The 56,273-nt window shown below is 64.6% G+C and carries 56 protein-coding genes, 1 other RNA gene and 1 riboswitch (2 of these 58 only partly in view); of the genes, 28 read left to right on the top strand and 29 right to left on the bottom strand.

Features of this window, described 5'->3' with window-relative positions:
- The 3 genes from BMY90_RS01750 to ykgO form a co-directional block, all read left to right on the top strand.
- A protein-coding gene (locus BMY90_RS01750) for an NADPH-dependent 2,4-dienoyl-CoA reductase (protein WP_092700767.1) crosses the window boundary here: on the top strand, nt 1-893 show its 3' portion. 1,126 nt of this gene lie to the left of the window's left edge; the window shows 893 of its 2,019 coding nt (coding positions 1,127-2,019); its start codon lies off the left edge, out of view; its stop codon occupies nt 891-893.
- A gap of 288 nt (nt 894-1,181) precedes the next feature.
- Nucleotides 1,182-2,111: a LysR substrate-binding domain-containing protein gene (locus tag BMY90_RS01745; protein ID WP_092700764.1), complete on the top strand. Its 930-nt coding sequence runs from the start codon at nt 1,182-1,184 to the stop codon at nt 2,109-2,111.
- Between the two features lie 129 nt (nt 2,112-2,240).
- Nucleotides 2,241-2,366 (top strand): type B 50S ribosomal protein L36, encoded by a 126-nt coding sequence (gene ykgO / locus BMY90_RS01740; protein WP_008215056.1) that lies wholly within the window; start codon nt 2,241-2,243, stop codon nt 2,364-2,366.
- 147 nt (nt 2,367-2,513) lie between these two features.
- Here ykgO and greA read toward each other — a convergent pair whose 3' ends face one another.
- Genes greA through carA form a run of 3 tightly spaced genes read right to left on the bottom strand, consistent with a single transcriptional unit; the run spans nt 2,514 to nt 7,343 of the window.
- Nucleotides 2,514-2,990: a transcription elongation factor GreA gene (gene greA / locus BMY90_RS01735; RefSeq protein WP_008215047.1), complete on the bottom strand. Its 477-nt coding sequence runs from the start codon at nt 2,988-2,990 to the stop codon at nt 2,514-2,516.
- Nucleotides 2,987-6,214 (bottom strand): carbamoyl-phosphate synthase large subunit, encoded by a 3,228-nt coding sequence (gene carB, locus BMY90_RS01730; RefSeq protein ID WP_092700761.1) that lies wholly within the window; start codon nt 6,212-6,214, stop codon nt 2,987-2,989. The genes greA and carB overlap by 4 nt, the downstream gene beginning before the upstream one ends.
- Nucleotide 6,215: 1 nt before the next feature.
- Nucleotides 6,216-7,343: a glutamine-hydrolyzing carbamoyl-phosphate synthase small subunit gene (carA, locus tag BMY90_RS01725; protein ID WP_092700758.1), complete on the bottom strand. Its 1,128-nt coding sequence runs from the start codon at nt 7,341-7,343 to the stop codon at nt 6,216-6,218.
- 237 nt (nt 7,344-7,580) lie between these two features.
- On the opposite strand from carA, the gene BMY90_RS01720 reads away from it, so the two are divergent.
- On the top strand, nt 7,581-8,276 hold the full coding sequence (locus tag BMY90_RS01720; RefSeq protein ID WP_092700756.1) for a 2OG-Fe(II) oxygenase: 696 nt from the start codon (nt 7,581-7,583) through the stop codon (nt 8,274-8,276).
- A 12-nt stretch (nt 8,277-8,288) separates the two neighbouring features.
- Here BMY90_RS01720 and BMY90_RS01715 read toward each other — a convergent pair whose 3' ends face one another.
- The 8 genes from BMY90_RS01715 to hrcA form a co-directional block, all read right to left on the bottom strand.
- Nucleotides 8,289-9,290, bottom strand: a complete 1,002-nt coding sequence (locus BMY90_RS01715) for a sodium:calcium antiporter (RefSeq protein WP_092700753.1) — start codon at nt 9,288-9,290, stop codon at nt 8,289-8,291.
- Nucleotides 9,291-9,357: 67 nt separating this feature from the next.
- Nucleotides 9,358-9,527, bottom strand: a riboswitch (yybP-ykoY riboswitch).
- A gap of 44 nt (nt 9,528-9,571) precedes the next feature.
- Entirely contained in the window at nt 9,572-10,483 is a 912-nt protein-coding gene (gene pdxY, locus BMY90_RS01710; protein ID WP_092700750.1) for a pyridoxal kinase, read from the bottom strand.
- 34 nt (nt 10,484-10,517) lie between these two features.
- Nucleotides 10,518-11,315 carry a 4-hydroxy-tetrahydrodipicolinate reductase gene (gene dapB, locus BMY90_RS01705; RefSeq protein WP_092700747.1) on the bottom strand — a complete coding sequence of 266 codons (798 nt, stop codon included), beginning with the start codon at nt 11,313-11,315 and terminating at the stop codon, nt 10,518-10,520.
- Nucleotides 11,316-11,400: 85 nt separating this feature from the next.
- Complete coding sequence (gene dnaJ / locus BMY90_RS01700; protein ID WP_008216700.1) at nt 11,401-12,528, bottom strand: molecular chaperone DnaJ; 1,128 nt, start codon at nt 12,526-12,528, stop codon at nt 11,401-11,403.
- Nucleotides 12,528-13,103: a TMEM175 family protein gene (locus tag BMY90_RS01695; RefSeq protein ID WP_008216698.1), complete on the bottom strand. Its 576-nt coding sequence runs from the start codon at nt 13,101-13,103 to the stop codon at nt 12,528-12,530. Before BMY90_RS01695 ends, dnaJ begins: the two co-directional genes overlap by 1 nt.
- Before the next feature lie 69 nt (nt 13,104-13,172).
- On the bottom strand, nt 13,173-15,095 hold the full coding sequence (dnaK, locus tag BMY90_RS01690) for a molecular chaperone DnaK (protein ID WP_092700744.1): 1,923 nt from the start codon (nt 15,093-15,095) through the stop codon (nt 13,173-13,175).
- A gap of 125 nt (nt 15,096-15,220) precedes the next feature.
- A complete protein-coding gene (gene grpE / locus BMY90_RS01685; protein ID WP_008216695.1) occupies nt 15,221-15,754 on the bottom strand; it encodes a nucleotide exchange factor GrpE in 534 nt (177 codons plus the stop codon).
- 83 nt (nt 15,755-15,837) lie between these two features.
- Nucleotides 15,838-16,902, bottom strand: a complete 1,065-nt coding sequence (hrcA, locus tag BMY90_RS01680) for a heat-inducible transcriptional repressor HrcA (protein WP_008216693.1) — start codon at nt 16,900-16,902, stop codon at nt 15,838-15,840.
- 157 nt (nt 16,903-17,059) lie between these two features.
- Between hrcA and recN the strand changes: the two genes are divergently transcribed.
- Nucleotides 17,060-18,733, top strand: coding sequence for a DNA repair protein RecN (recN, locus tag BMY90_RS01675; protein ID WP_092700742.1), 1,674 nt, complete (start codon nt 17,060-17,062; stop codon nt 18,731-18,733).
- 20 nt (nt 18,734-18,753) lie between these two features.
- Here the strand turns inward: recN and BMY90_RS01670 are convergent, their stop codons facing one another.
- Nucleotides 18,754-19,392 carry a response regulator transcription factor gene (locus BMY90_RS01670; protein WP_008216690.1) on the bottom strand — a complete coding sequence of 213 codons (639 nt, stop codon included), beginning with the start codon at nt 19,390-19,392 and terminating at the stop codon, nt 18,754-18,756.
- Between the two features lie 43 nt (nt 19,393-19,435).
- On the opposite strand from BMY90_RS01670, the gene BMY90_RS01665 reads away from it, so the two are divergent.
- Nucleotides 19,436-21,058 carry an MASE1 domain-containing sensor histidine kinase gene (locus BMY90_RS01665; protein ID WP_092700739.1) on the top strand — a complete coding sequence of 541 codons (1,623 nt, stop codon included), beginning with the start codon at nt 19,436-19,438 and terminating at the stop codon, nt 21,056-21,058.
- 327 nt (nt 21,059-21,385) lie between these two features.
- Here the strand turns inward: BMY90_RS01665 and fur are convergent, their stop codons facing one another.
- A complete protein-coding gene (gene fur / locus BMY90_RS01660) occupies nt 21,386-21,802 on the bottom strand; it encodes a ferric iron uptake transcriptional regulator (protein WP_008216685.1) in 417 nt (138 codons plus the stop codon).
- Between the two features lie 77 nt (nt 21,803-21,879).
- Between fur and BMY90_RS01655 the strand changes: the two genes are divergently transcribed.
- Nucleotides 21,880-22,359, top strand: coding sequence for an outer membrane protein assembly factor BamE (locus tag BMY90_RS01655; protein WP_008216682.1), 480 nt, complete (start codon nt 21,880-21,882; stop codon nt 22,357-22,359).
- Between the two features lie 24 nt (nt 22,360-22,383).
- Here BMY90_RS01655 and BMY90_RS01650 read toward each other — a convergent pair whose 3' ends face one another.
- Together BMY90_RS01650 and BMY90_RS01645 are read right to left on the bottom strand one after the other, a co-directional pair.
- Nucleotides 22,384-22,650, bottom strand: coding sequence for an RnfH family protein (locus BMY90_RS01650; RefSeq protein ID WP_092700736.1), 267 nt, complete (start codon nt 22,648-22,650; stop codon nt 22,384-22,386).
- Between the two features lie 4 nt (nt 22,651-22,654).
- Nucleotides 22,655-23,086, bottom strand: coding sequence for a type II toxin-antitoxin system RatA family toxin (locus tag BMY90_RS01645; RefSeq protein ID WP_037102528.1), 432 nt, complete (start codon nt 23,084-23,086; stop codon nt 22,655-22,657).
- 175 nt (nt 23,087-23,261) lie between these two features.
- On the opposite strand from BMY90_RS01645, the gene smpB reads away from it, so the two are divergent.
- The 9 genes from smpB (at nt 23,262) to BMY90_RS01600 (ending at nt 28,847) form a co-directional block, all read left to right on the top strand.
- The gene (smpB, locus tag BMY90_RS01640) at nt 23,262-23,753 is read left to right on the top strand and encodes an SsrA-binding protein SmpB (RefSeq protein WP_092700733.1); all 492 of its coding nucleotides are present in this window, start codon (nt 23,262-23,264) and stop codon (nt 23,751-23,753) included.
- Nucleotides 23,754-23,859: 106 nt separating this feature from the next.
- Nucleotides 23,860-24,214: a transfer-messenger RNA gene (gene ssrA, locus BMY90_RS01635) on the top strand.
- Nucleotides 24,215-24,398: 184 nt separating this feature from the next.
- Nucleotides 24,399-24,791, top strand: a complete 393-nt coding sequence (locus BMY90_RS01630; protein ID WP_008210201.1) for a hypothetical protein — start codon at nt 24,399-24,401, stop codon at nt 24,789-24,791.
- A 3-nt stretch (nt 24,792-24,794) separates the two neighbouring features.
- The gene (locus tag BMY90_RS01625; RefSeq protein ID WP_008210203.1) at nt 24,795-25,169 is read left to right on the top strand and encodes a GntR family transcriptional regulator; all 375 of its coding nucleotides are present in this window, start codon (nt 24,795-24,797) and stop codon (nt 25,167-25,169) included.
- A complete protein-coding gene (locus BMY90_RS01620) occupies nt 25,166-26,023 on the top strand; it encodes an ABC transporter ATP-binding protein (RefSeq protein WP_008210205.1) in 858 nt (285 codons plus the stop codon). The genes BMY90_RS01625 and BMY90_RS01620 overlap by 4 nt, the downstream gene beginning before the upstream one ends.
- The gene (locus tag BMY90_RS01615; RefSeq protein ID WP_092700731.1) at nt 26,020-26,979 is read left to right on the top strand and encodes an ABC-2 transporter permease; all 960 of its coding nucleotides are present in this window, start codon (nt 26,020-26,022) and stop codon (nt 26,977-26,979) included. The genes BMY90_RS01620 and BMY90_RS01615 overlap by 4 nt, the downstream gene beginning before the upstream one ends.
- Before the next feature lie 39 nt (nt 26,980-27,018).
- A complete protein-coding gene (locus tag BMY90_RS01610; RefSeq protein ID WP_092700728.1) occupies nt 27,019-27,588 on the top strand; it encodes a YggN family protein in 570 nt (189 codons plus the stop codon).
- A gap of 61 nt (nt 27,589-27,649) precedes the next feature.
- A complete protein-coding gene (locus BMY90_RS01605) occupies nt 27,650-28,366 on the top strand; it encodes a DUF4386 domain-containing protein (protein ID WP_092700725.1) in 717 nt (238 codons plus the stop codon).
- Between the two features lie 55 nt (nt 28,367-28,421).
- The gene (locus tag BMY90_RS01600) at nt 28,422-28,847 is read left to right on the top strand and encodes a DUF6326 family protein (RefSeq protein WP_092700722.1); all 426 of its coding nucleotides are present in this window, start codon (nt 28,422-28,424) and stop codon (nt 28,845-28,847) included.
- A gap of 84 nt (nt 28,848-28,931) precedes the next feature.
- Here the strand turns inward: BMY90_RS01600 and BMY90_RS01595 are convergent, their stop codons facing one another.
- Nucleotides 28,932-30,314 (bottom strand): class II fumarate hydratase, encoded by a 1,383-nt coding sequence (locus tag BMY90_RS01595; RefSeq protein WP_092700719.1) that lies wholly within the window; start codon nt 30,312-30,314, stop codon nt 28,932-28,934.
- A 190-nt stretch (nt 30,315-30,504) separates the two neighbouring features.
- Between BMY90_RS01595 and purB the strand changes: the two genes are divergently transcribed.
- From purB to pilH, 10 genes are all read left to right on the top strand, one after another.
- The gene (purB, locus tag BMY90_RS01590; protein WP_092700716.1) at nt 30,505-31,872 is read left to right on the top strand and encodes an adenylosuccinate lyase; all 1,368 of its coding nucleotides are present in this window, start codon (nt 30,505-30,507) and stop codon (nt 31,870-31,872) included.
- Between the two features lie 58 nt (nt 31,873-31,930).
- Complete coding sequence (locus BMY90_RS01585) at nt 31,931-32,683, top strand: sulfite exporter TauE/SafE family protein (protein WP_092700714.1); 753 nt, start codon at nt 31,931-31,933, stop codon at nt 32,681-32,683.
- 40 nt (nt 32,684-32,723) lie between these two features.
- Nucleotides 32,724-33,938, top strand: a complete 1,215-nt coding sequence (locus BMY90_RS01580; RefSeq protein ID WP_092700711.1) for a cupin domain-containing protein — start codon at nt 32,724-32,726, stop codon at nt 33,936-33,938.
- Nucleotides 33,935-34,438 carry a DUF7931 domain-containing protein gene (locus BMY90_RS01575; RefSeq protein WP_092700708.1) on the top strand — a complete coding sequence of 168 codons (504 nt, stop codon included), beginning with the start codon at nt 33,935-33,937 and terminating at the stop codon, nt 34,436-34,438. The genes BMY90_RS01580 and BMY90_RS01575 overlap by 4 nt, the downstream gene beginning before the upstream one ends.
- A gap of 207 nt (nt 34,439-34,645) precedes the next feature.
- Nucleotides 34,646-37,480, top strand: a complete 2,835-nt coding sequence (locus BMY90_RS01570) for a 2-oxoglutarate dehydrogenase E1 component (protein ID WP_092700705.1) — start codon at nt 34,646-34,648, stop codon at nt 37,478-37,480.
- Nucleotides 37,481-37,561: 81 nt separating this feature from the next.
- Nucleotides 37,562-38,776, top strand: coding sequence for a 2-oxoglutarate dehydrogenase complex dihydrolipoyllysine-residue succinyltransferase (gene odhB, locus BMY90_RS01565; RefSeq protein WP_092700702.1), 1,215 nt, complete (start codon nt 37,562-37,564; stop codon nt 38,774-38,776).
- A 142-nt stretch (nt 38,777-38,918) separates the two neighbouring features.
- Nucleotides 38,919-40,343 (top strand): dihydrolipoyl dehydrogenase, encoded by a 1,425-nt coding sequence (lpdA, locus tag BMY90_RS01560; RefSeq protein WP_092700699.1) that lies wholly within the window; start codon nt 38,919-38,921, stop codon nt 40,341-40,343.
- 221 nt (nt 40,344-40,564) lie between these two features.
- The gene (locus tag BMY90_RS01555; protein WP_092700696.1) at nt 40,565-41,161 is read left to right on the top strand and encodes an LOG family protein; all 597 of its coding nucleotides are present in this window, start codon (nt 40,565-40,567) and stop codon (nt 41,159-41,161) included.
- Nucleotides 41,162-41,187: 26 nt separating this feature from the next.
- Nucleotides 41,188-42,183: a YhdH/YhfP family quinone oxidoreductase gene (locus BMY90_RS01550; RefSeq protein WP_092700693.1), complete on the top strand. Its 996-nt coding sequence runs from the start codon at nt 41,188-41,190 to the stop codon at nt 42,181-42,183.
- 71 nt (nt 42,184-42,254) lie between these two features.
- Nucleotides 42,255-42,620: a twitching motility response regulator PilH gene (pilH, locus tag BMY90_RS01545; RefSeq protein ID WP_008211771.1), complete on the top strand. Its 366-nt coding sequence runs from the start codon at nt 42,255-42,257 to the stop codon at nt 42,618-42,620.
- A 67-nt stretch (nt 42,621-42,687) separates the two neighbouring features.
- Here pilH and BMY90_RS01540 read toward each other — a convergent pair whose 3' ends face one another.
- Together BMY90_RS01540 and BMY90_RS01535 are read right to left on the bottom strand one after the other, a co-directional pair.
- Nucleotides 42,688-43,599 carry a J domain-containing protein gene (locus BMY90_RS01540; RefSeq protein ID WP_008211772.1) on the bottom strand — a complete coding sequence of 304 codons (912 nt, stop codon included), beginning with the start codon at nt 43,597-43,599 and terminating at the stop codon, nt 42,688-42,690.
- 100 nt (nt 43,600-43,699) lie between these two features.
- On the bottom strand, nt 43,700-44,149 hold the full coding sequence (locus tag BMY90_RS01535) for an Hsp20/alpha crystallin family protein (protein WP_092700690.1): 450 nt from the start codon (nt 44,147-44,149) through the stop codon (nt 43,700-43,702).
- Between the two features lie 224 nt (nt 44,150-44,373).
- Here BMY90_RS01535 and BMY90_RS01530 point away from each other — a divergent pair, with 224 nt between their 5' ends.
- On the top strand, nt 44,374-44,784 hold the full coding sequence (locus tag BMY90_RS01530) for a hypothetical protein (protein ID WP_050984321.1): 411 nt from the start codon (nt 44,374-44,376) through the stop codon (nt 44,782-44,784).
- 136 nt (nt 44,785-44,920) lie between these two features.
- A complete protein-coding gene (locus BMY90_RS01525; RefSeq protein ID WP_008211776.1) occupies nt 44,921-45,409 on the top strand; it encodes a peroxiredoxin in 489 nt (162 codons plus the stop codon).
- Between the two features lie 151 nt (nt 45,410-45,560).
- Here the strand turns inward: BMY90_RS01525 and gyrA are convergent, their stop codons facing one another.
- The 11 genes from gyrA to infB form a co-directional block, all read right to left on the bottom strand.
- Nucleotides 45,561-48,203 (bottom strand): DNA gyrase subunit A, encoded by a 2,643-nt coding sequence (gyrA, locus tag BMY90_RS01520; RefSeq protein ID WP_008211777.1) that lies wholly within the window; start codon nt 48,201-48,203, stop codon nt 45,561-45,563.
- Between the two features lie 137 nt (nt 48,204-48,340).
- A complete protein-coding gene (locus BMY90_RS01515) occupies nt 48,341-48,751 on the bottom strand; it encodes a GtrA family protein (RefSeq protein WP_092700687.1) in 411 nt (136 codons plus the stop codon).
- Complete coding sequence (gene mtnA / locus BMY90_RS01510) at nt 48,748-49,761, bottom strand: S-methyl-5-thioribose-1-phosphate isomerase (RefSeq protein WP_092700684.1); 1,014 nt, start codon at nt 49,759-49,761, stop codon at nt 48,748-48,750. The genes BMY90_RS01515 and mtnA overlap by 4 nt, the downstream gene beginning before the upstream one ends.
- A gap of 53 nt (nt 49,762-49,814) precedes the next feature.
- A complete protein-coding gene (locus BMY90_RS01505) occupies nt 49,815-49,997 on the bottom strand; it encodes a PspC domain-containing protein (protein ID WP_008211780.1) in 183 nt (60 codons plus the stop codon).
- A 22-nt stretch (nt 49,998-50,019) separates the two neighbouring features.
- Nucleotides 50,020-51,087, bottom strand: a complete 1,068-nt coding sequence (locus tag BMY90_RS01500) for a class III poly(R)-hydroxyalkanoic acid synthase subunit PhaC (RefSeq protein ID WP_008211781.1) — start codon at nt 51,085-51,087, stop codon at nt 50,020-50,022.
- 8 nt (nt 51,088-51,095) lie between these two features.
- Nucleotides 51,096-52,130, bottom strand: coding sequence for a poly(R)-hydroxyalkanoic acid synthase subunit PhaE (locus BMY90_RS01495; protein WP_092700681.1), 1,035 nt, complete (start codon nt 52,128-52,130; stop codon nt 51,096-51,098).
- Between the two features lie 120 nt (nt 52,131-52,250).
- Nucleotides 52,251-54,356: a polyribonucleotide nucleotidyltransferase gene (pnp, locus tag BMY90_RS01490; protein WP_008211786.1), complete on the bottom strand. Its 2,106-nt coding sequence runs from the start codon at nt 54,354-54,356 to the stop codon at nt 52,251-52,253.
- 19 nt (nt 54,357-54,375) lie between these two features.
- The gene (gene rpsO, locus BMY90_RS01485; protein ID WP_008211788.1) at nt 54,376-54,645 is read right to left on the bottom strand and encodes a 30S ribosomal protein S15; all 270 of its coding nucleotides are present in this window, start codon (nt 54,643-54,645) and stop codon (nt 54,376-54,378) included.
- A gap of 165 nt (nt 54,646-54,810) precedes the next feature.
- Nucleotides 54,811-55,692 carry a tRNA pseudouridine(55) synthase TruB gene (gene truB / locus BMY90_RS01480; protein WP_092701069.1) on the bottom strand — a complete coding sequence of 294 codons (882 nt, stop codon included), beginning with the start codon at nt 55,690-55,692 and terminating at the stop codon, nt 54,811-54,813.
- A 72-nt stretch (nt 55,693-55,764) separates the two neighbouring features.
- The gene (gene rbfA, locus BMY90_RS01475; RefSeq protein ID WP_008211791.1) at nt 55,765-56,139 is read right to left on the bottom strand and encodes a 30S ribosome-binding factor RbfA; all 375 of its coding nucleotides are present in this window, start codon (nt 56,137-56,139) and stop codon (nt 55,765-55,767) included.
- A gap of 96 nt (nt 56,140-56,235) precedes the next feature.
- A protein-coding gene (infB, locus tag BMY90_RS01470) for a translation initiation factor IF-2 (RefSeq protein ID WP_092700678.1) crosses the window boundary here: on the bottom strand, nt 56,236-56,273 show its final stretch. It continues 2,764 nt past the right edge of the window; the window shows 38 of its 2,802 coding nt (coding positions 2,765-2,802); its start codon lies off the right edge, out of view; its stop codon occupies nt 56,236-56,238.

Below are 56,273 nucleotides of genomic sequence, written 5' to 3'. Positions count from 1 at the left end.
GCATCGCCGTGGTCGGCGCCGGCCCGGCCGGCATGGCTTGCGCGGCCACACTGGCCGAACGCGGACACACGGTCAGCCTGATCGATCGCGCCAACGACATCGGCGGCCAGTTCAACTACGCCAAGCGGATTCCGGGCAAGGAAGAATTCCACGAGACCTTGCGCTACTTCCGCCATCAACTGGCCGATACCGGGGTGGAACTGCGCCTCGGCCAGACGGCCACGATGGAGTCCCTGCGCGAAGGCGGCTACGACGAGGTGGTGATCGCCACCGGCATCACCCCGCGGGTGGTGCAATTCCCGGGCAGCGATGATCCGCGCGTGCTGAGTTATCTCGACGTGCTGGCGCATGACCGTCCCGTGGGCGCCCGCGTGGCGATCATCGGGGCCGGCGGCATCGGCTTCGACGTGGCCGAGTTCCTGGTCGAACGCGCGCCTTCACCCACCACCGACATCCCGCGCTGGGCCCGCGAATGGGGTGTGGACATGCAACTGACCCACCGCGCCGGCCTGCAACCGGCCGCGCCGGAATCGCCAGCGCGCGAGATCTGGCTGCTGCAGCGCAGTGAAGGCCGCCCCGGCGCCCGGCTCAACAAGACCACTGGCTGGGTCCACCGCGCCACGCTCAAGCACAAGGGCGTCACCATGCTCGGTGGCATCGGCTACCAGCGTTTCGACGACGAAGGGCTGCACATCACAGTCGACGGCAAGCCGCAGGTGCTGCCGGTCGACAATCTGGTGATCTGTGCCGGACAGGAACCGAATCGCGCGCTGGCCGACGCACTCGCGGCGGCAGGCATCCCCGCGCATGTCATCGGCGGAGCCGACGTGGCGGCCGAGTTGGACGCCAAACGCGCCATTGCGCAAGGCACGCGGCTGGCCAGCCAGCTCTGACTTTGCCCTGCCCATGACGAGAAGTGCGGCCATGGATGGTCGCCCGTCTGGCTTTCACCATTCACGGACGAAGGCACGAATACAGCCAAAATAAGGCGCCCCGCGAGCGACGCGTCAGTATCGGCTCATGGGGAGAGAAACCGATACCGCATGAGTAGCGTCGCTGCGGGGCGAGGGTCAGCGCCACCCGGGGGGAGGGGGGTAGGTGGCGCGACAGGGCCTACTTTATGATCGACGCAATACAGAATCAAATATATATTTAGATCGATACTTATACGATATCCATATATGTTTGATTTCCGCCAACTGCGCTATTTCATCGCCGTCGCCGAGGAGCTGAGCTTCACCCGGGCCGCGCAACGCCTGCACATCTCGCAGCCACCATTATCGCAGCAGATCCAGTCGCTCGAACAGGACCTGGGCGTGCGCCTGCTGGAGCGCAACAAACGCAACGTCGCCCTGACCGAGCCCGGCCAGTTGTTCCTGGAGCAGGCCCGGCAAATCCTGCTGCAGGCAGACGAGGCCCGCCACCTGGTAAGCGAGGCTGCCGCCGGCTTCAGCGGCCAGCTGCGGCTGGCCTATACCGTATCGGTGTCGTTCCACCCCGCCCTGCCACAGGCGCTGCTGCGCTTCGGCCGCAATGCGCCGAACGTGCGCATGCAGCTCAGCGAGATGTATACCGAGCCACAATTTTCCGCCCTGCGTGCCGGGCAGATCGACGTCGGCTTCGTGCGCAACGAGCCGGCCCACGAAGCCGACGCCCGGGCCTTGCGGCTGGAGGTGATCGATCGCGAGCCGCTGCTGCTGGCGCTGCCATCCGGGCATCCACTGGCCACCCGTCGGCGTCTGCGCATGAGCGACGTGGCTGGGCAACCCTTCGTGGCCCAGCCTCGCGAGCTGGCGGCCACGCTGTACGACCGGCTGGTGCAACTGGCCGCCAAGTCCGACTTCCACCCGCAGATCCGTCAGCATGCCCAGCAATTGACCGGCTTGCTCGCCCTGGTTTCGGCCGGCATCGGACTGGCCCTGGTCCCGACCACGATGCGCGCGGTACGGCTGGCCGGGGTCAGCTATGTGCCGCTGCAGGAACCCGATGCCCATTTGCTGCTGGCCGTAGCCAGTCGCATCGACGATCCGTCGCCGGTACTGGCGCAATTCCTGTCGACTGTGGCCGACCTGAAAGCCGCACGCGGCGTGCCGATAATCGTGCCCGACTGAGGCCGGCGAAGTGCTTCGGCCGGCTCCTGCCGTGGTCGAAATCGCGTGCTACACACGGACTTGTGGCAAGCCCTTGGAATAGCTATAATTCCGTGCTTGATTTTTCCCTATTGGTATCAGGAGCTGGCCGTGAAGGTGCTTTCCTCTTTGAAGTCCGCCAAACAGCGGCATCGCGACTGCAAGGTTGTGCGCCGTCGTGGCAAGGTGTTCGTGATCTGCAAGAGCAACCCGCGCTTCAAGGCGCGCCAGCGCTAAGCGCCGGCTGCCGACCTGTCGCGAAAAAAAGGGCCGCATCGCGGCCCTTTTTTTATGGTTGCCGATTTTTATGGTTGCCGATTTGCGTCCGTTGCCTCTACACGGACGCACCGGCTGGAAAGGTTTCCCCTTCCAGCCGGTCGTGCTTCACTCGTAACGCACGCCGGTGATCTCGTAGTGCTTCACCCCGTTGGGCGCGGTGAATTCGAAGCTGTCGCCCTCGCTCTTGCCGATCAGCGCACGGGCGATCGGCGACGACACCGCGATGAGGCGCTGCTTGATGTCGGCCTCCAGGTCACCCACGATCTGATAGGTCACCGCAGCGCCCGTGTCCTCGTCCTCAAGGTCAACGGTGGCACCAAATACCACCTTGGTGCCGGCATTGAGGCGGGTCACGTCGATCACTTCGGCAGTGGACAAACCCGCCTCCAGCTCCGCGATGCGACCTTCGTTGAACCCGTGCTGCTCGCGCGCGGCGTGGTACTCGGCGTTTTCCTTCAGATCGCCGTGTGCCCGCGCCTCGGCCACCGCGGCGATGATGCGCGGCCGCTCGACCGACTTCAGACGCTCCAGTTCGATGCGCAAACGCTCCGAACCAGCCTTGGTGATGGGGGCTCGGCTCATGGGCTCAGCTCCTTGTGCAGTTCCTGCAGGCTGTGCACGTCCTCGCTGCCATGGAAATCCAGCGAATGGACCAGCGCACGTGCGCCCGCGACGGTGGTGGAATAGGTAACGCGACGCTGCAGCGCCTCGCGACGGATCGAGAACGAATCGGCAATCGCCTGCTTGCCCTCGGTGGTGTTGACGATATAGACGATATCGCCATTCTTGATCATGTCGACAATGTGCGGACGCCCTTCCAGCACCTTGTTGACGCGCTCGCAGGTCACGCCATGGCTGGTCAGATAGGCCGCGGTGCCCGCGGTCGCCACCAGGCTGAAGCCGCGCGAGACCACGTCCTTCGCTACCGGCAACAGGTGGTCCTTGTCGGCATCGCGCACCGACACGAACACCTTGCCCTGCTGCGGCGTCACGATGCCGGCGGCATCGTGACCACGCGCAAATGCGGCACCGAAACTGCGGCCCACGCCCATCACCTCGCCAGTCGAACGCATTTCGGGCCCGAGGATCGGGTCGACGTTCTGGAACTTCAGGAACGGGAAGATGGCTTCCTTGACCGAGTAGTACGAGGGAATCACTTCCCGCGTGGTGCCCTGCTCCGCCAGGGTCATGCCGGCCATGGCGCGGGCGGCGATCTTGGCCAGCGGCATGCCGGTGGCCTTGGACACGAACGGCACCGTGCGCGAAGCACGCGGGTTCACCTCGAGGATGTACACCGTGTCGCCCTGGATGGCGAACTGGGTGTTCATCAGGCCGATGACCTTCAGTTCCCGCGCCATCACGGTGACCTGGCGACGCATTTCGTCCTGCACCTCGGCGGACAGCGAATACGGCGGCAGCGAGCAGGACGAATCACCGGAGTGCACGCCGGCCTCCTCGATGTGCTCCATGATGCCGCCGATCAGCACCTTGCCGTCGGTGTCGGCGATGATGTCCACGTCCACCTCGACCGCGTGGTCGAGGAAACGGTCGAGCAGCACTGGGGAATCGTTCGACACCTGCACGGCTTCACGGATGTAGCGCGAAAGATCGGCGTCGTCATAGACCACTTCCATCGCGCGACCGCCCAGCACGTAGCTGGGGCGCACCACCAGCGGATAGCCGATCTCGCGAGCCAGCGCCAGCGCCTCGTCGGCGTTGCGCGCGGTACGGTTCGGCGGTTGGCGCAGGCCCAGCTTCTCGATCATTTGCTGGAAGCGTTCGCGATCCTCGGCCAGGTCGATCGAGTCGGGCGAAGTGCCGATGATCGGGACCCCGGCCGCTTCCAGCGCGCGCGCCAGTTTCAGCGGGGTCTGGCCGCCGTACTGCACGATCACGCCCTTCGGCTTCTCCAGCGCGACGATCTCCAGCACGTCTTCCAGCGTCAGCGGCTCGAAGTACAGGCGGTCGGAGGTGTCGTAGTCGGTGGACACGGTTTCCGGGTTGCAGTTGACCATGATGGTCTCGAACCCGTCCTCGCGCAGCGCCAGCGCGGCATGCACGCAGCAATAGTCGAACTCGATGCCCTGGCCGATACGATTCGGGCCACCACCCAGCACGATGATCTTTTCGCGATCGCTGGGGTCGGCCTCGCACTCTTCCTCGTAGGTCGAGTACATGTAGGCCGTGGTGGTGGCGAACTCGGCCGCGCAGGAATCCACGCGCTTGTACACCGGACGCACGCCCAGCGTATGGCGCACGTGACGCAGCGCGGCCTCGTCGGTGCCGACCAGCTCGGCCAGGCGCGCATCGGCGAAGCCCATGCGCTTGAGCTCGCGCATGCGCGGCTCATCGAGTGCGGTGAGACCCTGTTCGCTCACCTCGTTCTCGGTGAGCACGATGTCCTCGAATGCCGCGAGGAACCATGGATCCACACGGCTGAGTTCATGCACGTCTTCCAGCGAAAGCCCTGCGCGGAACGCATCGGCCAGGTGGAACACGCGATCGGGGCGCGGCTCGCGCAGCTCACGCTTGAGCGTGGCAAGGCCTTCGGTCGTGGTCAGGTCCAGGCCGGTCGGATTGAGTCCGGTCTTGCCGATCTCCAGCCCGCGCAGCGCCTTCTGCAGCGACTCGGTGAAGCTGCGGCCGATCGCCATCACTTCGCCCACCGATTTCATCTGGGTGGTGAGGCGAGCGTCGGCGCGCGGGAATTTCTCGAACGCAAAGCGCGGAATCTTGGTGACCACGTAATCGATGGTCGGCTCGAACGAGGCCGGAGTCAGGCCGCCGGTAATGTCGTTCTTCAATTCATCCAGGGTGTAACCCACGGCCAGCTTGGCCGCGATCTTGGCGATCGGGAAGCCGGTGGCCTTGGAGGCCAGGGCCGAGGAACGCGACACGCGCGGGTTCATCTCGATCACCACCACGCGACCGTCCGCGGGGTTGATGCCGAACTGCACGTTGGAGCCGCCGGTGTCCACGCCGATCTTGCGCAGCACCGCGATGGAGGCATCGCGCAGGCGCTGGTATTCCTTGTCGGTCAGGGTCTGCGCCGGTGCCACGGTGATCGAGTCGCCGGTGTGCACGCCCATCGGGTCGAGGTTCTCGATGGCGCAGATGATGATGCAGTTGTCCGCCGTGTCGCGGACCACTTCCATCTCGAACTCCTTCCAGCCCAGCACCGATTCATCGATCAGCACTTCGTGCGTCGGCGAGAGCTCGAGACCGCGCTTGACGATGGCCTCGAACTCTTCGACGTTGTAGGCGATGCCACCACCCGAACCACCCAACGTGAAGCTGGGTCGCACGATGGCCGGAAAACCGAGTTCCGCCTGGATTTCCACCGCATGCTCATAGCTCTTGGCAACGCCGGACCGCGGGCTTTCCAGGCCGATCTCGCTCATCGCCTGCTTGAACAGTTCGCGGTCCTCGGCCATGCGGATGGCGTCGCGCTTGGCGCCGATCAGCTCGACGTTGTACTTGTCCAGCACGCCGTGGTCAGCCAGGTCGAGAGCGCAATTCAGCGCCGTCTGGCCGCCCATCGTGGGCAGCACCGCATCGGGCTTTTCCTTGGCGATGATGCGCTCCACCGTCTGCCAGTTGATCGGCTCGATGTAGACCGCATCGGCGGTATTCGGATCGGTCATGATCGTGGCGGGGTTGGAGTTCACCAGGATCACCCGGTACCCCTCTTCCTTCAGCGCCTTGCATGCCTGTGCGCCGGAGTAATCGAACTCGCAGGCCTGGCCGATCACGATCGGGCCGGCACCAATGATGAGGACACTCTTGATATCGGTACGCTTGGCCATCTCAGCGGGCCTCCTGCATCAGTTGGGCAAACCGGTCAAACAGGTAACCGATGTCGTGGGGGCCGGGCGAAGCCTCCGGGTGACCCTGGAAGCAGAACGCCGGACGGTCGGTCAGGGCAAACCCTTGCAGCGAGCCGTCGAACAGCGAGTTGTGAGTCACCCGCACGTTGGCCGGCAGCGTCGCCGGGTCCACCGCAAAGCCGTGGTTCTGGCTGGTGATCAGCACACGGCCGTCGTCCAGATCCTTCACCGGATGGTTGGCACCGTGGTGACCGAACTTCATCTTCAGCGTCTTCGCGCCCAGCGCGAGGCCCATGATCTGGTGGCCCAGACAGATGCCGAACAACGGAATCTTCGCCTCCAGGAACGTCTTGGTGGCGGCGATGGCGTAATCGCAGGCCGCCGGATCACCGGGACCGTTGGAGAGGAACACGCCGTCGGGCTTCATCGCCAGCACCTCGGTGGCCGGCGTCTGCGCCGGTACCACGGTGATGTCGCAGCCCTGCTCGGCCAACAGGCGCAGGATGTTCCGCTTCACGCCGAAGTCGTAGGCCACGACCTTGAATCGCCGCGCCGGCTGGCTGAATGTCGTCTTGTCGAGGTTATACACGCCTTCGTTCCACGCATAGGTCCGGGCGGTGGTGACGACCTTGGCCAGATCCATGCCGTTGAGCCCGGGGAAGGCGCGCGCCTTGGCCAGTGCCGCCTCGGCATCCACCTGCTCGCCCGCCAGGATGCAGCCGGCCAACGCGCCCTTGTCGCGCAGGATGCGGGTCAACCGACGGGTGTCGATGCCGGCGATAGCCACGATGCCGTGGCGCTTCAGGTAATCGGGCAGGCTTTCGGAGCTGCGCCAGTTGCTGGCTCGACGCGGCACGTCGCGCACGATCAGGCCGGCGGCCTGAACCGTTTCGGACTCGACATCCTCGGCGTTGCAGCCAGTGTTGCCGATATGGGGATAGGTCAGGGTGACAAGCTGTCGGGAGTACGAGGGATCGGTAAGGATCTCCTGATAGCCCGTCATCGCTGTGTTGAACACCACCTCACCGGTGGTTTCGCCAGTCGCGCCCACGGCGTGACCGTGGAACACGCTGCCGTCTTCTAGAGCAAGCAGAGCGGGAATGGGCATGGGATGGGCCGCCTTTTTTCGGATACAGCAAGATCCGCAAGCCGCAGGAAGCAGGCTTGAGGATCTCGGTTATGAGAGTTCTCGGGCGGGTCGAAATGATAGGCCCGGACGGCCATTCTGTCCACCGTGACGAACACTCTGCTGCAATGAACGGCGGTTCACGCGAAATATCCCGCCGTCATCCACTCTGCACGTCGCACACGTTAAACTGGAGCATCATTGCCCCGCACGATATCCATGAACGCCACTGCCCTGCTTGACCCTGCCCGTCTCGATCGTTCGGATACGCATGTCGCAGAGCAACCCTTCCCGTTCATGATTGCCCACGGGCAGCTTCCCGACGAGGCGCGCAGCGACCTGGATCGCGATTTTCCCCGCTACACCAGCGCCGGTTTCTTCCCCTACGACCCGGCCGATTGCGGCGCCACGATCAACACCCTGGTCGATCGATTGACCTCGCCGGAGTTCGCCAGCGCGGTGGGGCGTCGCCTGGGTATCGCCGACCTTGGGCAATACCCCACCCTGGTCACTTTGTGCCGGCTGCTCAACCGCCGCCACGGCACCATCCACACCGACAGCAAGTCCAAGGTGGCCACCGCCCTGCTCTACCTGAATGCACAATGGCCGGACACCAGCGAAGGCTGCCTGCGCTTCCTCAACCGCATCGACGATATCGACGACATCGTCGCACCCGAGCTGACGCCCTTGTACGGCGAGTTCGCCATCTTCAAGCGCTGCGACAACTCGTTCCACGGCCACCTGCCCTATGAAGGCGAGCGCCGCGTGATCCAGGTGGCATGGCTGACCAGCGAGGAAGAAAAACTGCGCAAGACCAAGCGCGGCAATTTCTCGCGTTCCTTCAAGAAGCTCTTCGGCAAGCTGGACGCCCGTCTCGGCGCCGGCCGCGACCGCAACGCGTCGCACCGCGACTGACCGGACGGCCGTCTACCCGACGGCATGCCAGCACACGAACGCCGCAAACACCCCGTACAACAGCCCCACCGGCATGATTCGGCGCGCATCGACACAGCCGCGCCGGAACAGCCACCACAGGTAGATGATGGCCATGATGGTGATGGCTCCGGCCACGATCAGCGGCGCATCGAACAACCATGGCGTGGCGAAGATCGCCAGTGCGCTGGGGACGGTGGCCTGGATCATCATCGCGCCGGAAATGTTGGCCAGCGCCAGCCGCTCCTTGCCCTGGCGCACCCAGATCAGCGCATTCACCGTTTCCGGCAGCTCGGTGGCCACCGGGCTGAGCAGCAATGCGACCAGGTGCGCCGGCAAGTGCAGGGCCAGCCCGATGACGTCGAGCTGCGCCACGAAGACACGCGAGGCCACCGCAATCACCAGCAACGCCAGCGTGGCCTGCAGCAATACGCGCGCCATGGAAGGGTCGACGGCACGCGGCTGGAATTTCAGCGGCTCCAGCGCCTCTTCCTCCGGCGCGGTATCGCCATGCCGGATCTCGCGCCATACGTACGCCGCATAGGCGGCAAGAAACAGCACGCCCAGCCACGGCTTCAACGCGAACGCGAACAGACCCAACGCGCATTTCGCCACGAAGATGACAAGAAACCATGACTGGTCGCGCGCCAGCCGGCGGTGGTCCACGCGAACCTGTGCGTCCGGGCGCCCCAATCGGCGGCGATTCATCCACAAGGCCACGCCGACCACGGCATAGGCGATCGTGGCCAGTACCAGCGGCCCGCCCAGTGCGGCACCCACGCCAATGTCGCGTGCCTGCGGCGTGCGACCAAAGATCACCGCGACAAAAGTCACCGCGCTCTCCGGCAGTGCCGTGCCGAAGGCAGCCAATACCGTGCCAGTGGCGGTCGCTCCCAGGGCGAGCTTGCGTCCCAGCCATTCGACGCTGTTGACGAAATACTCGCAGGCGGCATAGATCGCGCCGGCTGACAGCAGGAACAGCAAGATGGTGAGCATGCACAGAATCCGGGCCGGGCGAGCGGAATACCGATGGCGCAGCGACGCCGCTCGCCCGGCCAGGGGTGAGCACGTCGCGGCCAAAGGTCTCGCCGGGCACGTTCGTCGGAGATTCCGACGACGGCCATCCGCACCATGGGGCATCACCCCAAGTCTGTTGACGCGGATTCCTCTGGATTGACGAGCCATCAGGCCCGTCGGGAGCGAGGATGGCTACTCCCCAATGACAAACGCTGGCATGGTAGCCGGACGTACACGCCACCGGCAAGCCGCCGTGGACGTCAGTCGACGCAGATGGCGGGGAAACGCGGGGCGAGCGGTGTCGAATCCGGCGTCGCAGCCAGCACGTCCAGTTCTTCGCACTGTGCGGCCAGCGTGGCTTCCAGTGCCGCGTGCACACCGGCAACCGCATGCTCCAGTGCTTGCGGCATGGCCAGTCCCCGCAACAGGCCCGCCACCAGCAAGGCCGTGAGCACGTCGCCGGTACCGGCCACGTCGATCGGCAGTTCCGGCGAGGCGATGCACCAGGCTTCGTCGCGGCCCACGGCAAGCGTCAGCAATTCACCCGGTGCACCGCGAAGACTGTGGGTGACGACCCAGGCCGGGCCGCGCGCGAGCAGCTCGCGTGCCGCGGCCAAGCCATCGATAGCCGTCGTAGCCGGCAAGCCGCTGAGCCGTCCCAACTCGAATGCGTTCGGCGTAAGCAGCCACGCCTTCGGCAACAGCCTCTCGCAGAATACGGCTTCCAGCTCCGGTTCCACGTAGGCACCGGTATGCGTGTCGCCAATCACCGGATCGAGGCAGAACCTGAGCTGTGGGGTCTCGGGGCGTATCGCGTCGAGCCAGTCGGCCAGCACGTGGCCGTTGCCCGCGCTGCCGAGATAGCCGGAAACCAGCATCCGTGCACGCGTGTGCAGGCCACGCTCGCGCACACCGAGCAGCAGATCGGCCAGCCAATCAGCCGGAAGCACGCGCCCGCGCGTCGTGGCATAGAACGGCGCATTGCTGAGCACGGTGGTCGGCACCTCGGCCACGCGCAGACCGAGTCGCAACAGTGGCGGAACGGCCGCGCTGTTGCCGGCGTGGCCGTACACCAGCTGCGACTGCACCGAGATGATGTCCACCGGCATCGGGCCGTCGGGGCGCTGACGACGGCCGTGGAGGAGATGCGGGTCGAGTGAAGTCGAATTCATGGCTGGCGAAAGCCGCTGGGTCGATGCGACGGAATCAACGTGCGCTGCGCTCGGCCAGCATCATGTCGAGATCGTAGGCACCCGGCGATTTGCCGGCGAGCCAGTGCGCCGCTTCCAGTGCCCCGCGCGCGAAGATGGAACGATCGGTGGCGCGGTGTCCCAGCTCCACCCGCTCGCCCTGCCCGATCAGCAGCGCCTGGTGTTCTCCCACGATGTCACCCCCGCGGACCACGGCAAAACCGATTTCGCCGTGTCGGCGTGCACCCGTGCGGCCCTCGCGGGCATACACCGCATCACGTTCAAGCGTGGTCCCGCGCGCGGCGGCAGCCACTTCACCCAGCGCCAGCGCCGTGCCCGATGGGGCGTCTTCCTTGCGACCGTGATGGGCTTCGACAATCTCCAGGTCCCAGTCACGCAGCGCAGCGGATGCTTCGCGCAACAGCCGGCTGAGTACCGCCACGCCCAGGCTGAAATTGGCTGCACGCAGCAACGGAATGCGCGTGGCAGCCATAGCCAGGCGCTGGGTAAGCGCCGCATCCAGGCCGGTCGTGCCGGTCACCAGGGCCACACCACGCTCAAAGCAGTAATCGAGTGCGGCCGCGAGGCCGTCCGGGCCACTGAAGTCGACCACCACATCCAGCACCGGCGCCTCGCGCCAGTCATGCGCGTAATGCAGCGACGTACCCGGCAGCGAGGCACCGTCGTGTTCCGAGCCGGGGGCGACCACGACACGCGCCAACTCGAAGCGATGATCCACCCGCACCCGCTGCAGCAACTCGTGCCCCATGCGGCCGGAGGCACCATTGATGGCAAGGCGAAGGCTGGAGGTCATGGCCGGTTTCCCGTGAAAACAGCAGCGTAACGCGTCGCCGGACAAGACGCACGAGCAGCGACAAAAAGAAGGCTAAACGGCCGGATCAGGAAACCTGCGAGGTCACCCGCGACCAGAACTGCTTGACGCCATCGACCCAGGTCTTGGCGCGCGGCATGTGCTTCTCCGCCGCCCCACCGGCAAAGGTGGTCTCCAGTTGCTCGAACAGTTCGCGCTGTTGCTTGGTCAGGCGCACCGGCGTTTCCACCACCACGCGACAGATCAGATCACCGGTGCGCCCGTTGCGTACCGATTTGACGCCACGACCGCGCAAACGGAACTGCTGGCCAGTCTGCGTCTCGGGCGGAATCGTGATGGGCACTTCGCCGTCCAGCGTCGGCACCGGCAATTCGGCGCCCAGCGCAGCCTGCGAGAAGCGGATCGGCAACTCGCAGTGCAGATCATTGCCCTCACGCTGGAAGATCTTGTGCTCGCGCACGTGTACTTCCACATAGAGGTCACCCGCCGGTGCGCCAGCGGGACCGGCTTCGCCCTGGCCGGTGAGACGAATGCGGTCGCCGTTGTCCACACCCTCGGGGATGCGCACCGACAATGTGCGCCGCTCTTCCAGCCGGCCTTCACCATGGCAGGGCTTGCACGGTTTCTCGATGACCTTGCCGGCGCCGCCGCACTGCGGACACGCCTGCTGGATCGAAAAAATGCCGTTCTGCATGCGCACGCGACCGTGGCCGTTGCACGTCTTGCAGGTGACGGTCTTGCCGTCCGCCGACCCGGTGCCGTTGCAGTGGTGGCAGTTCACCTGGGTGGGAATCTCGATCTTCTGCTCGGTGCCGAACACGGCTTCCTCGAGATCCAGCTCCATGATGTAGCGCAGGTCGGAACCACGCCGCTGGCGCCCCCGGCCACCACCGAAAATATCGCCGAAAATATCGCCGAAAATGTCACCCACGTCGCCGAAGCCACCGGCACGACCACCGCCCATGCCGCCTTCGAAAGCGTCATGGCCGTACTGGTCGTACATCGAGCGCTTCTGCGCATCGGACAACACTTCGTAGGCTTCCTTGGCCTCCTTGAACTTGTCCTGCGCCGCCGGATCGTCGGGGCAACGGTCCGGGTGGTACTTCATCGCCAGCCGGCGAAAGGACTTCTTCAGCTCAACCTCGGTGACCGTGCGCTCGACACCCAGGACTTCGTAGTAATCACGCTTGCTCATCATTTGATCCGCGACTCGATGCGTTGATCGGGGATGAACCAGATCGCTGCCACCGAGGCATAAAGGAAACACGATATCCACGGCGCCACAAACGCCAGCAGGATACCCAACAGATACATGGCGGCGGCGAGCCAGCCTTTCCAGTCCGCACCCACCGCCTGCGCCAGCAACGAATCACAGCCACCATTGGCCGTGATCAGGCTGCGCTGCAGTGGCTGCCAGGCCAATGCGCACATCAGCAGCACGCCACCGTACACCGCCACCGGCAACCCAGCGAAATGGTTTTCGCCCATCCAGCCGGTGGCCACCGGCATCAGCGACAACCAGAACAGCAAGTGCAGGTTGGCCCACAACACCTTGCCATTGATCCGCTCGGCAACATGCAGAAAGTGGTGATGGTTGTTCCAGTAGATGCCGACGTACACGAAACTGAGCACGTAGCTGAGGAATACCGGCCATTGTGCGGCCAGCACTTCCCAACTGCTGCCATGAGGCACCTTCAGCTCCAGCACCATGATGGTGATGATGATGGCGAGCACGCCATCGCTGAAGGCTTCGAGCCTGCCTTTCCCCATGCCGTCTCCCCTACATCCTGCATGACAACGGCCCGCGTGCCTTGGCGAGGCACGCGGGCCGTGACGTCATTACTTCTTCTCGTCGTCCTTGACTTCGGTGAATTCGGCGTCCACCACGTCGTCAGGCTGCGCCGAACCGCCGCCCGGAGCCGCCTGCGGGCCGGCATCGGCACCGCCAGCCTGGGCCGCGGCATACAGCGCCTGCGCCACCTGCTCCAGCTTCTCGACCTTCGACTCGATCGCGGCCTTGTCCTCGCCGTCCTTCACCTTCTCCAGGTCGGACAGCGCACCCTCGATCGTGCTGAGTTGATCGGACGGCACCTTGCCGCCGTGTTCCTTCAGCGCGCTGCGGGTGGCGTGCACCAGCTGATCGGCCTTGTTGCGGGTGGCCACCAGCTCCTGGAACTTCTTGTCCTCTTCCTTGTTCGCTTCGGCGTCGGCAACCATCCGCTGGATCTCGTCGTCGGACAGACCCGAGCCGGCCTTGATCTCGATCTTCTGCTCCTTGCCGGTCTTCTTGTCCTTGGCCGACACGTGCAGGATGCCGTTGGCGTCGATATCGAAGGTGACCTCGATCTGCGGCATGCCGCGCGGCGCCGGATCGATGCCCTGCAGGTCGAACTTGCCCAGCGACTTGTTCGCGCTGGCACGATCGCGCTCGCCCTGCAGCACGTGCACGGTCACCGCGGTCTGGTTGTCGTCGGCGGTCGAGAACGTCTGCGAGGCCTTGGTCGGCACCGTGGTGTTCTTCTCGATCAGCTTGGTCATCACGCCGCCCATGGTCTCGATGCCCAGCGACAGCGGGGTCACGTCGAGCAGCAGCACGTCCTTGACCGAACCACCCAGCACGCCACCCTGAATCGCGGCACCCACGGCCACGGCTTCATCCGGGTTGACGTCCTTGCGCGGTTCCTTGCCGAAGAAGTCCTTCACCGCTTCCTGCACCTTGGGCATGCGGGTCTGGCCACCGACGAGGATCACCTCGTTGATGTCGGACACACGCAGGCCGGCGTCGTTCAGCGCGGTGCGGCACGGATCGATGGTGCGCTTGACCAGCTCTTCCACCAGCGCTTCCAGCTTGGCACGGGTGAGCTTGATGTTCAGATGCTTCGGACCGGAAGCGTCGGCCGTCACGTACGGCAGGTTCACTTCGGTCTGGTGGCTGGAGGACAGTTCGATCTTGGCGCGCTCGGCAGCGTCCTTCAGGCGCTGCAGCGCGAGCGGATCCTTGCGCAGGTCGATGCCCTGGTCCTTGTTGAACTCGTCGACCAGGTAGTCGATGACGCGCATGTCGAAATCTTCGCCGCCGAGGAAGGTGTCGCCATTGGTGGCCAGCACCTCGAACTGCTTCTCACCGTCAACTTCGGCGATCTCGATGATCGACACGTCGAAGGTACCGCCGCCCAGGTCGTACACGGCGATCTTGCGGTCACCGCCGTTCTTGTCCAGACCATAGGCCAGCGCGGCCGCGGTCGGCTCGTTGATGATGCGCTTCACTTCCAGCCCGGCGATCTTGCCGGCGTCCTTGGTCGCCTGGCGCTGGCTGTCGTTGAAGTACGCGGGCACCGTGATCACGGCCTCGGTGATCGTCTCGCCCAGGTAATCCTCGGCGGTCTTCTTCATCTTCATCAGCACCTTGGCGGCGATTTCCTGCGGCGCCATCTTCTTGCCGTCGGAGGTCTGCACCCACGCATCGCCGTTCTCATGCGCGACGATGCCGTAGGGCACGATGTGCAGGTCTTTCTGCACCTCGGCATCGGTGAACTTGCGGCCGATCAGGCGCTTCACCGCGTAGAAGGTGTTCTTGGGATTGGTCACGCTCTGGCGCTTGGCCGGCGCGCCGACCAGCACTTCGCCGTCCTTGCTGAACGCCACGATCGACGGCGTGGTGCGATCGCCTTCCGAATTCTCGATGACCTTGGTGGTGCTGCCGTCCATCACGGATACGCAGGAGTTGGTCGTACCCAGATCGATACCGATGATCTTGCCCATAGTTTTCATGCTCCAGATGCTTGGTGCGGCCCCCGCGGCCGCGATGATTTCCAGATGGGGGTCATGCCCCGCGATTCAATGCTGGCGCGGCTTCGGATGCCGCGCGTTCAGCTGTGTGCGATCGATCAATCCCTGGCCACGGCGACCAGCGCCGGGCGCAACAGGCGCTCGTTCAGCACATATCCCTTCTGCAACACGCTGACCACGGTGCCCGGCGTCGCGCCAGGCGCATCGACCATGCTCACCGCATGATGGCGCTCCGGATCAAGCGGCTCGCCGAGCGGATCGACCTGCGCCAGACCGTGGTTCTCGCCCACCTTGAGCAGCGACTTCAGGGTCAGGCTGAGGCCTTCGCGCATGGAGGTGACATCGCCGCCCTCCACCGCCAACCCGCTTTCCAGTCCGTCGTAAACCGGCAGCAGCTCGTTCAACAACTTCTCGTTGGCGAAACGACGCGCCTGTTCCAGGTCGCGATGCAGGCGGCGGCGCTGGTTTTCCAGCTCGGCCTTTTCGCGCAGCACGGTATCGCGCAGCTCGGTATTGCCGGCTTCCAGCTCGGCCACGCGGGCTTTCAACGCCTCCAGATCGGCGATCAGCGCCTCGTCCGCCGCATTGCCTTCGGGCGCACCGTTCGGCGCCTGCGGATCAGTGTTCTGCATGGTGTGACTCCAAACCTCGTCCGTGGCCGGCACACGTTGCCGACCGTCCAAAAATCTGCGGGCAACCCCGCCCCCGGGGCCTCTTATGAGGCCGTCGCGGCGCGATTCAAGGCATCGCTGAGCAATCCGGCGGTGGCCTGCACCACCGGAATCACTCGCTCGTAGGCCATGCGCGTGGGACCAATCACGCCCACCGCGCCCAGCACCCGCCCTTGCGTGCCATAACTGGCGGTGACCACGCTGCAGCCATCCAGCGCCGTAAAGCCCGATTCCTCGCCGATGAACAGGCGCACGCCCGGCGCGCGGGCGCAAACTTCCATCAGCTGCAACAACTCGTTTTTCTTCTGGAACGCCTCGAACAGGTCGCGCAGGCGATCCAGGTCGGCCAGTTCCGCATAGCCCATCAGGTTGGTCTGGCCACTGACCAACACGTCGTCGCCGCCAACCTGGGGCGCGAACGAAGCCGTGGTCAGCTCCATCGCGCTGGCCAGCAGGCGGTTCAGCTCGCTGCCGGTCTCGCGCAACTCGCCCAGCAGATGGGCCCGAATGTCGTCCACGCGCAGGCCGACAAAATGCGCGTTGATGTAGTTCGCCGCCTGTTCCAGCTCGCTGCCATCCAGCGGCTTGGCCAGTTGCACGATGCGGTTCTGCACCTGGTTGTCGGAAAACACCAGGATCACCAGCACGCGGGCATCCGGCAGCGGCACGAAATCGATGTGGCGCAGCGGGAAATCGGCCTGGCGCGGCACCGTCACCACGCCGGCGAAGTGGGTCATCGCCGACAACAGGGTCGAGACATTGCCGAGCAGGTCGCGCGTGGTGGTGGGCTGCGGCGGCAACTCGCGGCGCAACCGGGCCATGTCTTCGTGCGGCAACGGCTGCAGCTCGATCAGGCTGTCCACGAACAACCGCAGGCCACGCGGCGTGGGCACGCGCCCGGCCGAGGTATGCGGCGAGGCCACCAGGCCGGCGTCTTCCAGGTCGGACATGATGTTGCGGATAGTCGCCGGGCTGACTGCCAGCCCCGACGAGCGCGACAGCGTGCGCGATCCCACCGGCTCGCCATCCAGCAGGTATTGCGCAATCAGCGTGCGCAACAACCGCCGGGCGCGGGCATCGAGATCAAGATGGCTGTTCAAGAAAGACATGCGCTGTGGCAATCCGTGAGACGCACAAGAAATAAGGTCTGCGCCGCCCACATGCAAGCGCAGGCAGCGGCAACCACCCCGGCTGTCCGGCGATTGTAGCGGGTCGCCAGCCGTTACAATCCTGCACACAACCACCCGGACTGTACCCAGCCCACTCATGCTCACTTCGCTCTACGTTCGCCACTTTGCTGTCGTCGAAGCCGCCGAGATCAGCTTCGGACCGGGCCTCACCGTCGTCAGCGGGGAAACCGGCGCCGGTAAATCCCTGCTGGTCGACGCCCTGCTGCTGCTTGCCGGCGCCCGCGCCGACAGCGGCGTGGTTCGCGCCGGCAGCGACCGGGCCGAACTGGCCGCCGAATTCGACCTGTCCGACCTGCCGGAAGCCCGCGCCTGGCTCAAGCACGAGGAACTGGACGAGGACGAGGCCTGCCAGCTGCGCCGGGTCATCCGCGCCGAAGGCAGTTCCCGTGCCTGGGTCAACGGCCGTCCGGTCAATGCCGGCCAGCTCGGCGAACTGGCCAGCCTGCTGGTGGAAATCCATGGCCAGCACGAGCACCAGGCGTTGCTGTCGCGGGCGCACCAACTTGCCCTGCTCGATGCCTATGCCGGCAACGACAGCGTGGCCGGGCAAGTACGCGAACTGGCCGGCCAATGGCGCGAGCTGGGATCGCGCATCCGCCGGCTCAGCGGCGGCGAGGATCGCGAGCAACGGCTGGAGCTGCTGCGCCACGAATGCGACGAGCTCGAGAAGTGGGCGCTGCCCGCCGACGAGCTGGCTGAGCTGGAAACCAGCCACCGCCGTCTCGCCAATGCCGGCAAGCTTGCCGAAGGCGCCGCCGGCATCGTCGAACTGCTCGACGGTGACAGCGAATTCGCCCTGCGGCGCGCACTGGGTCGTACCCACGCCGAGCTGGGCAAGCTGGCCGAACTGGATGACCGCCTCGCGCCGCTGCTTGAGCTGCTGGACAACGCCACGATCCAGCTCGGCGAAGCGGCCGACGGACTGGGCCGTTACGGCCAGGATGTCGATCTCGACCCGGAGCGGTTCACCGAAATCGACGAACACCTGGCCCGACTGCACGAGCTTGGTCGTCGCCATCGCCTGCCCATGGCAGAGCTGCATGACAAGCTGGGCGAGCTGCGCAGCGAACTGGACGAACTGGAGGGGGCCGGCGACGCGCTGGAACAACTGGCCGCCCAACGCGAGCGCACGCAGGCGCAATACGTCACCGCAGCCACCGCACTAAGCAAGGCCCGAAATATCGCAGCGACACGCCTCGGTACCGATGTGAGCACGCTGATGGGCGAGCTGGGCATGGCCGGCGGCGTGCTGCAGGTTGCGCTGGAAGCGGCGGAGGGCGACGAGCCGGATGCCCAGGGCCGCGAACGCTGCGAACTGCTGGTCAGCGCCAATCCCGGCCAGCCGCCGCGCCCGCTGCGCAAGGTGGCTTCCGGTGGCGAACTGGCCCGCATCAGCCTGGCCATCGAAGTGGCCACGCTGGGCAAGGACAGCGTGGGCAGCATGATCTTCGACGAAGTCGACAGCGGCATCGGCGGCGCCGTGGCCGAAGTGGTCGGACAGAAACTGCGCTCACTGGGCGCACAGCGGCAGGTCCTCTGCGTCACCCACCTGCCCCAGGTCGCCGCCCAGGGCCATGCCCACCTGCGCGTCAGCAAGCACAGCGGGGACGACTCCACCCACACGCGCATCGAAACGCTGGACGCGGCCGGCCGGCGCGACGAGCTGGCACGCATGCTCGGCGGCGTGGAAATCACCCGCGAAACGCGCGCCCATGCGAAGAAGATGCTGGAGCAGGCCCAGGTCGACTGATCCCGGCGTCTGGGCGGATCTCAGTTGCGCGCGGTATCCAGCAGCCCGCGCTCGCTCGCCATCCGGTACAGATCCAGTTCCGACCCCGCGCCCAGCTTGCCCATCAGGCTGGCGCGGTGGATATAGACCGTTTTCTGGCCGATACCCAGTTCGGCCGCCACCTGCTTGGGTGCACGACCGGCCGCCAGCAGCAGGAACACCTCGCGCTCGCGCGCCGTCAGGCGTTCGAACGGATCAAGTGCCTCGCCCGGCCGTTCGGCGCGACGCTGGCGCAGGTCCGAGCTGAGGAATTGTTCGCCCTGCATCACCGCACGCAGCCCGGCCACCAGTTCTTCCGGCGCCACGCCCTTGGTGACATAGCCACTGGCACCGCGACGCAAGGCCTCGGACACGTAGGGTTCGCCATCGTGCATGCTCAGCACCACGATGCGGGTATCCGCCGCCACGCTGAGCAGATGCTCGATCAGCGGCAAGCCACTGCCGTCCGGCAGCGACAGGTCGAGCGCCACCAGGTCGGGCTGATGCTGGGCGATGGCCTCGACCGCGTCATCGGCGTTGCGACATTCCGCGATCACTTCCAAGTCCGGCTCCATGCCAATGAGCCGCTTGAAGCCTTCCCGCACGATGGCATGGTCGTCGACCAGAACAATGCTGTACATGGCCTCACTGTATCAGTGTTGCCGCCTGTCTGGCGCGACGGCCATGTACCATCCGCGCATGCGCCAGATGACCTTGCCCTCGTTCGTTCGCGGCCCGCTGGCCGGACTTGGCTATGCCCTGCTCTGGCTGCTGCTGTGGCCCACCGCCGAGCCCTACTGGATGTTGCCGTTCGGCCTGCGCTTCGGCGTGCTGCTGCTGGCGCCGCTGCGCTACTGGCCATGGCTGCTGGGCGGCGAGTTGATCGCCACCGGCCTGATCGACGTCCATTTGCACATCCCGCTGGGCTGGATCGGCTTTGCCGCGGGTGACCTGCCACAGCCACTGGTGGTGGCGATTTGCCTGTGGCTGCTGCGCCGGACCAACCTGAAAGCCAGCCTGCGCGATCCCGAAGACGTATCGCGATTGCTGTTGTCGGTGGCCTTCACCGTACTGGCCGCCACCGCCGCCGATGCCGTGCTGCTGGCGCTGCTGCATTCCTCGCCCTCGTCGAACATGCTGCTGGACATGCTCGGCCAGGACCTGCTGGGCAACTACGTCGGCGTGCTGCTGATGACCCCGCCGCTGATCCTGCTGTTTCGCGCTCGCCCCACGCGGCAGGCACTGCGCGCGCTGTCGATGGACGGGCTGCTGGTCATGCTGCCCTCGCTGGTGATCCTGCTGGCCCTGGCCGAGCAGGCCGGGCCGCAACGGGAGTTCGCCCGCGTGCTGTCGCTGGCACCTGTACTGTTTTTCGCCTTCCGGCATGGCTGGCGCGGTGCCAGCCTGTCGATGCTGGTCTCCAGCCTCGGCATGGCCATGGTCGACCGGCTGATGATCCATGCCGATCCTACGGCTTCGGCCCATCTGTTTCTTGCCGTTGCCGGCACCGGCGCACTGATGCTGGGCTCGGCCACGGATGCCCTGCGCCGCAGCAGCGCGCGGGTGGCCGAGCAGAACGTGCATCTGGGCGCCGTCAACCGGCGCCTCGATCACCTCGCGCGCCAGCTGCGCGATGCCGCGCGTGGCAACCTCCAGGCCGAGGAAGACCTGCGTCGGCACATGGCCGCCGAGTTGCATGACGAGCTGGGCCAGAACCTCACCGCCATCCAGACCCATGTGAAGCTGGCCCAGTCGCGCCTGCAGCAGGCCGGCCTGGAAGACACCGGTGCGGCGATCAACGGCATCCTGGGGCATATGCGCCGCGCCCTGCATCAGCTGCTGGACGACCTGCGCCCCGCCGTCCTGGACGAATTCGGCCTGATGCGCGCCCTCGACGAAGGCCCCATCCGCGACCTGCTGGCCACTGCCCGCATGGCCTACCACACCGATTTGCGTGGCGAACCCCGCCTGCTGGAAGAAGACATCCGCACCGCGATCTATCGACTGGCCCAGGAAAGCGCCACCAATGCGGTCAAGCACGCCCAGGCCAGTGAATTCCGCCTGCGCCTGCGCATTGGCGAGCGCCAGGGCGTCGCGCTGGCACTGCTGGATATCCGTGACGACGGCATCGGCCTGCCCGAGCGGGTATCCGGCGAAGGCCGCGGCCTGCAAGGCATGCGCGACCGGGTCACCTCGCTCGGCGGCCTGTTTCGACTGCGCGCCGGGCATGGTGGAGTCCACCTGCGGGTTTTGCTGCGAAGCAACACGCCAAACCGTGAGCCTGGTCGCTCGAAACAGGCCAACTAGGAAATTTTCCAATATCGCTCGCGTGAAGTCTTCGTTAGGATCATTCCATCGATGTGGGGGAGCCGCCATCGCAAGATGGTGTGCCGGGTCAACCGTGGGGACGGTCGGCCCGAAGGACGGCAGGATGCTGTTCCGCCGATGTCAGAGGCGATATGTGCGTATCTCGAGCAATTCGAATACATCACACCGCCGAACGGCAACGGATAAACCGCTGGGTGGACAGGAGTCCTCCCGCGGTTTTTTTTATGGGCGTCATTCAGCCGACCCGGATATCTCGCCCGTTTCCCTGCCCGGCGCGGTGGCCGCGCCGGGCCAAGCCATTTCCGCCTACTTCGAGCGCGACTTGGGGCGTACGTAAAGCACCAGGCTATGGTCTTCGATCACATAGCCGTGGCTGGCGGCGATCTGGTGCTGCAGCTTTTCGATTTCCTCGCTGACGAACTCGATCACCTTTCCGCTGTCCACATCAATCATGTGGTCGTGGTGCTGGCCACGATCCAGCTCGTAGACGGCCTGCCCACCCTCGAAATTGTGCTTGACGAGGATGCCGGCCGCTTCGAACTGGGTCAGCACCCGGTACACCGTGGCCAGGCCGATGTCTTCCTGGTAGGCGAGCAGCTTCTTGTACACATCCTCGGCGGTGAGATGGTGAATGCCATCTTCCTCGAAGATCTGCAGGATACGCATGCGCGGGTGCGTGACCTTCAGGCCGACACGGCGCAGCTCCTGGGTTTCCTGTTCCATCGCAAGCTCCCCGATACACGGTGCGGTCAAGCCGTTAGTGTATCATCCGACACCTTCACGATCCGGACGCAACACGCATGCAAAAACTGATTCGCACGCTGGGTTTCGCCATGCTGGCCCTGCCGCTGGCAGGCTGCCATCTCGTGTACACCCCCGACGTGCAGCAGGGCAACCTGTTCAGCAAGACCGTCGACCAGAAGGCCGTCGATCAACTCAAGCCCGGACTGACCAAGGAACAGGTGCTGACGCTGCTGGGCACGCCGTCGGTGGCGTCGCCGTTCGATCACAGCCGTTGGGACTACGTGTCGACCTACTCGCATCGTGGCGAGAAGAGGATCACGCACACCATGAGCCTGTATTTCGACAACGACTCGCTGGCGCGCATCGAGGGCACCCCGTTTGCCCAGGACACCAAGCAGATCATCAAGCAGAACCAGAAGTACCACGTGAACTACCCGGTCAACGAGACCGAGGGCGACAAGAGCGAGACCAAGAAGGACAAGCCGGTCATCGGCGTGGGCGCCACTACCGGCAAGCCGGACAACGGCACCCCCTGATCCTCGCGCGCAGGTCGTCCGTGGTCAACCGCCGGCCCGGCGCCGGCGCGCGTCCTTCGGATCCAGCAACAGCGGCCGGTAGATCTCCACCCGGTCGCCATCGTGAAGCGTGTCATCCGGACGCACGCGCCTGGCGAAAATGCCCAGGCGGTCCGGATCAATCACGAGGCCGGGCGCATCAAGCAAAACGCCTGACGCTTCGATCGCCTGCATCACGCTGGCCCCCTGCCCCAGTTCCACCCGGTACACCTGCTGGCGATCAGGCAAGGCAAGAACCACTTCCACCGCCATGCGATCAACCATGGATGCGCTCGGCTTCATGGCAGAAGTCGTCCACCATGCGACTGGCCAGGCCCTGGAAGCCCAACTTTATCGCCGCCCCACCGAAACGCCCGGCATAGTCGAAGTCCAGTGCGAAGAGGATCTTGCAGCCTTCCTCGCCCAGCGCAATGAAGTCCCACACGCCTTCCAGCCGGCGAAACGGACCATCGACCAGGCTGACCTGCAACCGCCTGGGACGCTCGACGGTGTTGCGCGTGGTAAAGCTGTGATGGAACCCGGCGAACTTGAGATCCAGCCGCGCCACCAGCATGTTCTCGCCTCGCTCCAGCACTTCGGCACCGGAACACCAATGGAAGCGCTTTGGGTATGCTTCGACCTCATTGACCAGGTCGAACATCTGCTCTGGCGAATATTTCACCAGCGCGGTACGGCGGATTTCGGTCACGGCAGCCTCGTCGATTTCAGCATCCGCTCGATGGATGCGCATTTCAGGATTTCGCGTTCATCCATGAACGTGGAGATCAAACAGCATCCATCCAAGGATGCCTCTTTCAACAGGCATGGCCCGGACAGGGTCAGGCCGGCAACGCGGCCACCCGATGGCCCGAAGTTTAGCGGACATGGCCAAGAGCAAGGACAAAGACAACAAGGGTGGCGGCACCATCGCACTCAACAAGCGCGCACGCCACGAATACCACATCGACCAGCGCTACGAGGCCGGCATCGCCCTGCAGGGCTGGGAGCTGAAATCGCTGCGCGCCGGCCGGATCAACTTCGGTGACGGCTACGCCGTCGTGCTCAAGGGCGAGATCTTCCTGGTCGGCACCTCGATCCCGCCGTTGATCAGCGCCTCCACCCACGTCATAGCCGACGACCGGCGCACCCGCAAGCTGCTGCTGCACAAGCAGGAGATCGACCAGCTGATCGGCGCGGTCGAGCGCAAGGGCTACACCCTGGTGCCCGTCGCCATGTACTGGAAAGGCAACCGGGTGAAGGTGGAAATCGGCCTGGCGCGCGGCAAGCAGGAGCACGACAAGCGCGACACCGAGAAAGAACGCGACTGGCAACGCGAGAAGCAGCGCACCATGCGCTCGCACAACCGCACGGTCTGATGCAGTTGGCCCGCCACACCGGATCTGAACCGACAGTCACGATTTCGATTGATGTGTCGCGAACCCACCCCATATACTCCATCGACTGACCAGCTTTGTTTTCCCCGGGGGTGTTCTGGCTTCGACGGGGGTAGTGAGATGGCTTGGTGCATGCCGAGGGGGCAGCTTTCCTCGTTAATCCAGCAGCAAAACTCATAATTGCCAACGATAGCAATTACGCTCTCGCCGCTTAAGGCGTAGCCCCGAACCCACTTGTGCTCGTGCTTGTCGGTGTAGGGTCATTATCACGGGATCGTCCGAACGCCGCCGCCTGTCGGTGCAGGACTAAATCAAGCAGGCTGGTCCTTCGGCGCGCTTCGCACACCGTGCTGCCGCGGGACGAGATCCAACGGTGAGCTAAGCATGTAGTACCGGGCGTCAAGCGCCTTCGGACGCGGGTTCGACTCCCGCCACCTCCACCAACCCGATCCCCAGTTGATTGAATCAACTGGGGATTTTTTATGCCTGCTCTTCAGGCGAGCTCCCCTGGCAGATACCCCCTGCCATCAGTCATGCCAGAAAACGCGTTTCTCCGATTGACGTCGTAAATCCTAGTGTTATAGTTAACTACAACACCGGTAGACGAGATCACCAAGGAGAATCGTCATGAACAGCCAGTTGACCCACAGCAACAATCCGTCCATCCCGCTGGACGACGCGTTTGTATCCGCCCCGATCAATGCCACGCCACTGGTCTCCCTGATCGCGGCCGTGCTCATCACCGGCTTCGGCCTGTTCGCGCTGAGCCACGGCGCCAGCAACATGGCCCCCAGCCAGATCGATGGCATCAAGGTGACCAACCTGGCCCCGGTCGAAGTGCGCCCCAGCGCCGACGAAATGCGCGCAGCCCTGTTGTCCGTGGATGCCAGGACTGGCGCCGCGATCATGGCCCTGCCGCACACGGTCGAGGCTGGCGCCGGCATGCTCGGAGCGCAGTTGGCGATGCCCTACTATTCCTTTGGCAACACGAACAACAGCACCGCCAGCATCAAGGAATAACCCATGACCATCACCTGGAACGACAGCGTCCCGATCTATCGCCAACTACGCGAACGCGTGGTGGCGATGATCCTGGACGGCGCCTTGAACGAGGGCGACCCGCTGCCGTCGGTACGCCAGGTGGCCGCGGATTTCCAGATCAATCCGCTCACCGTATCGAAGGCATACCAGGAACTGGTCGACGACCAATTGGTGGAAAAACGGAGGGGATTGGGCATGTTTGTCATCGATGGCGCCCGCGAGGCGCTGCTGAAATCCGAGCGGGAGCGGTTCCTGCGCGAGGAGTGGCCAGTGTTGTACGCCCGGCTGCAACGACTGGGACTGGACCTGAAAACGCTGATGCGCGAAGCCGACAAGGCGGCAGAGGACAAGTCATGAGCACCGTGATTACCGCCAATGGATTGAGCAAGCGCTACAAGGCCTCGCTGGCGCTGGACAATGCCAGCTTCCGCATCGAGTCCGGCCGCATCGTGGGCTTGATCGGTCCCAACGGCGCCGGCAAGACCACCGCGCTGAAGGCCATTCTCGGCCTGACCGATTTCCAGGGCGAACTGGACGTACTCGGCCTCGATCCGCGCAAACAACGCGGCCGGCTGATGGAGCAGGTCTGCTTCATTGCCGACGTCGCCGTGCTGCCGCGCTGGATCCGCGTGCGCGAAGCCGTGGATTTCGTCGCCAACATCCATCCGCGCTTCAATCGCGCCAAGTGCGAGGCCTTCCTGGCACGCACCAAGCTGCAACCGAATCAGCGCGTGCGGCAAATGTCCAAGGGCATGATCGTGCAGCTGCATCTGGCATTGGTGATGGCCATCGACGCCCGTCTGCTGGTGCTGGACGAGCCCACGCTGGGCCTCGACATCCTCTACCGCAAGCAGTTCTACCAGAGCTTGCTGGAAGACTACTTCGACGAAGACAAGACCATCATCGTCACCACCCACCAGGTGGAAGAGGTGGAGCACATCCTCACCGACCTGATGTTCATCCGCGACGGCAAGATCGTGCTGGACGCGGACATGGAAGCGATCGGCGAGCGCTTTATCGAAGTGATGGTCGGCGCCGATCACGCGGCCGCAGCACGCGCCTTGAAGCCGCTGGACGAGCGCCAGGTGTTCGGCAAGAGCATTTTTCTGTTCGACGGCGCGGATCGCGCCATGCTGGAGGCGCTGGGCGAAATTCGCCGGCCTTCCGTCAGCGATCTGTTCGTCGCCACCATGAAGGGAACCTACGCATGAAAACCTTCTATTGGCTCGTGAAGCGGGAGTTCTGGGAACACCGCGGCGGCTTTCTGTGGACCCCGGTCATCGTTGGCGGCATCTTCCTGTTGCTGAACCTGATGGGGATCGCTGTCGGCGAAGCATTCGGTGCCCATCACGGCATGACCATGTCCGGCAACAACATGCATTTGTTCAACCAGGCCATGACCGATGGCGACACGGACAAGATCGGTTTCGGGCTGGACATGATGATGTTCTCGACCAGCATCATCATCAGCATCGTGCTCGGCTTCGTGCTGTTCTTCTACTGCCTGGGCGCGCTGTATGACGACCGCAAGGACCGCAGCCTGCTGTTCTGGAAGTCACTGCCGATCTCGGATACGGCCACGGTCCTGTCCAAGGTGTTTTCGGCGGCCGTGCTGGCTCCGGTGATTGCCGTGATCTGCGGCGTGCTGACCGGTCTGCTGATGCTGCTGATGTACGTGATCACGCTGTCGTTCCATGGCGTGAGTGCCTGGCGCCTGCTGACGCTGGCGCATCCGTTCCAGGTCATCGCCGATCTGGTCGGCTCGATCCCGCTATACGTCCTGTGGGCGCTTCCCACGCTGGGCTGGCTGCTGTTGTGTTCGGCCTGGGCGCGCAGCAAGCCGTTCCTGTGGGCTGTTGCACTTCCCGTGGGTGTGGGTGTCGTGATCGGTTGGTTCAATCTGCTCGGCTCGATCAGCGTGAACAATCTCTGGTACTGGAAAAACGTCTGCGGTCGCGTGCTGCTGAGCATTTTCCCCGGGGGCTGGCTGGGGCAGAACCACATGATGCAACTGAGCGACGGCGGCGTGGCGCATGCTCTGGATTTCCTCCATGTCGCTCATGCCTACCAAGTGCTGGGTACCCCCTCCATCTGGATCGAGGCCGCCGTTGGCGCAGCGATGATCGCCGGTGCCATCTGGCTGCGCCGTTGGCGCGACGACAACTGAATCATCGCCCTGCTCCGACCCGCTTACAGGAGTTACACCATGAAACTGCATCACCTTGCCGGCGTGCTGCTTCTACCCGCTCTGCTGGCGGGCTGCGGCTCCAGCAACCATGACTTCACCACCGTGCGACAGGGTGCGGTCAGCATCAACTTCGAGGATGGCGCGGTCCTGCTGCATGCGAACGATCAGCCCAAGGCCCAGATTGCCGCCAACGGCGATTTCAGCATCGCCGGCAAACCCGTCACGCTGACCGAGCCCCAGCGTGAGCTGTTCAAGCAGTACTACGGCGACGCTGTCAGTATCCGCGACGAAGGTATCGCCACCGGCAAGGCTGGCGCGGCCATGGCCGGTCACGCCATCGGCGACGTGGTGTCCGGGCTGATACATGGCAATCCGGACCAAATTGGCCCCACCATCAAGGCCCGGGCCGGCAAGGTCACCGCACAGGCAACGCAGATATGCCACGCGTTTGGTGACCTGCGCACTGCCCAGGATGCCATCAGCAGTCAGGTCGAGGCATTCCGTCCCTACGCCACGATTACGGCCGACGATGTCCAGGACTGCCTGAAGGAAACCAGCAAGGCGACCGACTCGATCACCGCACATTGAGACCGACCTGCGGGCGCCTGACAAATGGGCGCCCGCAGTCCAATCCACTCAGGGACGACGCATGACCTCGATCAACAGAAAGGCGCGAATCGCTGGCTTTATCTACCTGCTATGCGTGCTCATTGCGCCCTATCGGCTTGTCTATATACCAAACGCGCTATTCGTCACCGGCAACGCGAGCGCAACGGCCGCCAACATCGCCGCGCACGAGACGATTTTCCGGCTCGGCATCTTCAGCGACCTGCTTACCGGTGTCATCCAGATCTTCCTCGGTCTGGCGTTCTACCGGTTGTTCAAGGAAGTGAACCGCAAGCAGGCCATGCTGCTGGTGATCGTGAGCGGGATCCTGATCCCGGCAATCTACTTCTTCAACGTGCTCAATGACGCGGCCGCACTACTGCTGGTGCACGGCGCGGATTTTCTGTCGGTATTCAGCCAAGGCCAGCGCGAGGCACTGGCGATGCTGTTCCTCAAGCTGCACGGCCAGGAAGTCAGCGCCGCTGAAATCCTGTGGGGGTTGTGGCTGTTCCCGCTGGCCGCACTGGTGCTGCGTTCCGGTTTCCTGCCGCGAGTACTCGGCTACTGGCTGATCCTCAACGGCGTGGCGTACGTGATGCAAAGCTTTGCATGGGCAGTATCTCCACAGATTCAGGACACCCTCTCAAGCATCGCCTGGCCGATCCAGTTCGGTGAGGTCGTGTTCATGCTGTGGCTGTTGATCATGGGCGCACGCAGTGGTTTCCGGCGCAGCCATGTGCCCGCGCAATCCAGCACGTAGCATGCGCTGAACGCCCATCGGATTACTTGATCTTTCTCACCACAGGGATGATGCGATGAACGCGACGACCAGAACGGCACTGCAAGATGTCAAGGTACACGTCAGATTCAAACTGGCGGCGCTGTGGGCATCCGTCATGTCCTGCTACATCTATGGGGACTTCCTTGGGCTTTACCGACCCGGTGACGTCAAAGGCATCCTGAACGGGCAAGGCTTGCTTGGACCCACCAGTCAAGCGTCGCTGCTTGTCGTCGCCATCCTCGTCGCGGTGCCGGCCGCGATGATTTTCCTGTCGCTGGTGTTGCCGCCCGCACTGAGCCGCTGGCTGAATATCCTCGTCGGCGCGATTCTGACCGCCATCGTGCTGGTGACCATTCCTGGCTCATGGGCCTTTTACATTTTTCTCAGCGCCATCGAAGTCGTACTGCAATCGCTTGCTGTCTGGTACGCATGGCGTTGGCCCCGACAGGCCATCGCATAATGTAGGAGCCCACCTTGTGGGCGATGTTCTCGTTCGGCATACGAAAAGCATCGCCCACAAGGTGGGCTCCTACAGTCGCGGCTGTTACCTTTCGTGGATACCGCCTTTGGTCAGCGCCATCGGATCAAGCAGCTTCTTCAGCTCGGCTTTCGACAAACCGGTGGTTTCCAGTGCCACGTCCATGATCGGTCGCTTTTCCTTGTAGGCCTGCTTGGCAGTGGCCGCGCCCTTCTCGTAGCCGATTACCGGATTCAACGCGGTGACCAGGATCGGGTTCATCGCCAGCACCTGGTCGACGCGCGCCTTGTTGACCTTGAAGCCGGCGATGGCCTTGTCGGCGAGCAGGCGCGAGACGTTGGCGAGGATGCCGATGGATTGCAGCAGGTTGTGCGCGATCAGCGGCAGCATCACGTTGAGCTGGAAGTTGCCGGACTGGCCGGCGATGGTGATCGCGGCGTCGTTGCCGATCACCTGCGCGGCGACCATTGCGGCGGCTTCGGGAATCACCGGATTCACCTTGCCCGGCATGATCGACGACCCCGGCTGCAACGCCGGCAGCTCGATCTCGCCGAGGCCTGCCAGCGGCCCGGAATTCATCCAGCGCAGGTCGTTGGAGATCTTCATCATGGCCACGGCCAGCGTCTTCAATGCGCCGGACAGTTCCACCGCCGCATCCTGCCCGGCCATGCCCTCGAAATAGTTGTCGGCCGATTCGAAGCGCACGCCGGTGAGTTTCTTCAGCTCGCGCGCCATGGACGGGCCGAACTTCGGGTCGGCATTGATGCCGGTACCCACGGCCGTGCCGCCCTGCGGCAGGCGCCGCATGCGCTTCAACGCATCCTCGATGCGCTCGATCGCCGCACCGATCTGCGCCGCCCAGCCGGACAGTTCCTGCCCGAAGGTAATCGGCATCGCATCCATCAGGTGGGTGCGGCCCGTCTTGGGCGTGTTCTTCAGTTGTCGCGCGCGCTGGTCGATGACCTTTTTCAGATGCTTCAGTGCGGGCAGCAATTGCTCGTGCGTGGCCAGCGTGGCGCTGACATGAATGGTGGTGGGAATCACGTCGTTCGAGCTCTGCCCGTAGTTGACGTGGTCGTTCGGGTGCACCTTGCTGCCGGCCTTTGCCGCGAGGTGGGCAATCACCTCGTTCGCATTCATGTTGGTGCTGGTGCCCGAACCGGTCTGGAAGATGTCGATCGGAAACTGATCGTCGTATTGCCCTTCCGCCACGGCCATGGCCGCCTTGCGGATCGCCGCGGCCTGGCCCTTCTTCAGATAGCCCAGCGCGAGGTTCGATTCGGCTGCGGCCGCCTTGACCAGGCCCAGCGCACGGATGAACGGGCGCGGCAGGTGCAGGCCGGAAATCGGAAAGTTGTCGATGGCACGCTGGGTCTGCGCGCCGTACAGGGCATCGGCGGGCACCTGCAGCTCGCCCATGCTGTCGTGTTCAGTGCGGAACTGGCTCATGAAACGGGTCCTTTGGGGAGGGAGCCGGCCAACTATAGGCCCGCCGGCGTTCAGCTGGCGACAAATCGGCGGACATGCCGCTGTGGCGAAACCGTCGCGAGGTGATGCCACCTTGGAATAAGCCGGCCCATCCGTTGCCCATCCACGGCCATGTAAACTGACGCACCCTTTTGGTTCCGGAAGTTCACTGATGTCCACTCACGCCCTCACCGCCCTGTCGCCGCTGGACGGCCGCTACGCCGGCAAGGTCGAACCGCTGCGTCCGATCTTCAGCGAATTCGGCCTGATGCACCGCCGCGTGCACGTGGAAATCGAGTGGCTGCTGGCTTTGGCCGCCGAACCGGGCATTGCGGAACTGCCCTCGTTCACGCCAGCCCAGGTCAAGCAACTGCACACCATCGCCGACAGTTTCGGCATCGAGGAAGGCGCGCGCATCAAGGCCATCGAGGCCACCACCAACCACGACGTGAAGGCGGTGGAGTATTTCATCAAGGAACGCATCGGCTCCGATGACGCGCTGGCCCAGGCCAAGGAATTCGTGCATTTCGCCTGCACCAGCGAGGACATCAACAACCTGTCCTATGCGCTGATGCTGCGCGATGCCCGCGAACAGGTGCTGCTGCCCGCGTTCGACCGCATCATCGCCAGCCTGCGCCAGCTGGCGCACGCCAATGCCGACTTGCCGATGCTCGCGCGCACGCACGGCCAGACCGCCTCGCCCACCACACTGGGCAAGGAACTGGCCAACGTGGTGGCGCGCCTGGAGCGCCAGCGCAAGCAGCTTGCCGCGCTGGAAGTCCCCGGCAAGATCAACGGCGCAGTGGGCAACTACAACGCCCACGCCATCACCTACCCGGAGCTGGACTGGCGCGCGTTCTCGCAGCGCTTCGTGGAAAGCCTGGGCCTGGACTACAACCCGTACACCACCCAGATCGAGCCGCACGATGGCGTCGCCGAATACTGCGATGCGGTGCGTCGCGCCAACATCGTGTTGATCGACCTTTCGCGCGACATCTGGGGTTACATCTCGCTGGGCTACTTCAAGCAGACGCTGAAGGCGGGCGAAGTCGGTTCGTCGACCATGCCGCACAAGGTCAACCCCATCGACTTCGAGAACGCCGAGGGCAACCTCGGCCTGGCCAACGCCCTGCTCGGCCATTTCGCCGAAAAGCTGCCGATCAGCCGCTGGCAGCGCGACCTCACCGATTCCACCGTGCTGCGTGCGTTGGGCACCGCCTTCGGCCACACGCTGGTGGCGCTGGAATCGCTGCAGAAAGGCCTGGGCAAGCTCACGGTGAACGCCGAGCGCCTCGCCGCCGATCTCGACGCCAGTTGGGAAGTGCTGGCCGAAGCCGTGCAAACCGTGATGCGCCGTTACGGCCTGCCCCAGCCCTACGAGCAGCTCAAGGCGCTGACCCGTGGCCAGGGCATCACCCGCGAATCGATGCGCGAGTTCATCGGCCAGTTGGAGTTGCCAGCCGACGCGAAGCAACGCCTGCTCGACCTCACCCCTGGCGGCTACACCGGTCTGGCCGCCGAATTGGCCAACGCGATTTGATGAAGGCCACCGCGCCCGCTCATGTGTTGCCGCCCCCTGGAAAACCGGGGGCGGCCGTTTGATCCAGTTCGCGGATTTCCTCACCTATGCCGCGGTCGGCGCGGCCGCGCAGCTGGTCGACGGCGCCCTCGGCATGGCCTATGGCGTGACCTCGGCCGGCATGCTGATGAGCCTGGGCATGCCGCCGGCGATGGCCAGCGCCAGTGTGCACTACACCGAAACCTTTACCTGCGGAGCCTCCGGGCTCAGCCACCTGTGGGCCGGCAATGTGCGCCGCAAGTTGTTCATGGCGCTGGTGGTCACCGGCGTCATCGGCGCACTGATCGGTTCATTGCTGCTGGTGCATCTGCCGGCCCGCTGGATCCGCATCGTGCTGACCCCGTACCTGCTGCTGATCGGCATCTTCCTGCTGTTGCGCACCCTGCGCAGCAACGTGCCGCATCGCACGGACGTGCCACCGGGCACCGCGCCACTGGGCTTCGTTGCCGGCTTCCTGGACGCCATCGGCGGCGGCGGCTGGAGTGCGGTGACGGTTACCACGCTGGTAGCACGCGGCATGGAGCCGCGCCGGGTGATCGGCAGCGTGCACCTGGCCAAATGCGTGGTCAGCCTGGTCGCCAGCATCAGCTTCCTGCTGACCCTGGGTACCGGCAAGCTCAGCGTCATCGCCGGCCTGATCGCCGGTGGCGTGATTGCCGCACCGGTCGGTGCGCTGCTGGTCCGGCGCATCCCGCCGCGCGTCACCACCTTGCTGGCCGGCCTCACCGTGCTGGCACTGGGCGTGAACAACGCCATCGCCCTGATGCGCTGAGCGCCGGCTTCAGGCCACGCGGTCATGGCTCGCGGCTACAATGCCGCGCATGGCTATCGCATCCACTTCCCGCAAGTCCGTACCCATCGAGGTCCACGGTTCCGCCCGGCTGCCGCTCGGCATGTCGCCCACGCAATTCCTGCGCGATTACTGGCAGAAGCGCCCGCTGCTGATCCGCAACGCGTTTCCGGATTTCACGCCACCGATCGAACCGAACGACCTGGCCGGTCTGGCCTGCGAGGACGGCGTGCTCGCGCGCCTGATCCGGCACGATGAAAAGCGCGAACGCTGGCAGGTGAAAAGCGGCCCACTTGCCGAAGCCGACTTCGCCAACACCGGAGACGCGAACTGGACCCTGCTGGTGCAGGACGTGGACAAATGGGACGCCGACGTCGCCGCGCTGCTGGAACCGTTTGCCTTCCTGCCCAGCTGGCGTGTCGACGACATCATGATTTCCTATGCCGAGCCGGGCGGTGGCGTGGGCGCCCATGTCGACCAGTACGATGTGTTCCTGCTGCAGGGACTGGGCCAGCGGCACTGGGCGATCAGCACCGACCCGCAGGCACCGAAGGATGTCCGCCCCGACGTGGAGCTGAAACAGCTCGCGCACTTCGAGCCCACCCACGAATGGCTGCTGGAGCCGGGTGACATGCTGTACCTGCCGCCGGGCATTGCGCACGATGGCGTGGCCTTCGGCGGTCCCTGCATGACATTTTCGGTCGGCATGCGCGCGCCCTCGCAAGCCGAGCTCACCGGCGACCTGGCCGACTACCTTGCCGAACGTCTGGATGAAGACCAGCGTTATGCCGACCCTGATCTCACCCCGGCCAAGGCCGGCGGGGAAATCGACAAGGCCGCGCTGGGCCGGCTGAAAACCGCGCTGCCGTTTGCGGCCGCACTCGACGATGCCACGCTGCGCGACTGGTTCGGCCGCTTCATCACCCGCTACCGCAATGCGCAGACGCCGGCCCCCGTCGCCAAGCCCCTGAGCGCCCCGGCCCTGGCCAGGCGTCTGCAGGATGGCGCGCAACTGCTGCGACATCCCTGGTCGCGCATGGCTTGGAGCCGCGGCAAGGGCGACGCCACCCTATATGCCAACGGCCAGGCCTGGCCAACCTCGCCGGCCTTGGCGCGGGAGCTATGCGAACACCGGATATTCACCCCGTCCCTGCCGTTGACGGAAACCGGGCAGGCCCTGCTGCTGGGCCTGGTGAACGACGGGCACCTGGTGTTGCACAAGCCACGACGCCGATGAACGCGCCGGCGGCCCCGGATGACGGCTTCACCCTCGTGGACACCCGCGCCACGCTGGCCGAGGTACGCCTGCAGTTGCTGGCCGATACCCGCCGGCAACTGTTCATCCAGCTGCCGCGGTTGACGCCCGACATCTACGCCAGCCCGCTGGAACAGGCCGAACTGCGCCGCATCGCCACCGCCGGGCGGGGCGCGGAAATTCGCCTGCTGCTGCACGAACCGGCAGCGGCCTTGCGCGACGGCCATCGGCTGATCGCACTGGCACAGCGCCTGCCCAGCATCTGGCAGATCCGCACGCCGGTGGAGCCGGTCGACCTCGACTGCGCGTCGGCCTGCTTGCTCAACGACAACGGCGGCTACCTGTTCCTGCCCAATGCCGAGCGCCCGCAAGGCCGTGCGTCGCGCCGCGACCGCGCTGCCCAGATTCCGCTGCGGCAGCGGTTCGACGAGACATGGGAGCGCTCGATCCGGGCCCGCGAATTGCAGACCCTGGACTTGTAAAAGACCGGCAAGATTCTCGCTTGACCACCCGTCTTCGACCAAGATCGGCCCCGATCAGTCTGAACCGGTCTTCCCGCACGACATTCGACGTTCCTCCGGGTTGCCGCGGCGCAGCAGCCCCGGGCTATAATTAACGGGATTTTTCGCCAGCGGTACGTTTTCCCCATACCCGTCCGCTGCAAGACTCCCTTCCCTGCCGGTGGTGACGTGAGCACAAATCTGATTCGCGAGTTCTTTGAGTCGTCTCAACTCGCTGGCGGCAACGCCGATTACGTCGAATCCCTGTATGACGCCTGGTTGGCCGATCCCGCATCGATCCCTGCCGAGTGGAATCACTATTTCGAGACCTTCAAGGGCCGCGAGTCGGGAGATGTTTCCCACACCGCGGCCATTGCGCGTATCGAGGCTGCCCAGAAGCAACGCCGCGGCGTGGCGGTGCCGGTCAGCGACGAGCATGCCCGCAAGCAAGCCGGCGTGCTGCGCCTGCTTACCGCGTTCCGCTCGCGCGGCCACCTGGCTGCCGACCTCGATCCGCTGGGCCTCACCGAGCGGCTGCCGCCGCCTGACCTGGGCCTGGCCTTCCATGGCCTGACCGAGGCCGACCTCGATACCGAGTTCGATTGCGGCACCTATGCCGGCGGTGGCCAGCGCCTCAAGTTGCGCGAGCTGTGGGCCCGTCTGAAGAAGGTCTACACCGGCACCGTCGGTGCCGAGTTCATGCACATCAGCGACCATACCCAGCGCAACTGGGTGTACAGCCGCCTCGAACAGGCCAACGGCAGCGCCGGACTGGACGCGGCTGGCAAGAAGCGCGTGCTCGAGGAGCTGACGGCGGCGGACGGCCTGGAACGCTACCTGCACACCAAGTACGTCGGCCAGAAGCGCTTCTCGCTGGAAGGCGGCGACAGCCTGATCCCGATGATCGACGACGTGGTCCGCGCCGCGGGCGACAACGGCGTCAAGGAACTGGTGATCGGCATGGCCCATCGCGGCCGCCTCAACATGCTGGTCAACATCCTCGGCAAGCCGCCGAAGACCCTGTTCGACGAATTCGAGGGCCGCTTCGAGCATCCCGACGACCCCGCCCACTCCGGCGACGTGAAGTACCACATGGGCTTCTCCGCCGACGTCAAGACGCCGAAGGGTGGCGTGCACGTGGCGCTGGCGTTCAATCCGTCGCACCTGGAAATCGTCAACCCGGTGGTGGCCGGTTCGGTGCATGCGCGGCAGATCCGTCGCCACGATGCCACCCACCAGCAGTCGATGGCCGTGCTGGTGCACGGCGATGCGGCACTGGCCGGTCAGGGCGTGAACATGGAACTGTTCAACATGTCGCAGGCCCGCGGCTTCAAGATCGGCGGCAGCCTGCACATCGTGGTGAACAACCAGGTGGGCTTCACCACCTCGAACCCGCAGGACGCGCGCTCGACCATGTATTGCACCGACCTGGCCAAGATGGTCAACGCGCCGGTGTTCCACGTGAACGGCGACGATCCGGAAGCGGTGATCGAGGTGACCCGCCTCGCCTACGAATTCCGCAAGACCTTCCGCAAGGACGTGGTGATCGATCTGGTCTGCTACCGCCGCCACGGCCACAACGAGGCCGACGAGCCGTCGGCCACGCAGCCAGTGATGTACCAGATCATCAAGAAGCGCCCGCCGGCCCGCGAGCTGTACGGCCAGCAGCTGGTGAAGGAAGGCGTGATCGCCGACGGCGACGTGCAGAAACTGTTCGATGCCTATCGCGACCGTCTCGAAGCCGGCGAGCCGATGACCGAACTGGACGCCTCGCCGCAGCGCGATATCCACATCGACTGGGCACGCTTCCAGAAGGGCAAGCTGTCGGACAAGACCGACACCGGCGTGCCGAAGAAGAAGCTGGTCGAGCTGGCCAACAAGCTGCTTGAGATCCCGGCCGACCTGACCCTGCAGTCGCGCGTGGCCAAGATCTACGGCGACCGCAAGAAGATGGCCGACGGCGAGCAGCCGGGCGACTGGGGCTTTGCCGAAAACCTGGCCTACGCCACCCTGATCGATGCCGGCCACAATCTGCGCCTGGTCGGCCAGGATTCCGGTCGCGGCACCTTCTTCCATCGCCATGCCGTGCTGCATGACCAGAAGGACGGCCACACCTTCATGCCGCTCGCCACCCTGCGCGACGGCGCGGACGTGGAAGTGATCGACTCGCTGCTCAGCGAGGAAGCGGTGATGGCCTTCGAGTACGGCCATTCCACCACCGATCCCGACACGCTCAACATCTGGGAAGGCCAGTTCGGCGACTTCGCCAATGGCGCCCAGGTGGTGATCGACCAGTTCATCAGCTCCGGCGAGGCGAAGTGGAACCGCCTGTGCGGCCTTGCGCTGTTCCTGCCGCACGGCTATGAAGGCCAGGGTCCGGAACATTCCTCCGCCCGCCTCGAACGCTTCCTGCAACTGTGCGCGTTCGACAACATGCAGGTCTGCGTGCCGACCACCCCGGCGCAAGACTTCCACATGATTCGCCGGCAGATGCTGCGCGATGTGCGCAAACCACTGATCGTGATGACGCCGAAGTCGCTGCTGCGCCACAAGCTGGCGGTGTCCTCGCTGGACGAGCTGGCCAAGGGCAGTTTCCAGCTGGTGATCGGCGAGCACCGCGAACTGGCCGCGAAGAAGGTCAAGCGCGTAGTGCTGTGCTCCGGCAAGGTCTACTACGACCTGCTGGAGGAAGCCGAGAAGCGCGAGCTGAAGGATGTGGCCATCGTGCGTGTCGAGCAGCTCTATCCGTTCCCGCGCACCGAGGTTTCCGCCGAGCTGGACAAATACCCGTCCGCCAAGGAAGTGATCTGGTGCCAGGAAGAGCCGATGAACCAGGGCGCCTGGTTCCAGATCCGCCACCACCTGCAGGCCTGCACCGGCAGCAAGCACAGCTTGTCTTATGCCGGCCGCGCACGTTCGCCGGCACCGGCCGCGGGGCATCTGAACACGCATAATGCCGAACAGGCCGCGCTGGTCGAACAGGCATTGACCGCACCGATCGGCACCGATCACTCCGCCGAATAAGTTTCTTCGAACAATGCGGCCAGGATGGCCGCTTCGTGATTCCGGCGCTCACGGACGGGCGCACAAACCCAAGGGTCATTTATGTCCACCGAAGTCAAAGTCCCTGTCCTGCCCGAGTCCGTCTCCGACGCGACCATCGCCACCTGGTACAAGAAGGTCGGCGAAGCCGTGAAGCGCGACGAGAACCTGGTCGATCTCGAAACCGACAAGGTCGTGCTGGAAGTTCCCTCTCCGGTCGATGGCGTACTCAAGGAGATTCGCCAGGAATCCGGCGCCACGGTCAACAGCCAGGAAGTGATTGCGGTCATCGAGGAAGGCGCCGCCGCGTCGGCTCCCGCCCCTGCCGCGAAGGACGAGCCAAAGGCGGCTGCGCCAGCCCCGGCAGCGGCCAAGGCCGAAGCGCCCAAGGCTGCCGCCGGCGTGGACGAGCTGTCCCCGGCGGGCCGCCGCGTGGCCACCGAGGAACACATCGACCCGGCCAAGGTGTCCGGCACCGGCCGCGACGGCCGCGTCACCAAGGAAGACCTGGTCAACTACGGCAAGGGTGGCAATGCGCCCGCCGCTGCCGCACCGGCCGCCAAGCCGACGCCGGGTTCGCGTCCGGAAGAACGCGTGCCGATGACCCGCATGCGCGCCCGCATCGCCGAGCGTCTGATGCAGTCGAAGAACTCGATCGCCATGCTCACCTCGTTCAACGAAGTGAACCTGAGCGAAGTGGTGAAGATGCGCAAGGCGCTGGGCGACGCGTTCCAGAAGGAACACGGCATCAAGCTCGGCTTCATGAGCTTCTTCGTCAAGGCCGCCGCCGAAGCGCTGAAGCGCTACCCGTTCGTCAACGCCTCGGTCGACGGCAACGACGTGATCTACCACGGCTACCAGGACATCTCGATCGCGGTGTCGACCGACAAGGGCCTGGTCACGCCGGTGCTGCGCGACGTGCAGGACATGAGCTTTGCCGATGTCGAAAAGGGCATCGCCGAGTACGCCAACAAGGCGCGCGCCAACAAGCTGTCGCTGGACGACCTGCAGGGTGGCACGTTCACCATCACCAACGGCGGCACCTTCGGCTCGCTGCTGTCCACCCCGATCGTGAACCCGCCGCAGAGCGCCATCCTCGGCATGCACACGATCAAGGAACGCGCCATCGTCGAGAACGGCCAGATCATCGCCGCGCCGATGATGTACATCGCGATCAGCTACGACCATCGCATCATCGATGGCAAGGATGCGGTGCTGTTCCTGGTCGACATCAAGAACCAGCTCGAGAACCCGCAGCGGATGCTGCTCGGGCTGTAACCGCCTGAGCCCCTCTCCCGCCGGGAGAGGGGTTGGGGTGAGGGTTCGGTGATACCGCACGCCTCGCTCCGCCCGCACCCTCATCCGGCGCTTCGCGCCACCTTCTCCCGGCGGGAGAAGGAAAGAGCTAAAGAGGAACACCATGAGCGACAAATTCGACGTCATCGTCATCGGTGCCGGCCCCGCCGGCTATGTGGCTGCGATCCGCGCCGCGCAGCTGGGCCTGAAGACCGCCTGCGTCGATGCCTTCACCGGCAAGGACGGCAAGCAGGCCCTAGGTGGCACCTGCCTCAACGTGGGCTGCATCCCTTCCAAGGCCTTGCTCGATTCGTCGCGCCAGTTCTGGAACATCGCGCACAACTTCCCGGTTCACGGCATCAGCGTCGACAACCCGAAGGTGGACATGGCCACCTTCATCGGCCGCAAGGACAAGATCGTCAAGCAGTTCACCGGCGGCATCGGTCAGCTGTTCAAGGCCAACAAGGTCACGCCGTTCTTCGGCAAGGGCAAGCTGCTGAAAGGCAACCAGGTCGAGATCACCGGCAATGACGGCGAGAAGCAGACCATCAGCGCCACCAATGTGATCCTCGCTTCCGGCTCGGTGCCGATCGAGTTGCCGTTCGCCAAGTTCGACGGCAAGGCCATCGTCGACAACGCCGGCGCGCTGGACTTCACCGAGGTACCGAAGCGCCTGGGCGTGATCGGCGCCGGCGTGATCGGTCTGGAACTGGGCAGCGTGTGGAAGCGCCTCGGCGCCGAAGTCACCATCATCGAGGCCCTGCCGGAATTCCTGGCCGCCGCCGATGCCGACATCGCCAAGGTCGCCGCCAAGGAATTCGCCAAGCAGGGCCTGGACATCAAGCTCAACGCCAAGCTCAACAAGGCCGAGGTGAAGAAGGACGGCGTGCACCTGGTCTACACCGACAAGGACGGCGAGCAGAAACTGGTGGTCGACAAGCTGCTGGTCGCCGTGGGCCGCCGCGCCTACACCGACGGCCTGCTGGCTGACGATACCGGCGTGAAGCTGGACGAGCGCGGCCGCATCGCGGTCGATGAGCACAACCACACCGGCGTGGACGGCGTGTGGGCCATCGGCGACGCCGTGCGCGGCCCGATGCTGGCGCACAAGGGTTCCGAGGAAGGCGTGGCGGTGGCCGAATGGATCGCCGGCAAGGCCGGTCACATCAACCTCGACACCGTGCCGTGGGTGATCTACACCGAACCCGAGATCGCCTGGGCCGGCAAGACCGAGAAGCAGCTGAAGGAAGAAGGCGTGCCGTACAAGGTCGGCAACTTCCCGTTTGCCGCCATCGGCCGCGCCGTGGCGATGAACGAGGCCGTGGGCCAGGTGAAGATGATTGCCCACGCCGACACCGATCGTATCCTCGGCGTGCACATGGTCGGCCCGGGCGTCTCCGAGCTGATTGCCGAGTGCGTCGTGGCGATGGAATTCAAGGGCTCGTCCGAGGACCTGGCGCGCATCGTCCACGCGCATCCGACCCTGTCCGAAGCCGTACACGAAGCCGCGCTGTCGGTCGACAAGCGCGCCATCCACAAGGGCAACTGATCGCCCGCTGCACCACCGACGCGGCCTGCTTGTGGCGACATGGGCAGGCCGTGCTTCTTCAGGAGTGAGTGAAGAGGAGTGAGAAGTGAGAGAAAGCCAGAGCAAGCATCCGCTTCACCCGCCCCCTCTCGCACCTCGTCACTCGCCATCACCTTGACCATTCCTACCGCCCCGCGCCGCTCTCTCTCACTTCTCACTGCTCTCCACTCACTCCTGGCCTTATGACCCAACCCACCGCCATCTGCGTCTACTGCGGTTCCAGCAGCGGCAAGCATCCCGAGTATGCCGAACAGGCCCGTGCCTTCGGTGCCGAAATGGCGAAGCGTGGCATTGCGCTGGTCTACGGGGGCGGCAATGTGGGCTTGATGGGCATTGTCGCCGACGCGGTGCTGGCTGGCGGTGGCAAGGTCATCGGCGTGATCCCGCGCCAGCTGGTCGAGCACGAAGTGGCCCACACCGGCCTCACCGAACTGGTCGTGGTCGACACCATGCACCAGCGCAAGACGCGCATGTACGAGCTCGCCGACGCCTTCGTCGCCCTGCCCGGCGGTTTCGGCACCATGGACGAGATGTTCGAGATGCTGACCTGGGCGCAACTCGGGCTGCACCGCTATCCCTGTGCCTTCCTCGATGTGCGCGGTTACTACCGCGACTTGCGCGCGATGATGGAGCACATGGTCAGCGAGCGCTTCGTGCGTGCCGAGCAACGCGAAAACATCTGGTTCGGCGAGGATATTGCCGCGCTGTTCGACTGGATGCAGGCCTATGAAGGTGGCCATCAGCCCAAGTGGATCGACCGCGACAGCGTCGACGCCTGAAGCCCGTACCCGGAAAGGAGATTGCCATGGACCGTTTCAACGCCTTCCGCATCCACAACGACGACGCCGGCTACCGGGCCGGTATCGAGCCGATGGATCGCGATGCGCTGACGCCCGGCGAAGTGCTGGTCAAGGTTGCGTACTCCTCGGTCAACTACAAGGATGCGCTGGCCGGTACCGGCAAGGGCAGGATCCTGCGCAAGTACCCGCTCAACGGTGGCATCGATGTCGCCGGCCATGTCGTCGCCTCGACCGCCGCGGGCTTCAGGGAAGGCGACGCGGTGCTGTGCACCGGCAGCGGCCTGTCCGAGACGCGTGATGGCGGTTACGGCGAATACGCCCGACTCGACGCGCGCTGGACGATTCCGCTGCCCGCCGGCCTGGACCTGCGCGAGAGCATGATCCTCGGCACCGCCGGCTTCACTGCCGCGCTGGGCCTGCTGCAGATGCAGGACAATCGGCAGACGCCCACGCTCGGCCCGATCGCCGTCACCGGCGCCAGTGGCGGCGTGGGCCAGCTCGCCATCGACATCTACAGCCGGGTCGGCTACGAAGTGCACGCGATCAGCGGCAAACTCGACCATTTCGACCACCTGAAATCGCTGGGCGCAGCCGAATGCATCGATCGCCACCAGCTCGTCTTCAGCGGCAAGCCGATGGATTCGGCCCGCTTCGGCGGCGTGCTGGACAATGTCGGCGGCGGCATGCTGGCCGGCCTGCTGCCGTTGGTGGCGCCCTACGGCAACGTCGCGATCTGCGGCAATGCCGGCGGCATCGCCTTCGACAGCACGGTGATGCCTTTCATCATCCGCGGCGTGAACCTGCTGGGCGTGGCTTCGGCGGGTACGGCGCGCGACATGCGCGAACGCGTCTGGGACCACCTGGCAGACGACTGGAAGCCGCAACACCTCGATCGCATCGCCACCCGTGAGGTCACGCTGGAGCAACTGCCTGACGTGTTCGATCACATGCTTTCGGGCCACTCGTTCGGCCGCACCGTGGTGCGGCTTACGGCCGTCTGAAGACATTCATGCTTGGAAGCGCCGCGCTGGCGGCATAGAATCCACTGAAACAACAAGGGGACTAACACCTTATGGCACGTATCCTGATTGTCGACGATTCCCCGTCGCAGCTGCTGGGCCTCAAGCGCATCGTCGAAAAACTGGGCCATGAGACCCTGACCGCCGAAGACGGCGCGGCTGGCGTGGAAGTCGCCAAGCGCGAACTGCCCGACCTGATCCTGATGGACGTGGTGATGCCGAACCTCAACGGTTTCCAGGCCACCCGCACGATCAGCAAGGATCCCACCACCTCGCACATCCCGGTGGTACTGGTGACCACCAAGGATCAGGAAACCGACAAGGTCTGGGGCATGCGCCAAGGTGCCAAGGCCTATGTGACCAAGCCGATCAAGGAAGAGGAGCTGACCGCCACGCTCAAGGGCCTGCTGCCCGCCTGATTCGCAGCGACCCGCGGTCAAAAAAACGGCGCCATGCGGCGCCGTTTTCGCATGCGGGGCCTGCTGCTCAGCGTCGCGGATCGTACTCGGCAAACTGTTCACGCAAGGCCTCGTAAGCGGCCCGCTGCTCGTCGGAATCGGCCATGGGCGCACGGATCGAAAGCTCGACCAGCTGATCGCCCGGCGTCGCCCCCGGCATGCCTCGCCCCTTCAGACGCAACTTGCGGCCCGACTGCGAGCCGGCGGGAATGCGCAGGTCCACGTCGCCCGCCAGCGTCGGCACCGGCACCGTGGCACCCAGCGCCGCTTCCCATGGCGCGATCGGCAGCACATGCAACACGTTGCGACCGTCCAGCTTGAAGCGCGCGTCGTCGCGAATGCCCACTTCCAGCAACAGATCGCCGTTGGGTCCGCCCGCGCCAGGCTGGCCTTGCCCGGCCAGGCGAATCACCTGCCCCGACTGGATCCCCGCGGGAATCTTCACTTCCAGCACGCGCTCGCCACCATTGCCATCGTGCAGGGCGACGCGCGTGCGGCCTCCTTCAAACGCCGTGTGCAAGGGCACCTGCACCTTCGCCTGCACATCCTGTCCGCGGCGTGCGCGCGGCTGTCCGTGCCCTTGTCCACGGCCGCCGCCGGCAGCACGACCGAACAGGCTTTCGAAGAAATCGCTGAAGTCACCGCCGCCTTCGCCAAACTCGAAGTGCTGCCCCTGCTGCTGTCCCCAGCCCGGCGGAGGCCGGAACTGCTCGCCGCCACGGTAGCCGCCAGCACGCACCTGATCGTAGGCGCGGCGCTTCTCGGCATCGAGCAGCACTTCCTGCGCCTCGTTGGCTGCCTTGAACTTGTCCTCGGCGCCGGCTTCCTTGTTCTTGTCCGGGTGATACTTCCGCGCCAGCTTGCGATACGCCGTCTTGATCTCGGCCTCGCTGGCATCGGGCTTCACGCCCAGAATGTCGTAATAATCTTTGAACTCCACTGCCACTCCCCGGCCGCCGGATCAGTCAATACATGCGGTCCACGACAGATCATCATCCGTCGTGGACCGCATCCGCAAGTTTTCGAATGTTGTCGCCGGCTCAGTGGCCGGTAGCGATATTGATGCGACGCGGCGTGGTCTCCGCCTTCTTCGGAATGGCGATCTCCAGCACGCCATGCTTGCCGCTGGCGGTGACGCCCTCGGCATCGGCGCTGTCGGGCAGGCTGAAGCGGCGATGGAAGGTGCCGTGCAGTCGTTCCTGCCGGGTGAAGCGACCTTGCTGCTCGCCGTTCTCCACCGTGCGCTCGCCCTTGATGGTGAGAATGCCCTTGTCCATGCTCACCTCGATCGCGGCCGGATCGACGCCGGGGATGTCCGCGAAGATCACGAAGCGCTTTTCCTCTTCCTTGATGTCCACCTGCGGTGCCCACTGGCTGGTGACCACATTGGACTGGTCGTTTTCTTCCTGGCCCAGGAAACGCTCGAACGCCTGACGGAACGCCTGCGCATCGCGCGGCATGCCCCAGGCCATATGACGAGTAGTAGTCATCTCGAAACTCCTCTGATGGATTTGCGGCATCGACGCCGCCTGACAGCAGAGATAGGTGCAGCGCCGCGCGATTCAAGGCATGCCCCCGGCGCGGGAGCATGCCGCCGGCCCGCGATCCAGTGCACAGAATCGACATGGAAACAGGCACCACGCAGTACCCGTGACGGAATGCTCAAATTCGGCAAAAACCGCCGGATAAACTTGAAAACATGATAAAAATCAGCATGTTTTTAGGATTATTCCTAGTCGCACTGACCGGCTGCAGCAGCGTCGGCAGCCCCCGTCCCGCATTCCACGGCGATAGCGTCCAGGCCGACTTCGGAGCCTATCCGCCCGACTACAAGAACCTGGTTCAATCGTGGAGCCGGAACAATCTGAGCGATGCCGCCTCGCTGCAGTTCGGGCACGTATCCAAACCTCGCAAGGAGTGGGTCGTCAACGGCACGCAGAAGATCTACGGCTGGTCGGTCTGCGCCATGATCAGCGCACCGAACACGTATGGCGAGTACACCGGCCCGCAGACGTTCTGGTTCCTCATCCACGGCGACAAGGTGGTGGGTACCCGGCAGAGTTATACGATCTCGCCCGGCCACTACGTCAATTGCAGCGATGGCAACGTGCCGATCACCAGCTGATTGATGGCCGGTGGCGCCCATCGGCGCTACCGGTCGCAACACCCTCACGTTCCACCCGGCTTGGCTGACGGCACGCCAGACACCCTCGTGCACAAGCATTACGATGTGTTCCCGCGTCCCCCGCAGAGAGCACCGCATGAGCATCCAGCCTGGGCAGTTGCTGCCCGATATCGAAATCCGCGCCATCGACGGCGAGATCCGCACGGCTCGCACCGGCGAGCTGTTCGCCCGACGCAAGGTGGCGCTGTTCGCCGTGCCGGGCGCATTCACGCCCACGTGCTCGAACAAGCACCTGCCCGGCTATGTCACGCACTACACGGACTTCACCGCACGCGACATCGAGGTGATGTGCCTGTCCGTCAACGATGCCTACGTGATGCAGGCGTGGGCCAGCGCGCAGCACGTACCGGCCGGCATGCAACTGCTGGCCGACGGCAATGCCAGCTTCACCCGTGCGCTGGGCCTGGAACTTGACGGCAGCGGTTACGGCATGGGCATCCGCGCACGCCGCTTTGCCCTGTACGCAGAAGATGGCGCGGTGCGCCTGCTGCAGGTCGAAGCACCCGGCGAACTACGCGTTTCCACCGCCGAGGCCATGCTGGAAGCCATCGCTTCTCTCGCTTAGAAAAGCTGCCCCGCGCACATCTTCTCGCCAAGGCGCGCAGGCTGGCCGCCCGGGCACGCCGTGCGGATCAGTGGCACGAAATCCGGGTCACGCCCAAAAGAAAACCCCGGCATGCCGGGGTTCTCTTTTGGGGCGGTGGCTGGCAGCCGGCTTATTCCTCGCCAGCCACTTCCTCGCCGCCCTGTTCCGCTTCGGGCACCGGGGTGGCTGTCGTACTGTCATCACCGCTCGGGGTCCCGCCATCAACGACACCGGCTTCGTCGCCGTTGTCCTCTTCGGCATCCAGCCGCACCACGCTGACCAGCGACTCGTCAGCCGGCAGGCGAATCAGGGTGACGCCCTGGGTGTTGCGGCTGAGCTGCGAGACTTCCGCCACGCGGGTACGCACCAGCGTGCCCTGGTTGGAGATCAGCATCAGCTCGTGCGTCTCGTCGACCTGCACCGCGGCAACCAGCGGACCATTGCGTTCGGAACACTGGATGCCGATGACACCCTGCGTGCCGCGCCCCTTCTTCGGGAACTCGTCGAGCACGGTGCGCTTGCCGTAACCGCGCTCGGTGGCGGTAAGGATGTCGCCCTGCGCCGCCACGATCAGCGAAACGACTTCGGCATCGTCAGCCAGCTTCATGCCACGCACGCCGGTGGCGGTACGGCCCATCGAGCGCACGGTGTTCTCGTCGAAGCGGTTCACCTTGCCGTTGGAGGCGAACAGCAGGATGTCGCTGTTGCCGTCGGTCAGTTCCACGTCGACCAGTGCATCGCCCTCGTCCAGCTTGATCGCGATCTTGCCCTTCTGCAGTTGGAACGCGAACTCGGTCAGCGGGGTCTTTTTCACCGTGCCGTGGCGGGTGGCGAAGAACACGTAGCGATCCTCGCTGTATTCGCGGATCGGCAGCACCGCCTGCACCTTTTCGCCCTCGCCCAGCGGCAACAGGTTCACCATCGGCTTGCCACGTGCGCCCGGACCCGCTTCCGGCATCTGGTAGACCTTGAGCCAGTAGATCCGGCCGACGCTGGTAAACGCAAGCAACGTGTCATGGGTGTTGACCACCCACAGCTGCTCGACCACGTCCTCGTCCTTCAGCGCCGAAGCCGAGCGGCCCTTGCCGCCGCGTTTCTGCGCACGGTAGGTGCTGGCCGGCTGGCGCTTGACGTAACCGGTATGCGACAGCGTGACCACCACGTCTTCCGGCGCAATCAGGTCGAGTACATTGAGATCTTCCTGCGAGTGCTGGATCTCGGTGCGACGACCATCGCCGTATTCGGTCTTGATCGCCTCCAGCTCTTCGCGAATCACCTCAAGCAGGCGATCCGGATTTTCCAGGATCTCGATAAGGCCGCGAATGATCTCGAGGATCTGGCGATATTCGTCAGACAGCTTTTCCTGCTCCAGCCCGGTGAGGCGATGCAGGCGCATGGCGAGGATTTCCTGCGCCTGCACGTCGGACAACTGGTAGCCATCGGCCTTGAGACCGGCGCGCGGGTCCATGTCCTCCGGGCGGGAGGATTCGGCCCCGGCGGCGCCGAGCAAGGCGCCGACCATGCCCGGCTGCCACTTGCGCGCCAGCATGCGCTCACGCGCTTCCGCCGGCGACGCGGACGTCTTGATCAGCTCGATCATTTCGTCGATGTTGGCCAGCGCGACGGTAAGGCCTTCCAGGATATGCGCGCGGGCGCGCGCCTTGCGCAACTCGAAAATGGTGCGCCGGGTGACCACCTCGCGACGATGGCGAATGAACGCCTCGAGGATCTCCTTGAGGTTCAGCAGGCGCGGCTGGCCATCGACCAGCGCCACCATGTTGATGCCGAAGGTGACCTGCAACTGGGTCTGCTGGAACAGGTTGTTCAGCACCACGTCGGCCATCGCGTCCTTGCGGATCTCGATGACCACGCGCATGCCGTCCTTGTCGGACTCGTCGCGCAGTTCGCTGATGCCCTCGAGCCGCTTTTCCTTGACCAGCTCGGCGATCTTCTCGATCAACCGCGCCTTGTTCACCTGGTACGGCAACTCGTGGATGAGGATCGTCTCGCGGCCGTTCGGCTCAGTCTCGATCTCGGCCTTGGCGCGCACCAGGATGCGGCCACGACCGGTGCGGTAGGCCTCGACGATGCCCGCGGCGCCGTTGATGATGCCGCAGGTGGGGAAATCCGGGCCCGGCACATGCTGCATCAGGTCGTCGATGGACAGCGCAGGTTCGTCGATCAGCGCGATGGTGGCCGAGATCACCTCATTGAGGTTGTGCGGCGGGATGTTGGTGGCCATGCCCACCGCGATGCCGGCCGAACCGTTCACCAGCAGGTTGGGCACGCGCGCCGGCAACACCAGCGGTTCGCGTTCGCTCTCGTCGTAGTTGAAGCCGAAATCGACGGTGTCCTTGTCGATATCAGCCAGCAGCTCGTGGGTGAGCTTGGACATGCGCACTTCGGTGTAACGCATTGCTGCGGCATTGTCGCCATCGACCGAACCGAAGTTGCCCTGGCCATCCACCAGCAGGTAGCGCAGCGAGAACGGCTGCGCCATGCGCACGATCGCGTCGTACACCGAGGCATCGCCGTGCGGATGGTATTTACCGATGACGTCACCGACCACGCGGGCCGATTTCTTGTACGGCTTGTTCCATGCATTGCCGAGCTCGTTCATCGCGAACAGCACGCGGCGATGCACCGGTTTGAGACCATCCCTGACATCCGGGAGCGCACGGCCCACGATCACGCTCATGGCGTAGTCGAGATAGCTCTGGCGCATCTCGTCTTCGATATTGACGCGAATGACTTCTTTGGCGAGTTCTGCCATCAATCGGCTTCCCTGGAGGTGAAAAAGGGCCTCATCGCGCACATTTTGCGCGGGGCGCAAGCATGCTCGGGGCAACCGGTGAAGGGTAGCACAAACGGCTACAAATTGACAGTATTTAAATCATCAAAATCAATGACTTACAAGGACGTTTTGGCGTGCCTGAAAAGCACTCCGCGAGCCATGCAGAAGTTCAACACCGCAGCCACCGCGGAACCTGCCGCCGCAGCGACGGCAGGCCAGCGATGCAGCCACGCGAACGCCAGCAGCAGCACGGCATAAACGCCGTAGTTGACCACCGCTCCCAGGCTCATCAGGCCCATCCAGTGCAGCCATTCGGCATGCGCCGAACGGCCACTGGAGCGAGTGGCGAAGGTGTGCCGGCGGTTCCACCACCAGGTGAAACTGGCAGCGAGCAGGAATGAAACAATCCGCGCCAGATAGGGATTCCAGCCTTCGATGCTGACCAGCATCTGCACCACCGAGGCATCGATCAGCAGACCGATCACGCCACCCACCGCGAACAGCGCGATCTCGCGGCGCAACCTCATCGCCCGAACATTGCCTGCATGGCCAGCTCGCTCGGGCGTTCGATCACGCCACGCTCGGTGACGATGGCATCGATCAGCCCGGCCGGTGTCACGTCGAACACCGGATTCCACGCTTCGGCACCTTCCACCACGGTGCGCCGCCCGGCCGTCGAAAGCAGCTCGGCCGAATCGCGCAATTCGATGTCGATGTCCTCGCCCGTGGCGGTCGCCATGTCGACCGTGGACGACGGCGCCGCCACCATGAACTTCACGCCATGGTGGTGCGCGGCGATGGCGAGCTGGTAGGTGCCGATCTTGTTGGCGGTATCGCCATTGGCGGCGATGCGATCGGCGCCGACGATCACCCACTGGATCTCGCCGGATTTCATCAAATGGGCCGCCGCCGAATCGGCAATCAGCTTTGCCGGGATGCCATCGCGCACCAGCTCGTACATGGTCAGCCGCGCGCCCTGCTGCCACGGCCGCGTCTCGCCCGCGAACACGCGCTCGATCCGTCCTGCCGCCACGCCGGCACGGATCACACCCAGTGCGGTACCGAAGCCTGCCGTTGCCAGCGAGCCGGTATTGCAGTGCGTGAGCACGCCCGAATGCGGCGCAATCAATGCCGCACCCAGTTCACCCATGCGGCGGTTGGCGGCCAGGTCCTCATCCTGGATCGCCTGCGCCTCACGCTCCAGCGCCGCGGCATCCGCACCGGCAGCGATGCGCGCTTTCATGCGGTCCAGCGCCCACATCAGGTTCACGGCGGTGGGCCGGGCGGAACGCAATTGCGCCAAGGCCAGGTCCAGCGACACATGCTGCTGCGCCGCCAGCACCACGCCCCAGGCGGCGGCAATGCCGATGGCCGGGGCACCGCGCACGGCCAGGTCGCGAATGGCCTGGGTCACCTGTCCCGCATCGCGGCAGTCGATCCAGCGCTCTTCCTGCGGCAACAGCCGCTGGTCGAGCAGGCGCAGATGGTCGCGCTGCCATTGCACGGCGCGAATACGGTCGTAACGTTCGTAATCCATGGGTTCTCTTGAAGGTTCAGCGCGATTCGAAGCTCACTGCGACGCGCACGGGGTCAATCCTCGGGCATCGCCACCCACAGGACCAGGTAGATCAGGATGCCCGAACCACCCAGCATGGTCAGCACGATCCACAACACGCGTACCAGAGTGGGGTCCCAGCCCAGGAATTCGGCGATGCCACCGCACACACCGGCCAGCTTGCGGTCGGTACGCGAACGGCTCAGGCGCTTGCTCATGGAAGTTCTCCCCGTGTGATGGTCAGTCGCGCTCACGCAACCACTGGTGGATGGCTGGCGGCACTTCGCGTTGTGCGCGGCCGGATACGTAAATGCCGATATGGCCGCCGCGGAAGGCCAACTCGGTGTAGTCGGTGGTGCCGATGTGGCGGGCCAATGCGCGCGAGGCATCCGGCGGCACCAGATGGTCCTGCTCGGCATAGATGTTCAGCACCGGCTGCGTGATCAAGCCAAGGTCCACCGGCTGGCCGCCGATCTCCAGCGTGCCACGCACCAGCTTGTTGCCTTGGTAGAAATCCTTGATGAACTGACGGAAGGCCTCGCCGGCCTGGTCGGGCGAATCGAAGATCCAGCGCTCCATGCGCAGGAAATTCTCCAGCTCGACCGGCTTGTCGAGGATGTCCACCAGGTTCACGTATTTCTGCTGCAGCAGGCGCACCGGTTTCAGGGTGAGGTACACCCAGTTCATCAGGGCGGCCGGAATGTTGCCCATGGTGTCGACGAACAGGTCCACGTCCACGCCCTGCACCCAGTGCGAAAGCATATTGTCCGGGGTGCGGAAATCCACCGGCGTGACCATGGTGACGAGGTTGCGCACCTTCTCCGGATGCAGGGCGGTGTAGCACAGCGAGAACGCCCCGCCCTGACAGATGCCCAGCAGATTGATCGCATCCAGCCCGTGCCGCGTGCGCACGGCGTCGACGCAGCGGTCGAGATAACCGTTGAGGTAATCGTCGAGGGTCAGCCAGCGATCGGCGCCATCCGGATAGCCCCAGTCGATCAGGTAGACGTCCTCGCCCTGCGCCAACAGGTTGCGCACCAGTGAGCGGTCCGGTTGCAGGTCGGTCATCCACACCGTGTTGACCAGCGCATAGACGATCAGCACCGGCGTCTTGGCGGTCGGCTCGCGCTCACCGCGCATGTGCCAGACGGTGAGCTTGTCCTCGCGATAGACCAGCTCGCGTGGCGTGTTGGCGTATTCGGGCTCGCCCACCCCGCGCAACTGCGTCATGCCAGCCGCCAGCTTGCGCTGGAAGACGGCCATCTCCTGCATGGCCTGGATCGGATCGAAGTGCAACGGATCGGACATGGGACTTCCTACTTCTTCGACGTGCGCGGACCAGCCGCGCGTGCGACAGTCTTGGCGGGCGCGGCCCTGCGCTTTGCCGATGTCGTCTTCGTCGCTTTCGGCGATTTGGCAGCCTTCGTGGCGACGGCCGGCTGGCGCTCGCCCTCCAGCGCATCGATACGGCGCTTCAATGCGGCAACTTCCGCCTGCAGCGCAGACGACGTGCCGTCGGATGCCTTCGCCTTTTCCGCGCGGCTTGCACGCAATTCGCGCCGGACTTCCTGCAACCGCTGGCCAAGGCTGGCCACCTCGCTGCGCGTGGGCATGCCCTGTTCGCGGCACCACTGCTCGACCTGTTGCTGCTGCAACTGGCGCAGGCGCATCTGCGCATTGCTCATGGCGCCAAAGACTTCGCGAAACTCGTCGGACAAAGCCACTTCCGCGTAGGCATCCTCGGCGGCATCCACCCACGCGTCGTACATCGCCTTCATCGTCTCGACCGGATGACCGGCAGCAGTCAGCTGCGCCAGCTTCTCCTGCATGCGCTCCATGCCCTGGGCATGGGCGCGCTCGATCAGCGCCTGGTAGCGCGCGTGGGTCTCCAGGTATTCCATCATCGCCGCGGCCAGCGCCTGTTGCTGCAGCTGCTGCTCGCGCGCATGACCGAAGGCCGCCACGGGTTCGGCTCCCGGCATGCCCGGGCGGGCTGCCTCCCACATGGCTTGCCAGGCTGGCGCGAACCCGCCCGCAGCGGGACCAGCATGGCCGAACGCCTGGGCAAAGGGTTGGCCGCCGCCCATCGCGCCCTCGAACATCTGCCGCAGCGACTGCGACCAGTCCGGCGCCGATGCCGGCGAGGCAGCACCCGCCGCCGCCCCCTGCATCCAATCCATGTAGGCCTTCAGGCCGCTCATGCTGCGGGCGAATACGTCATCGGCGCCTGCCGCAGGCGACGAACCGAACGGTGCGCCCGCGGCCGACTGCGCCTTGCGCAGCCAAGCGTCCCACGATTCCCGGGCCAGCGCTTGCCAGTTCCCGAAGAATTCGCCTGCCTGTTCGGCCATGTCGGCCTCCTTGATTCACTTGCGTCCATCGTAGCAAAAGCCTGCCCGCAGAAACGCGCAAGGCCCGGCATGACCGGGCCTTGCGGAAGACGCTGTCGCCGCACCAGGCGGCGGCATGACTCAGGCGTTGGCGCCCTCGTCCTCTTCGACGGCCTTCATGGACAGGCGGATACGGCCCTGCTTGTCCACTTCCAGCACCTTGACCTTGACGATCTGGCCTTCCTTGAGCTTGTCGGAAACCTTCTCGACGCGCTCGTTGGAAATCTGCGACACGTGGACCAGACCATCCTTGCCCGGCATGATCGTGACGAACGCACCGAAGTCCATCAGCTTGGCGACCTTGCCCTCGTAGATGCGGCCCGGCTCGACGTCGGAAACGATCTGCTCGATACGCTTCTTCGCCGCTTCGCCCGCCTCACGATTCACCGAACCGACGATGACGGTGCCGTCGTCGCTGATGTCGATGGTGGTGCCGGTTTCCTCGGTGATCGAACGGATCGTGGCACCACCCTTGCCGATCACTTCGCGGATCTTGTCCGGGTGGATCTTGATGGTGATCAGGCGCGGAGCGAACTCGCTCATCTCGGTACGGGCTTCGGTCAATGCCTTGGCCATTTCGCCGAGGATGTGCAGGCGACCCTGCTTGGCCTGGGCCAGTGCGACCTTCATGATCTCTTCGGTGATGCCGTCGATCTTGATGTCCATCTGCAGCGCGGAGATGCCATCGGCACTACCGGCCACCTTGAAGTCCATGTCGCCGAGGTGATCCTCGTCGCCCAGGATGTCGGACAGCACGACGAAGTCGTTGCCTTCCTTGACCAGGCCCATGGCGATACCGGCCACCGGCGCCTTCAGCGGCACGCCGGCATCCATCATCGCCAGCGAGGAACCGCACACCGAAGCCATCGACGAGGAACCGTTGGACTCGGTGATTTCCGAGACCACGCGCACCACGTACGGGAACTCCTCGATGCTCGGCTTGACGGCCTGCACGCCGCGCTTGGCCAGGCGACCATGACCGATTTCGCGACGCTTCGGCGCACCGAAACGACCGGCCTCGCCCACCGAGAACGGAGGGAAGTTGTAATGGAACAGGAACGGATCCTTCGACTCGCCACCGGGGGCGTCGATGATCTGCGCGTCACGCGTGGTGCCCAGCGTGATCATGACCAGCGCCTGGGTTTCGCCACGGGTGAACAGCGCCGAGCCGTGGGTGCGCGGCAGCACGCCGACACGGGCGGTGATCGCGCGCACGTCGTCCAGCTGGCGACCGTCGATGCGGACCTTGGTCTTCAGCACGCTGTCGCGCATGGTGTGGTATTCGAGCTCCTCGAATTCCTTCGCCATCGCAGCGGTGGCCCAGCCCTTCTCTTCAGCCTGTGCCTTGAGACCGGCCAGCACGTCGGCCTTGATCGCGGAGATCGCGTCGCGACGCTCCAGCTTGTCGCGGACCGAGAACGCCGCGGCCAGCTGATCGCCGACCGCACCCTTGACGGCGGCAACCAGCGACTCGTCACGAGCCGGCGCCTTCCAGTCCCACGACGGCTTGCCGGCCTCGGTGGCCAGCTCGGCGATCGCGCGGATGGCGGTCTGCATCTGCTGGTGACCGAACATCACCGCGCCGAGCATCACGTCCTCGGACAGCAGCTTGGCTTCGGATTCCACCATCAGCACGGCGCCGGCGGTACCGGCGACGACCAGGTCCAGCTCGGAGGTCTTCAGCTCGGTGGCCGATGGATTCAGCAGGTACTGGCCATTGGCGTAACCCACGCGCGCGGCGCCGATCGGGCCCTTGAACGGGATACCGGCCAGGCTCAGCGCGGCGGAGGCACCAAGCAGAGCCACGATGTCGCCGTCGACTTCAGGATTCAGCGAGACGACCTGGGCGATCACCTGCACTTCGTTCTTGAAGTCATCCGGGAACAGCGGGCGCACCGGACGATCGATCAGACGCGAGGTCAGCGTCTCCTTCTCGGTCGGGCGGCCTTCGCGCTTGAAGAAGCCACCGGGGATGCGACCGGCGGAATAGAACTTCTCGACGTAGTCGACGGTGAGCGGGAAGAAATCCTGGCCTTCCTTCTGCTTGGCCGCAGCCACTGCGGTGACCAGCACCACGGTACCGCCCATGCTGGCCATGACCGCACCGGACGCCTGGCGGGCAATTTCGCCCGTCTCCAGTGTGACTTCGTGATTACCGTACTGGAATGACTTGGTTACTTTTGCCACTTTATGATGTCCTTTCCGATTAACGACGCAGGCCGAGACGCTCGATCAGGCTCTGATAGCGAGCCAGGTCACGATCCTTCAGGTAGGAGAGCAGGCTCTTGCGACGGTTGACCAGCTGCAGCAGGCCGCGACGCGAGTGATGATCCTGCTTGTGCGTCTTGAAATGCTCGGTGAGATGTTCGATGCGGGCGGACAGCAGGGCGACCTGCACTTCCGGCGACCCGGTATCGTTCGGCACGCGGCCGTAATCAGCAAGGATCTTGCCGGTCTGTTCTGCGGTGAGAGACATGGTTACCTTTCCTCGAAAGCGAATACGAAGCTTGCGCAACATCACCGCGCGATGGCGTTGCGCAAGCTTCGTCAGTTGAATGAAACGATATGGTGCAAGCAACGTATTGTAGCTAGAGCAGGTGCACGGCAACAAGACCGCAGGGCCTGCAATGATGTTCCCGGGTCAAGGAGGCGGCAGATTGAACCCGCGCAGGATGCTGATCCGGCCACTGTCGTCCCGTTCGACCAGTGCCAGCAGGCGACCATCGTCGGCCTGCAGCGCACATTTTCCCGGCTCCGCGGGGTGTTCCAGCACGATCTGGCGCCCCTGCGTCACCGCCAGACTCTGCGCCGCATCCAGCCGCAGCATCGGCAAACCCGCCAAGCCCGCCTCGATGGGCAACAGCCAGCGCAGCAAGGCGGCATCGCCCTGCTCCGCCGCTTCCTGCAGCTGATCCAGCGTCACCATGGCCGGTTCATGGAACGGTTCCACCCACAGCCGGTGCAACGAGGCCAGGTGGGCGCCGCAGCCCAGTGCCTCGCCCAGATCGGTGGCCAGGCTGCGGATATAGGTACCTGAACCACATTCCACGTACAGCTTCAGAGTATGGGCCGAGCGTTCCCGGCACTCCAGGCTGAACACATCCACCTCGCGTGGCGGCACCTCGACGGCATCACCGCGCCGCGCCTTCACATACAGCCGTTCGCCATCCTGCTTGAGCGCCGAATACACCGGGGGAACCTGAACGATACGCCCGCGGAACCGGGCCAGGACGGCCTCCAACTGTTCGTCGCTGAATTCCGGCACGTCGCAGCAGGAGACGATCTCGCCTTCCCGATCGCCCGTGGTGGTGGTGACGCCGAGGCTGCATTCGGCCAGGTAGGCCTTGCGCGACCCCAGCAGGTTGTGGGCCAGCTTGGTAGCCTCGCCGAAACACAGCGGCAGTAAGCCGGTAGCCAACGGGTCGAGCGCGCCGGCATGCCCTCCCTTGGCCGCGCGCAGCAGGAGGCGCACGGTTTGCAAGGCCTGGCTGGAACTGACTTCTGCCGGCTTGTCGAGCAGCATGATGCCGTGCAGATGGCGAAAACGGATGCGGTGACGATGCTTGCTCACGGAAAACGACAGGGCAACACGCGCTCAGGCGTCGCCTTCATCCTGTGCATGGCCGGCAGCACCTTCACGCAGCAACGCGTCGATGCGCTCGCCCTTGTCCACCGAATCGTCGTACTTGAAACGCAGCTCGGGCACCCGACGCAAACGCATGCTGCGCGACAACGAGCGACGGAATTCGCCGGACATGCCGTTCAGCGCCTTCACCAATTCCAGCGATTGGTCGGGCAGCAAGGCGGTCACCCATACCGTGGCCCAGTCAAGGTCGCGGGTGACCTCCACGTCCGACACGCTGCATGAGGACAGCCCATGGTCGCGCACGGCCGCGTGGACCAGCAGGCCCAGTTCGCGGCGCAGTTCGGCGCCTACGCGGTCGGTACGTTTGAAATCGCGGGAGGGCATGGCAAAAACCAGGAGTGAGTCAAGAGGAGAGAGAAGTGAGAGAAGAGCGTGGGGAGCAAACTCTCACTCCTCACTTCTCGCTCCTCTCTCCCGGCTTTACAGCGTGCGAGCCACTTCGATGCGTTCGAAGCATT

The sequence above is a fragment of the Rhodanobacter glycinis genome (genome assembly GCF_900114325.1).
GTDB classification, from domain to species: Bacteria; Pseudomonadota; Gammaproteobacteria; order Xanthomonadales; family Rhodanobacteraceae; genus Rhodanobacter_A; species Rhodanobacter_A glycinis.
This window is presented reverse-complemented; position numbering and strand designations above follow the sequence as displayed.

Excerpts from the sequence above, each read along its gene's own strand:
- BMY90_RS01615 (WP_092700731.1), top strand. The coding sequence starts at position 26,020 with ATGAAAACCTTCTATTGGCTCGTGAAGCGGGAGTTCTGGGAACACCGC.
- BMY90_RS01695 (WP_008216698.1), bottom strand. The coding sequence starts at position 13,103 with ATGGGGAAAGGCAGGCTCGAAGCCTTCAGCGATGGCGTGCTCGCCATC.
- BMY90_RS01575 (WP_092700708.1), top strand. The coding sequence starts at position 33,935 with ATGAACGCGCCGGCGGCCCCGGATGACGGCTTCACCCTCGTGGACACC.
- BMY90_RS01600 (WP_092700722.1), top strand. The coding sequence starts at position 28,422 with ATGAACGCGACGACCAGAACGGCACTGCAAGATGTCAAGGTACACGTC.
- BMY90_RS01550 (WP_092700693.1), top strand. The coding sequence starts at position 41,188 with ATGGACCGTTTCAACGCCTTCCGCATCCACAACGACGACGCCGGCTAC.
- BMY90_RS01670 (WP_008216690.1), bottom strand. The coding sequence starts at position 19,392 with ATGTACAGCATTGTTCTGGTCGACGACCATGCCATCGTGCGGGAAGGC.
- BMY90_RS01580 (WP_092700711.1), top strand. The coding sequence starts at position 32,724 with ATGCCGCGCATGGCTATCGCATCCACTTCCCGCAAGTCCGTACCCATC.
- pdxY (WP_092700750.1), bottom strand. The coding sequence starts at position 10,483 with ATGAATTCGACTTCACTCGACCCGCATCTCCTCCACGGCCGTCGTCAG.
- BMY90_RS01625 (WP_008210203.1), top strand. The coding sequence starts at position 24,795 with ATGACCATCACCTGGAACGACAGCGTCCCGATCTATCGCCAACTACGC.
- dapB (WP_092700747.1), bottom strand. The coding sequence starts at position 11,315 with ATGACCTCCAGCCTTCGCCTTGCCATCAATGGTGCCTCCGGCCGCATG.
- BMY90_RS01745 (WP_092700764.1), top strand. The coding sequence starts at position 1,182 with ATGTTTGATTTCCGCCAACTGCGCTATTTCATCGCCGTCGCCGAGGAG.
- truB (WP_092701069.1), bottom strand. The coding sequence starts at position 55,692 with ATGCTGCTCGACAAGCCGGCAGAAGTCAGTTCCAGCCAGGCCTTGCAA.
- BMY90_RS01505 (WP_008211780.1), bottom strand. The coding sequence starts at position 49,997 with ATGAGCAAGCGCCTGAGCCGTTCGCGTACCGACCGCAAGCTGGCCGGT.
- BMY90_RS01500 (WP_008211781.1), bottom strand. The coding sequence starts at position 51,087 with ATGTCCGATCCGTTGCACTTCGATCCGATCCAGGCCATGCAGGAGATG.
- purB (WP_092700716.1), top strand. The coding sequence starts at position 30,505 with ATGTCCACTCACGCCCTCACCGCCCTGTCGCCGCTGGACGGCCGCTAC.
- mtnA (WP_092700684.1), bottom strand. The coding sequence starts at position 49,761 with ATGGATTACGAACGTTACGACCGTATTCGCGCCGTGCAATGGCAGCGC.
- fur (WP_008216685.1), bottom strand. The coding sequence starts at position 21,802 with ATGGAACAGGAAACCCAGGAGCTGCGCCGTGTCGGCCTGAAGGTCACG.
- BMY90_RS01720 (WP_092700756.1), top strand. The coding sequence starts at position 7,581 with ATGAACGCCACTGCCCTGCTTGACCCTGCCCGTCTCGATCGTTCGGAT.
- grpE (WP_008216695.1), bottom strand. The coding sequence starts at position 15,754 with ATGCAGAACACTGATCCGCAGGCGCCGAACGGTGCGCCCGAAGGCAAT.
- odhB (WP_092700702.1), top strand. The coding sequence starts at position 37,562 with ATGTCCACCGAAGTCAAAGTCCCTGTCCTGCCCGAGTCCGTCTCCGAC.
- rpsO (WP_008211788.1), bottom strand. The coding sequence starts at position 54,645 with ATGTCTCTCACCGCAGAACAGACCGGCAAGATCCTTGCTGATTACGGC.
- BMY90_RS01595 (WP_092700719.1), bottom strand. The coding sequence starts at position 30,314 with ATGAGCCAGTTCCGCACTGAACACGACAGCATGGGCGAGCTGCAGGTG.
- hrcA (WP_008216693.1), bottom strand. The coding sequence starts at position 16,902 with ATGTCTTTCTTGAACAGCCATCTTGATCTCGATGCCCGCGCCCGGCGG.
- BMY90_RS01605 (WP_092700725.1), top strand. The coding sequence starts at position 27,650 with ATGACCTCGATCAACAGAAAGGCGCGAATCGCTGGCTTTATCTACCTG.
- carA (WP_092700758.1), bottom strand. The coding sequence starts at position 7,343 with ATGCCCATTCCCGCTCTGCTTGCTCTAGAAGACGGCAGCGTGTTCCAC.
- BMY90_RS01530 (WP_050984321.1), top strand. The coding sequence starts at position 44,374 with ATGTTTTTAGGATTATTCCTAGTCGCACTGACCGGCTGCAGCAGCGTC.
- BMY90_RS01535 (WP_092700690.1), bottom strand. The coding sequence starts at position 44,149 with ATGACTACTACTCGTCATATGGCCTGGGGCATGCCGCGCGATGCGCAG.
- BMY90_RS01665 (WP_092700739.1), top strand. The coding sequence starts at position 19,436 with ATGTACCATCCGCGCATGCGCCAGATGACCTTGCCCTCGTTCGTTCGC.
- smpB (WP_092700733.1), top strand. The coding sequence starts at position 23,262 with ATGGCCAAGAGCAAGGACAAAGACAACAAGGGTGGCGGCACCATCGCA.
- pilH (WP_008211771.1), top strand. The coding sequence starts at position 42,255 with ATGGCACGTATCCTGATTGTCGACGATTCCCCGTCGCAGCTGCTGGGC.
- carB (WP_092700761.1), bottom strand. The coding sequence starts at position 6,214 with ATGGCCAAGCGTACCGATATCAAGAGTGTCCTCATCATTGGTGCCGGC.
- BMY90_RS01525 (WP_008211776.1), top strand. The coding sequence starts at position 44,921 with ATGAGCATCCAGCCTGGGCAGTTGCTGCCCGATATCGAAATCCGCGCC.
- rbfA (WP_008211791.1), bottom strand. The coding sequence starts at position 56,139 with ATGCCCTCCCGCGATTTCAAACGTACCGACCGCGTAGGCGCCGAACTG.
- greA (WP_008215047.1), bottom strand. The coding sequence starts at position 2,990 with ATGAGCCGAGCCCCCATCACCAAGGCTGGTTCGGAGCGTTTGCGCATC.
- lpdA (WP_092700699.1), top strand. The coding sequence starts at position 38,919 with ATGAGCGACAAATTCGACGTCATCGTCATCGGTGCCGGCCCCGCCGGC.
- BMY90_RS01715 (WP_092700753.1), bottom strand. The coding sequence starts at position 9,290 with ATGCTCACCATCTTGCTGTTCCTGCTGTCAGCCGGCGCGATCTATGCC.
- BMY90_RS01620 (WP_008210205.1), top strand. The coding sequence starts at position 25,166 with ATGAGCACCGTGATTACCGCCAATGGATTGAGCAAGCGCTACAAGGCC.
- BMY90_RS01655 (WP_008216682.1), top strand. The coding sequence starts at position 21,880 with ATGCAAAAACTGATTCGCACGCTGGGTTTCGCCATGCTGGCCCTGCCG.
- recN (WP_092700742.1), top strand. The coding sequence starts at position 17,060 with ATGCTCACTTCGCTCTACGTTCGCCACTTTGCTGTCGTCGAAGCCGCC.
- BMY90_RS01650 (WP_092700736.1), bottom strand. The coding sequence starts at position 22,650 with ATGGCGGTGGAAGTGGTTCTTGCCTTGCCTGATCGCCAGCAGGTGTAC.
- BMY90_RS01515 (WP_092700687.1), bottom strand. The coding sequence starts at position 48,751 with ATGAGGTTGCGCCGCGAGATCGCGCTGTTCGCGGTGGGTGGCGTGATC.
- BMY90_RS01495 (WP_092700681.1), bottom strand. The coding sequence starts at position 52,130 with ATGGCCGAACAGGCAGGCGAATTCTTCGGGAACTGGCAAGCGCTGGCC.
- BMY90_RS01610 (WP_092700728.1), top strand. The coding sequence starts at position 27,019 with ATGAAACTGCATCACCTTGCCGGCGTGCTGCTTCTACCCGCTCTGCTG.
- dnaK (WP_092700744.1), bottom strand. The coding sequence starts at position 15,095 with ATGGGCAAGATCATCGGTATCGATCTGGGTACGACCAACTCCTGCGTA.
- BMY90_RS01555 (WP_092700696.1), top strand. The coding sequence starts at position 40,565 with ATGACCCAACCCACCGCCATCTGCGTCTACTGCGGTTCCAGCAGCGGC.
- BMY90_RS01630 (WP_008210201.1), top strand. The coding sequence starts at position 24,399 with ATGAACAGCCAGTTGACCCACAGCAACAATCCGTCCATCCCGCTGGAC.
- gyrA (WP_008211777.1), bottom strand. The coding sequence starts at position 48,203 with ATGGCAGAACTCGCCAAAGAAGTCATTCGCGTCAATATCGAAGACGAG.
- dnaJ (WP_008216700.1), bottom strand. The coding sequence starts at position 12,528 with ATGAGCAAGCGTGATTACTACGAAGTCCTGGGTGTCGAGCGCACGGTC.